The 57,671-nt window shown below is 72.3% G+C and carries 21 protein-coding genes and 1 pseudogene (2 of these 22 running past the window's edge); 1 reads left to right on the top strand and 21 read right to left on the bottom strand.

What is annotated here, in order from left to right; genetic code table 11:
- Positions 1-627: the 3' portion of an LLM class flavin-dependent oxidoreductase gene (locus tag DEJ47_RS34540; protein WP_150175057.1), read on the top strand. Its footprint begins 390 nt before the window's first position; the window shows 627 of its 1,017 coding nt (coding positions 391-1,017); its start codon lies beyond the left edge, outside the window; its stop codon occupies positions 625-627.
- Positions 628-828: 201 nt separating this feature from the next.
- Here the strand turns inward: DEJ47_RS34540 and DEJ47_RS34535 are convergent, their stop codons facing one another.
- The 21 genes and pseudogenes from DEJ47_RS34535 to DEJ47_RS34440 form a co-directional block, all read right to left on the bottom strand.
- Entirely contained in the window at positions 829-2,079 is a 1,251-nt protein-coding gene (locus tag DEJ47_RS34535) for an ABC transporter permease (protein ID WP_150175056.1), read from the bottom strand.
- Complete coding sequence (locus DEJ47_RS34530) at positions 2,076-2,846, bottom strand: ABC transporter ATP-binding protein (RefSeq protein WP_150176075.1); 771 nt, start codon at positions 2,844-2,846, stop codon at positions 2,076-2,078. Before DEJ47_RS34530 ends, DEJ47_RS34535 begins: the two co-directional genes overlap by 4 nt.
- A 17-nt stretch (positions 2,847-2,863) precedes the next feature.
- Positions 2,864-4,366, bottom strand: a complete 1,503-nt coding sequence (locus DEJ47_RS34525; protein ID WP_223828619.1) for a peptidoglycan-binding protein — start codon at positions 4,364-4,366, stop codon at positions 2,864-2,866.
- The gene (locus DEJ47_RS34520; RefSeq protein WP_150175055.1) at positions 4,363-4,956 is read right to left on the bottom strand and encodes a hypothetical protein; all 594 of its coding nucleotides are present in this window, start codon (positions 4,954-4,956) and stop codon (positions 4,363-4,365) included. The genes DEJ47_RS34525 and DEJ47_RS34520 overlap by 4 nt, the downstream gene beginning before the upstream one ends.
- A gap of 171 nt (positions 4,957-5,127) precedes the next feature.
- Positions 5,128-6,540: a cation:proton antiporter gene (locus DEJ47_RS34515; RefSeq protein WP_223828618.1), complete on the bottom strand. Its 1,413-nt coding sequence runs from the start codon at positions 6,538-6,540 to the stop codon at positions 5,128-5,130.
- A 5-nt stretch (positions 6,541-6,545) separates the two neighbouring features.
- Positions 6,546-7,067, bottom strand: coding sequence for a flavin reductase family protein (locus DEJ47_RS34510; RefSeq protein WP_150175054.1), 522 nt, complete (start codon positions 7,065-7,067; stop codon positions 6,546-6,548).
- 9 nt (positions 7,068-7,076) lie between these two features.
- On the bottom strand, positions 7,077-8,639 hold the full coding sequence (locus DEJ47_RS34505) for a tryptophan halogenase family protein (RefSeq protein WP_150175053.1): 1,563 nt from the start codon (positions 8,637-8,639) through the stop codon (positions 7,077-7,079).
- Between the two features lie 56 nt (positions 8,640-8,695).
- Positions 8,696-8,926: a ferredoxin gene (locus tag DEJ47_RS34500; protein WP_150175052.1), complete on the bottom strand. Its 231-nt coding sequence runs from the start codon at positions 8,924-8,926 to the stop codon at positions 8,696-8,698.
- 19 nt (positions 8,927-8,945) lie between these two features.
- Positions 8,946-10,151 (bottom strand): cytochrome P450, encoded by a 1,206-nt coding sequence (locus tag DEJ47_RS34495; RefSeq protein ID WP_150175051.1) that lies wholly within the window; start codon positions 10,149-10,151, stop codon positions 8,946-8,948.
- Positions 10,152-10,159: 8 nt separating this feature from the next.
- Positions 10,160-11,275, bottom strand: coding sequence for a cytochrome P450 (locus DEJ47_RS34490; protein WP_150175050.1), 1,116 nt, complete (start codon positions 11,273-11,275; stop codon positions 10,160-10,162).
- A 78-nt stretch (positions 11,276-11,353) separates the two neighbouring features.
- Positions 11,354-12,574, bottom strand: a complete 1,221-nt coding sequence (locus tag DEJ47_RS34485) for a cytochrome P450 (RefSeq protein WP_150175049.1) — start codon at positions 12,572-12,574, stop codon at positions 11,354-11,356.
- A 112-nt stretch (positions 12,575-12,686) separates the two neighbouring features.
- A complete protein-coding gene (locus DEJ47_RS34480) occupies positions 12,687-23,924 on the bottom strand; it encodes an amino acid adenylation domain-containing protein (protein WP_150175048.1) in 11,238 nt (3,745 codons plus the stop codon).
- Positions 23,925-23,976: 52 nt separating this feature from the next.
- Positions 23,977-36,054, bottom strand: coding sequence for a non-ribosomal peptide synthetase (locus DEJ47_RS34475; protein ID WP_150175047.1), 12,078 nt, complete (start codon positions 36,052-36,054; stop codon positions 23,977-23,979).
- Positions 36,054-37,997, bottom strand: a complete 1,944-nt coding sequence (locus DEJ47_RS37470) for a condensation domain-containing protein (protein ID WP_150175046.1) — start codon at positions 37,995-37,997, stop codon at positions 36,054-36,056. Before DEJ47_RS37470 ends, DEJ47_RS34475 begins: the two co-directional genes overlap by 1 nt.
- 50 nt (positions 37,998-38,047) lie before the next feature.
- Positions 38,048-39,814, bottom strand: coding sequence for a condensation domain-containing protein (locus tag DEJ47_RS37215; RefSeq protein WP_263398933.1), 1,767 nt, complete (start codon positions 39,812-39,814; stop codon positions 38,048-38,050).
- Positions 39,815-39,919: 105 nt separating this feature from the next.
- Positions 39,920-41,059 (bottom strand): annotated as a pseudogene (locus tag DEJ47_RS37725) (amino acid adenylation domain-containing protein); the annotation flags it as partial.
- Entirely contained in the window at positions 41,014-42,717 is a 1,704-nt protein-coding gene (locus DEJ47_RS37720; RefSeq protein WP_411757270.1) for a condensation domain-containing protein, read from the bottom strand. The pseudogene DEJ47_RS37725 and the gene DEJ47_RS37720, both read right to left, overlap by 46 nt.
- Positions 42,718-42,755: 38 nt before the next feature.
- A complete protein-coding gene (locus DEJ47_RS34455) occupies positions 42,756-53,981 on the bottom strand; it encodes a non-ribosomal peptide synthetase (RefSeq protein ID WP_223828617.1) in 11,226 nt (3,741 codons plus the stop codon).
- A 241-nt stretch (positions 53,982-54,222) separates the two neighbouring features.
- Complete coding sequence (locus tag DEJ47_RS34450) at positions 54,223-55,425, bottom strand: sensor histidine kinase (protein WP_223828616.1); 1,203 nt, start codon at positions 55,423-55,425, stop codon at positions 54,223-54,225.
- 147 nt (positions 55,426-55,572) lie between these two features.
- Positions 55,573-56,226: a response regulator transcription factor gene (locus tag DEJ47_RS34445; protein ID WP_150175041.1), complete on the bottom strand. Its 654-nt coding sequence runs from the start codon at positions 56,224-56,226 to the stop codon at positions 55,573-55,575.
- A gap of 182 nt (positions 56,227-56,408) precedes the next feature.
- Positions 56,409-57,671 carry the 3' portion of an ABC transporter ATP-binding protein gene (locus DEJ47_RS34440; RefSeq protein WP_150176072.1) on the bottom strand. 906 nt of this gene lie beyond the right edge of the window, so the window shows 1,263 of its 2,169 coding nt (coding positions 907-2,169); its start codon lies off the right edge, out of view — the gene reads right to left on this strand; it ends in the stop codon at positions 56,409-56,411.

The following is a 57,671-nucleotide window of genomic DNA, read 5'->3' as shown; positions in this document are numbered from 1 at the left end:
CACGACGCGGCGGACTTCGCGGCGCAGCTCGGCGAGGTGCTCGACTGGTTCCGCGGCACCTCGGGGACGGGCGTGCGGGCCCGGCCCGCCGAGGGCCTGACCGTCCCGCCGTACGTCCTGGCGGTGGGCGAGGGTGCGACGATCGCCGCCGACGCGGGCCTTCCGCTGGTCATCGGGGACATCCGGGGCCGCGAGAAGATGCTGCGCGGCATCGAGCGGTACCGGAGCGGGTTCCGCCCCTCACCGTGGCTCGCGGAGCCGTACGTCATGATCGCGGGCAGTGTCGCCGTGGCGGAGAGCCGCGAGGCGGCACGGCGGCTGCTCGTGCCGGAGGCCTGGTCGATGGCGTACTCGCGCACGCACGGCACGTTCCCGCCGCTGCCGCCGGCCGAGCGCGTGGAGTCCCTGACCATGACGGAGAAGGAGCGCGGCTTCTACGAGTCGGGGCTGACCGGCCACGTGCACGGCACGGAGGAGCAGGTCGCCGACGAGCTGGAGCGGGTGATCAAGGAGAGCGGGGCGCAGGAGGTGCTGGTCACGACCAGTACGTACGACCGGGCCGCGCTCCTCGACTCGTTCCGGCGGCTGGCACGGGTGGCGGGGCTGACGGGCCGACCGGCCATCTGACGGGCTGATCCGCTGACCGGTGGCTGATCGCGGCCGGACAGCGCCGGGTCCCGCCCGCGTCGCGTTCCGGGATCGGCCCGGAGGCGGCGCGGACGGGCGCGGTGCGCCTGTGGCACGGGGGACGGCTCCAGCAGGAGCACCGCGGTCCCTGAGGCCCTTGCTGGTGCCTCGCGGACGGTCTTCAGGCGGCCGGTGGCGGTCTCATGTCGTCGCCAGGGCCTCGGTCGGGGGCAGCCGTGCCGCGCGTACCGCCGGGTAGAACCCGGCGAGACCGCCGATGACGAGCGTGGCGCCGACGCCGCCGGCCATCGCCCAGACGGGGACGACGGAGGGCCAGCCCTGGTATGAGGCGTAGCCGCCGGTGACGGCGATGCCGAGCAGGACACCGCCGAGGCCGCCGAGCGCGGACAGGAGCAGGGCCTCGGCCAGGAACTGGGTGCGGATCTGGCCGCGGGTGGCCCCGAGCGAGCGGCGCAGGCCGATCTCGGAGCGGCGTTCCAGGACGGAGATGACCATGGTGTTGGCGACGCCGACGCCGCCCACGAGCAGGGCCACCCCGCCGAGGCCGAGCAGCAGTCCGCTCAGGGCGTCGTCGGTGGCCTCCTTGGCGGCCAGCGCGTCCGAGGGCCGGGAGACGTTGGCCTCGTTGGGGTTCTCGGGGTTGGTGGTGGCGCCGAGCACCTCCTGCACGTCGTTGACGGACGACTCGTCGGCGCGCGTGAAGATGGTGGTCGGCGAGCCGTCGAAGTCCAGTTCGCGCTCCGCGACGGACCAGCCCACGAGGGCGGACGAGTCCAGCGAGGGCACGAGTTCGTTCGGGGCGAGCAGGCCGAGGACGGTGAACCAGCGGCCGCCGATCCAGACCTTCACGTCGTCCCCCGCCCGGTGCACCCCGAGTTGCTCGGCGGCCTTGGGACCGAGGACGACCGCCGGGTAGCGGCTGTTGGCGGCGTTGAGCCAGCGGCCGTCGACGATTTCCGCGCCGACCGACTTCGGCAGGTCCGTGCGGGCCGCAGACACGTTGAGGCCGCCGGTCTCCTCCACGGGCGTGTGGTCGCTGCGGTACACCTTGGCGCTCGTCTTGCCGAGGGCGGAGACCGACTCTACGTCGTCCATCGCCGCGATCATGTCGACCGACCCCTCCGGCAGGTGGGCCTCGCCGCCGCTGAAGTTCTGCCCCGGGGTCACCGTCAGGAGGTTGGTGCCGAGCGCCCGCAGCCTGCGGTCGAGGTCCTCGGTGGAGGAGGTGGAGATGCCGACCACGCCGACCATCGCGGCGATGCCGATGGCGATGCCGAGCGCCGAGAGGAACACCCGCATCGGCCGGGAGCGCAGCCCGGAGCCGCCGACCCGCAGCACGTCGGCGGGGTTCATCCGGGCGGGCTTCGGCCGTCGTGGGGGCTCGGGCGGCTCGGGGGCCGCGGCGCGCTCCAGCTCCTTGATCGCGGTCATCGCAGGGCCTCCTGCGGCACGAGGGCGTCCTGGGAAACGTGCGGGGCGGGGCTGCCGTCGGCGATGAGCGAGTCGTGTTCGATCCGGCCGTCCTTGAGGCGCACCTCGCGGGGCAGGGTCGCCGCGATGTCCCGGTCGTGGGTGATGACCACGACGGTCGTCCCGGCCTCGTGCAGCTCGTGCAGCAGCTCGATGACGACGGCTCCCGACCGTGAGTCGAGCGCGCCGGTCGGTTCGTCGGCGAGCAGCAGCGGCGGGTCGCCGAGCACGGCGCGGGCGATGGCCACGCGCTGCTTCTCGCCGCCGGACAGCTGGTGCGGCTCGTGGTAGAGGCGGTGGCCGAGGCCGACGCGGCGCAGCGCCCGTTCGGCGAGGCGGCGGCGCTCGCCGCGCGGCCTGCCGCTGTAGAGCAGCCCGTCCGCGACGCTGTCCAGCGCCGGTACGCCGAAGGCGAGGTGGAACTGCTGGAAGACGAAGCCGATGGTGTCGGCCCGCAGCGCGGACAGTTCACGGTCGGTCAGGTCCGCCACGTCGTGTCCGTCGATGCGGACGCGGCCCGCCGACGGGCGGTCCAAGGTGCCCATGATGTTGAGCATCGTGGACTTGCCGGACCCCGAGGGGCCGACGATGGCGAGGAGTTCACCGCGCCGGATGAGCAGGTCGGCGCCGCGCAGGGCGGCGACGTCCTCGTACGTCTTGGAGACGCCCGTCAGCTCGACCACGGGCCGGTCCGCGACGGTGGCGGGCTCGGGGGCGTACGAGGTCAACTCCGGGGTGGAAGAGGTCACTTGGGTACCCCCACGACGGTGCCTTCCTTGATGCCCTTGCCGGACACCTCGACCCTGCTGTCCGCGAACATGCCGAGCTCGACCGGGCGGTACTCGGTCCCGTCGGCGGTGACGACCTCCACCGCGTACCCTCCGCCGCGCTGCGCCACCAGGGCGCTCACCGGGACCACGAGGACGTCCTTGCGGGACTCGGCCTTCAGCGTGACCTGGACGGCGGCGGCCTGGTAGCGGCCGAGGCCCTTCTGGTCCTTCACCGTCAGCTCGACGGGCAGCGTGGCCTTGTCGTCGGAGCCCCCGGAACCGGAGTCGCCGGAGCCGGAGCCCGAGCCGTCCGCGGAGTCGTCGCCCTGGGAGGTGGAGGGCGTCCCGATGTCCGTGACCTCGGCCCGGACGGTGGTGTTGTCGGGGAGTTCGACGGTGACTTCGGTGCCTTTCCCCACCAGGTCCTCGAACTGCACGTCCAGGTCGACACCGACGATCCGCTGGGTGCCGGTCCAGGACAGGACGTTGCCGCTGAGGGCGGCGCCGGGCGAGGTCTTCACGTCGGCGACGCGCCGGGCGCCGTCGGCCACCACGGCGTCCCCGGCGGCCACGGTGCCGGTCTCCTCGCGGTTCAGGTCGTCCTGCCACTCCTTGACGGCCTCGGCGGTCGCGGAGTTGTACGTGTCGTCGACGGTGAACCCCTTGTAGCCGAGGGCGCGGAGGTTCTTCTCCAGCATCTCGACGTCGTCGCCCTCGCTGCCGGACCGCAGGGTCCGGTAGAGCGGGAACGAGCCGTACAGGAGCGGGATCCGCTGCTGGTCGACGCGGTAGACGGTGTCGCCGCGCTCGATCCTCCTGCCCTCCTCGGGCACCCAGGTGACGATGCCGTCGCCCGCGCTCCCCGCGGCGGAGGAGCCCTGGCCGGACTGGTCGGACCGACCGGACTGTCCTTGGCCGGACTGGCCCTGGCCCGACTGCCCGTCGCCCGTGCCGGAGGGCGAGGCCGGTGCCTGCACGGTCGTCGCGTCGCCGTAGCCGAGGTTGCCGTCGACGGTCTCGGTGTCGGTCAGCGTCGTGCGCTCCACCTTCGCCGTGGCGGGCGGTCCCGAGGGCGCGGAGCTCCCGGAGTCGCCGCCGTCGCCGCCGATGGTCCCGGTGGCGGCGACACCTGCCGCCGCGGCGACGGTGATCGCGGCGAGCGCGATCAGCGAGGTGCGCAGCGGGCGGCGCCTGCGGCCGTTGCCGTGCGGCGCCGCGTCGCCGTCGTCGGAGCCGCCACCTGACGCGGTGTCCGGCGCGGTGGCGGCCTCCGCGGTCAGGGACGTCTCGAGGTCGCGGGTCTGCGGGCGGGTGTCCGTGGAGGGTTCCTCGGCGGTGTCGACCGCTCCGTGCCGCTTCGTCGACACCTCGCCGGATCCGTGCCGCTTCGTGGACACCTCGCCCGAGCTGTGCCGTTCCAGCGCGCCGGACGGCTCGCCGGCCACGGACAGCGCTTCGGTCTCGTCGCGGCCGGTCACTGCGGGACGCCTCCCCCTTGACCGTTGTTCATCATCATGCCGCCGCCGGGGTACTTGCTCTGGCAGGCGCCCATGGCCTTGGTGAACTCGGGGCCGCCCGGGGTGATGCCGGTGCCGTTGATGTCGATCTTCATGTTGCTGCCCTCGATCTCCGGGTCGGGGAACTTGGGGAGCCCGTTCTCGCGCAGGCACTTCGCCCAGGCCGAGACCTTCCCCGAGTCGAGGGCGGCGCCACCGCCACCGCCGCCGCCAAGACCCTGCGGGGCCTTGTCGCGGCAGGCCTCCTCGGCCTTCTTGAACGATTCGGAGTTCGGGTCGACGCCCTCGCCGGGGGTGAGCCTGACGCCGCCGGTGTCCTGCTGCGGGTCGGGATAGTCGGGCGCCCCGTTCTCGCGCATGCACTTGGAGTACGCGAGTCCCTGGTCGAAGGGGCTGGTCGGGGACGCGGACGGGTCCTTGTCCGAGGAGGCGGCGGACGAGTCCCCCGAGCAGCCCGTGAGGACGGCTCCGGTGAGGAGGGCGGACGCGGCGACAAGTGCGGGCGCGACGGCTCGCTTGCGTGCGATTGCTCGCTTGTGTGAGGTGAACATGGACCCAACTTCTACGCGGCGGCCGGTCACACGGCGGGCACAAAGCGGGGCGTCCGCACAGTGCGCTGAAGGGTGCGGGGGTGCGTGCGCGGGCAGGCCGGATCGGCCGCACACGCGGAGCGTGCGGCCGTTCCGGTTCCGCCGCGCGGGACACGCGCCCGGCCGGCCGGATCAGGTCTCCGCCCGCTCCGGACTCCCCCGCTCCGCCGGACTCCCGCGCGCCGGGCCCCCCGGCTCCGGACTCCCCCGCTCCCGCGCCCCGCGCCACGCCACGTGCCTGCGCTGCTCCTCCGGAGTGCAGTCGATGCGTTTCACGGCCGCCTTGAGCAGCGGCGGCGCCATGACGGAGGTGACCACCGCGACCAGGACGATGATCGTGTACGTCCTGGTGTCGAGGATGCCGAGCCGCAGCCCGACCATCGCGACGATGATCTCGATGACACCGCGGGCGTTCATGCCCGCGCCGAGCGCGAGCGCCTCCCATCGGCTGAGTCTGCTGAGCCGCGCGCCGATGTACGCGCCCGCGAACTTCCCGAGGACGGCGATGACGAGCACGATCAGGGCGGCCCCGAGCACCGCGGGTTCGGTGAGCGCGCGCAGGTCGATGCGGAGCCCCGCGGTCGCGAAGAAGACGGGCGCGAGGACGGCGAGGACGACCATGCGCAGCGACCCCGTGCGGGCCCGGTCGAACTCCCCGCTGGAGCCGATGAGCATGCCGCACAGATACGCGCCGAAGACCGCTTCGAGACCCAGTGACTGGGTGCCGGCCGCCGCGAGCAGGATCATCGCGGCGGCCGCGGACACCGTCCGCTCGTCCGAGCCCTTGCACAGGCGCAGGGCTCTGCGGACGAGCGGGCGGCCGACGATCAGCGCGATCAGGAGGACCAGCAGGAGCGAGCCGACGGCCTCGGCGAAGACACCCGCCGTGAGGCCGCCCACGGTCATCGCGGAGACCACGGAGAGCATGAGCCAGCCGAAGGTGTCGTCGATCATTCCCGCGGCGAGCGTCAGCTGGCCCACGTCGCGGTGGATGAGGTCCATGTCCATCAGCGTCTTGGCGATGACGGGGATGGCGCTGACACACATGGCGACGCCCAGGAAGAACGCGAACATCTGGCGGTCGGAGGTGTCGATGCCGAGCATGTGCGCCACGGGATGGCCCAGGCCGACGCCGAGGGCGAGCGGCACGAGCAGCCCGGCCAGGCTGACGCGCAGTGCCGTGCCGCCCCTGCGTCGGATCATCCGCAGGTCCATCTCGATGCCGGTGAGCCCGACGAGGAGGAGGACCGCGATCTGTCCGACGGCGTCGAGCAGGTGCACCTGGGCCGGGTCGGACGGCAGGAGCCAGGCCGCGGCGTCCGGTGCCACCCAGCCGAAGAGGGACGGGCCGAGGAGCACGCCCGCGCTCAACTCCCCGACGATGGGCGGGAGTCCGCAGCGCGAGGCCAGCCTGCCGAGCATGATCGCGAGGAGCAGCAGCACACCGACCTGCAGCAGGAAGATCAGCAGGGGGTGGGCCGCGATCGGCGGCACGGGGGCGGCCGACAGCAGCTCGGTGGCCGCGGGCGGGCCGGCGTGGGGCACGGCGTTCACCCGCCCCGTTCGGTGAGGGCCCCCACGGCCGGTTCACCCGGGGACGGGGCGAGTTCGCTGTAGCGCCGGAAGCCGTAGAGCAGGGCGCTCTCGTGGCGCAGGCGCTCGACCGCGCGCACCGCTCCGACGACGATCACGTGGTCGCCGGAGGGGTGGGTGCGTTCGACGGTGCATTCGGCGACGGCGTGCGCGGCTTCGACGAGCGCGGGGCTGCGCCCGCGGCCGAAGGGCCGCCAGGCGACGCGTTCGAAGCGGTCGGGTGCCCCGGACGCGAAGAGCGCGGCGACCCAGCCCGCCTCGCCGTGCAGCAGGTTGACCGCGAACGCGCCGCTGTCGGTCACCGCTCTCAGCGTCGGGCTGCCGCTGCGCAGGCACGTCAACAGCGTCGGCGGGTTCACGCTGATGCTGCACAGCGAGGAGCACGTCATCCCCCGGGGCCCCGCGCTGCCGTCCCGGGCCGTCACGACCGACACACCGGTCGGGAACGACGCCATCATGTCGCGGAACTCGATGTCCATGTGTCCCGGTCACACCCCGTCGCGCATGCGTTTGAAGTAGGCGTTCTGCGTGGGCAGCGTCCGGACCAGCGACCGCGCCTTGTCCTTGATGGCCTGGAACTCGGCGAGCGCCGCCTTCTCGTCGATCAGGTCGAGGGCGGGCGAGGGCCGGACGGGGATGCCGCCGGTGCCGAGGAGGATGCAGTTGTACGAGTAGGGCGGCAGACCGTGGTAGCGGGGGTAGACCGTGCCGGTGTCGGGGACCTTGCTCTCCCACAGTTCGAGGCGCTCGGCGAGCGCGTCGGGGATGGCGCGGGTCTTGGTGTCCCGCCAGTACTGGTTGTCCGCGCGCTTCGCGCCGCGGTAGTGGAGGACGAGGAACTCCCGTACGCCGTCCATCACGTTCATCAGCGCGTTGTTGTACTGCTCGCGCAGCGTGAGGTCCCAGTCGCCCGCCGGGTAGTACTTGACGAGCTGCTCGATCGCGTAGTGGATGAAGAAGATCCCGGTCGACTCCAGCGGCTCGACGAAGCCGCTGGACAGACCGATGGCCACGCAGTTGTTGACCCAGGAGCGGCGGCTGCGGCCGATCCGCATCCGGATGTGGTTGGCGGGCACGTCGGCCGCGGCGGGGCCGACGAACGCGCGCAGGGTGCGTTCGGCCTCTTCGGGGTCCATGTAGTCGCGTGCGTAGACGTAGCCGGTGCCGATCCTGCTGATCAGCGGGATGGTCCAGATCCATCCGGCGTCCTGGGCGGTCGCGGTGGTGCAGGGGCGGATGGGGTCCTTGTCCATGTCCATGGGGACCTGCAGGGCGACCGCGCTGTCGTTGGGCAGGGTGTCCTGGTAGGAGACGAACGGTTCTTCGAGGGCCTTGTTGAGCAGGAGGCCGCGGAAACCCGTGCAGTCGACGAAGAGGTCGCCCTCCAGGCGCCCGTGTTCGGCGGTCTGCACGTGTGAGAGCCAGCCGCGCTCATCGAGACCGACGTCCACGACGTTGTCGACGACGTGCCGCACGCCGCGCTGGGTGGCGTACTTCGTCAGGTACTTGGCGAGGAGGTGCGCCTCGAAGTGGTAGGCGTACGGGAACTGGGCGCCCTGGTACTCGGCGATGGTGTTCGGTGCGGCCTCGCCCTCGACGAAGTCCTGTTCGAGCAGGCGGTTGTCGAGGTAGCGGGGGCTGCGGTTGCCGTCGATGAGGGACGCCATCACGAAGCAGTCCACGTCGAACCGGTCGCTCGTGGGATACCGCAGCCACCAGTCGGTGAGCGGGAACCCCTTGACCGACCTGAGCTGCTCGAAGGGGTGGTAGAAGTGGTGTCCGGGTTCACGCCAGTCCTCGAAGCGGACCGCGAGTTTGTACGTGGCGTTGCAGGCGGGCATCCAGTCCCGCTCGGCCAGGCCGAGGAACTCGAAGAAGTGCCTGATGTCGCTGAACGTGGCCTCGCCGACGCCGATGGTGCCGACGTCCGCCGACTCCACGAGCGTGACGTTGATGCGGTCGCCGAAGGCCGCCGTCAGATACGCGGCCGTCATCCAGCCGGCCGTGCCGCCACCGACGATGACGACGTCGCGTACGGGAGCATGCGTCATTTCCCCACCCCACTGTGATGTTTGAGCGATGTTCGAGCACCGGTCGTGCCGAAGTCCTAGCGACCGCGCGTGTCCGTGCCGCCCGGCGCGTCCCTGCCGCTCAGCGTGATCGCGCCTGCCGGGCATCGCGCGGCGGCGCCGCGCACGGCCGCGGCCGTTCCCGGTTCGGGCCGCGCCGCTTTGAGCAGCACTTTCCCGTCGTCCTCCGACTGGTCGAACACGGCGGGAACGTAGCTCATGCACAGGCCGGAGCCCGCGCACCGGCCGCGGTCGACGTGTACCTCCATCTCTGTTTCCTCTCTGTTCTCACCAGGTGACCGGCAGCCGCTCCACCCCGTAGGCGGTCGAGCGGACACGGAATGCCACGTCCTGTGCGGGCACCGCGAGCCGCAGTCCGGGGAAGCGCCGCAGCAGCGCCGTGTACGCGATGCGGAGTTCCATCCGGGCCAGGGCGGCGCCGATGCAGTGGTGGATGCCGTGCCCGAAAGCGACGTGCGGCACGGGTTCCCTGGTCAGGTCGAGCCGGTCGGGATCGGCGGTCAGGTGCGGGTCGCGGTTGGCCAGCGGGATCGAGCAGACGACGGTGTCGCCCGCTCTGATCAGCCTGCCGCCGAGGGTGATGTCCTCGACGGCGGTGCGGGGCGTGGGGGCGTGCGGCACCGACAGGTAGCGGAGCAGTTCCTCGACGGCGCGGTCCAGGGCGGCGGGATCGTCGCGCACGAGGGCGAGCTGGTCCGGGCTCTCCAGGAGGGCGAGGGCGCCGAGGCCCAGCATTCCGGAGATGTTGTCGAGCCCGGCGAGCATCAGCAGGACGCAGATGCCCCGCAGTTCCTTGTCGGTGAAGTCGCCGCCGTGGTCGCGGACGAGCATGCCGAGGAAGCCGTCGTCGGGGTTCTTGCGCTGCCGGGCCACCAGGGCGGCGAGGTAGCGGGTGAAGGCGGATCCGGCGGCCGTGCGCTCCTGGCGGCCGCGCCCCGTGGCGAGGTGGGCGTGGCAGCGGCGCAGGAAGTCGTCGCGGTCGTCGCGCGGCACGCCGATGAGTTCGCACAGCACCGGTCCCGGGATCGCGGAGGCGAAGAGTTCCGCCAGGTCGGCGGGGTGTCCGGCGCGCTCCATGATGTCGAGGCGCTCGGCGACGATGGCCTCGATGCGAGGCTGGAGTCTGCGCATCCGCCGCACCGTGAATTCGGGCGTGAGCATTTTGCGCAGCCGGGTGTGTTCGGGCGGGTCGTAGTCCATGAGGAGCCCGACGCCTTCGTCGGGCCGTTCGCCGTCGCCGCCGGCCGGTTCGCGTGAGCCGAAGCGGCGGCGGGTGGAGAACCGGGTGTGGTCGCCGAGGACCCTGCGCACCTCTTCGTGTCCCGTGACCAGCCACAGGGGTTCGCCGCCCGCGCCGGGTGCCAGGCTGACGCGGGTGACGGGCCCGTCGGCGGTGAGGCGCCGCAGGTCGTCCGCGGGGTCGAAGTGCGTGCGGCGGGTGTGCAGCGGTACCGGGGCGCTCTCGTGCGGCATGTCGCCCCTCACCAGGCCACCGGCAGCGTCTCCACGGCCTTCGACGTGAAGCGGAGTTCGTCGCGCGGCGCGGCGAGCCGTACCCCGGGGAACCTGCGGAGCAGTTCCGCGATGGCGATGCGCAGTTCCATCCTGGTCAGCGGCGCCCCGAGGCAGTAGTGGATGCCGTGTCCGAACGCCATGTGGCGGCTGTTGTCCCGGGTGATGTCGATGGGTTCCGTCGGCTCCCCGGGCGAGTTGGTGTTGTTGGCGCCGAGCAGCGAACAGGCCACGGGCTCCCCTGCCTTGACCGTCTTGCCCGCGAGGGTGACGTCCTCCAGGGCGGTGCGGGGCGAGGCGTGCGAGATGATCGAGACGCTCCTGATCAGCTCCTCCACCGCGTGGTCGATGAGTTCCGGGCGCTCCTTGAGCAGGGCGAGCTGGTCCGGGTGTTCCAGGAGGGCGAGGATGCCGAGCCCCAGCGTGCCGCCCACGTTCTGGATGAAGGAGGCGAGGAGCGTGGCGGCGGTTCCGGTGAGTTCGGCGGGTGTGAGGTCGTCGCCGTGGCGCTGGATGAGGCGGCCGAGCAGGTCCTCTCCGGGGTTGCGGCGCTTCTGTGCGGTGAACTTGCTGAGGTAGACGAGGTATGAGTTGCCGGCCGCGTCCCGCTGGTCCCTGTCGGGGTTGTCGATGCGGTTGGTGTCGAGGTGGCGGGCGAGTTCGGCCTGGTCGTCGCGGGGTATGCCGAGCAGGGTGCAGCCGATGAGGCTGGTGGTGGGCCAGACGAAGTGCGGTACGAGGTCGATGGGGTGGGCGGCACCCTCCATGGCGTCGAGGCGCTCGGTCACGATGCTCTCGACGAGGGGTTCCAGGGTGCGCACCCTGCGGAGCGTGAACTCGCCGGTGAGCATCTTCCGCAGCCGGGTGTGCTCCGGCGGGTCGTAGTGCAGCAGGTTGCCGGGCTGCACGAGACGCCTGGAGTCCTCGATGTTGTCCGCGGGCGGCAGTGTGGTGAAGCGGTCCGAGTCGCCGAGGATCGCCCGCACCTCGTCGTATCCGGTGGCGAGCCATGCGCGGTCCAGGGTCCCGGGAGGGGTGGTCTCGACGAGCGGCGACTGCTCGGTTTCGTCCAGTGGCTTGGGCATTTCTCGGAGTCCTTTCGCCCTTTCTCACGAGTCTGAATTCGGCTTCGCACATCGGTCAAGGATGTCCAGGAAGCCGCGTCACCACCGCACCAGGAGTTCGTCGACGCCATAATTGGGTGTCCAGGTGCGGAAGCGGATTTCTTCGGCGGGCCCTGCGAGTGACAGCCCGGGGAACCTGCGAAACAGCGCCGATATCGCGATGCGGAGTTCGACGCGGGCGAGGACCGCGCCGATGCAGTGGTGGACGCCGTGGCCGAACGCCAGGTGCCCGGAGTTGTCGCGGGTGATGTCGAGTGTGTCCTGCGGTACGCCGTTCGACGCGGCGCCGCCCGCCGGGTCGCGGCTCACCGCGAGCAGAGAGCAGATGACGGACTCGCCCGCCCTGATCAGCTGCCCGCCGACGGTCACGTCCTCCAGGGCGGTGCGGGGTGTGGCGTTCTGCACCGACGATACGTAGCGGATGAGTTCCTCGACTGCGGAGTCGAGCAGGTCGGGCCGGTCCTGGAACAGGGCCAGCTGGTCGGGGTGTTCGAGGAGTGCCAGCGGGCCGAGGCCGAGCATGCCGCCGATGTCCTCGAGGCCGGAGCCCATGATGGCGGCGGCCATGCCGGTCAGCTCTTCGTCGTTGAGGTCGTCGCCGTGCCGCCGGATGAGCATGCCGAGCAGGTCGTCGCCGGGGTCGCGGCGCTTCTGCCGGATGAGCCTGCGCATGTACGTCATGTACGCGTTGACCGCGGCCCGTTGGCGTTCGCGTTCCTCACGGCTGGTGTGCCGGCCGAAGCCGGTGCCGGTCCTGCTGATGTTGAGGTTGCGGGCGATCTCCGCCGCGTCGTCGCGGGGCACTCCGAGGAGTGCGCAGCCGACCAGGCCGGGGATGGGCCAGGCGAAGTGCCGGATGAGGTCGGCGGGCCTGCCGGCGCCTTCCAGCGCGTCGAGGCAGTGCTCGACGATCTCCTCGATGAAGGGTTCCAGCCTGCGGATCCGCCGCATCGTGAACTCCGGTGTGAGCATGCGGCGCAGCCGCGTGTGCTCGGGCGGGTCGTACTGGCGCAGGTTGCCGACCTCGATCTGGCGCTTCCCCCCGTTCCTGCCGTCGTCGGACGGCAGCATGCTGAACCTGTCGTCGCCGAGGACGGCCCGCACCTCCTCGTAACCGGTCGCGAGCCAGTGGCGGCTCGGTGCGCGGCCGCCGGTGTCCAGTTCGACGATGGGAGTGCGCGCGCCGAGTTCGACGAGTTCCGGTACGGGTTCGATGCCGTTCCTGCGGGTATGCGCGGACGTGCTCACTGCCTTCGACATTCGGAGGCCCTTTCGCCCTTCCATTCTTTGGCTCTTTGACTCTTTCGCTCTTTGGCGCTTTCGCTCCACGCTCTTTCACTCATGTGCTCAGTGCGGGAATTCCGTTTTGCCGTCACCGGAGCTTTTCCGCGACGACGGCTCCGATCCGTGCCGAGGGGGCGGGCTGCAGCATCGTGTAGTGGCTCGCGGCTATCTCGTGGGACTCGATGTCACCGGCGATGTACGGCCGCCAGCTCTCGGCCGAGACCGTCCCGGTGTCCACGGGCCGGTCCTCGGTCGCGACGAAGAGCAGCAGGTCGCCTCCGAAGCGGCGCGGTGTGTGGCGCGGGGTGAGCCGTCCCACGTTGTCGATGACCTGGCGCATGTTGGCCCTGAGTCCCTCGTCCATGTCCTGGCCGATGTTCTCGTCGGGCGGCAGCCCCAGGTTGCTCGCGCGCGGCGTGGTGGCGCCGTCCTGGTCGCCGTCGGCCTGCGCGTCGCTGTACTGGGCCCCGCCGAACCCCTCCGGATAGCCGTCGATCACCGCGAGGAGCTCGACGTGTTCGCCCTGTTCCTCCAGGTGCGCGGCGACGGCTTGGGCGATCAGCCCGCCGAGGGACCAGCCGAGCAGGTGGTAAGGGCCTTCGGGCTGGACGGTCCTGATCTGCTCCATGTAGTCGGCCGCCATCTCCTCCAGGCTCTGGGGCAGCGGCTCCGGTTCGGCGAGCCCGCGGGCCTGCACGCCGTACACGGGCCGGTCCTGCGGCAGGTGCCGGAGGAGCGCCGCGTACGCCCAGCTCAGTCCCGTACCGGTGTGCATGCAGAACAGTGGCGGCAGGTCGCCCTTGGGCCGCAGCGGCAGCAGCATCTCCAGGTCGCCGTGGTCGCCGCCCGCGCGGCGCCCGGCGGCGCGGGTTCCGCCGTGCCCCCGGCCGCGCAGGGTGAACAGTCCGTCGGCGCTCCGCCTGGCGCGTTCCCCGGTGCGCAGCATGCGTTCGCCTCCGGTCGCCCCGAAGGGGCAGGCGACGAAGCGGTCGCCGGTGAGGCCGGGTGCTTCCGCGTAGCCGCGGGCGAGGGAGGAGCCCGCGATGTACAGGTCTCCGGTGCCGCCGGGCGGTACCGGGCGCAGGTAGTCGTCGAGGACGTAGGCGCGTGTGTTGGGCACGGGGGTGCCGGCGGGGGCACGGTCGGGCAGGGGTTCGCCCGGTCCCGTCCGGTGGTCGAGCCAGGGGCCGCCGGTCTCCGCCGCGCTGTGGGCGCTGACGAGGGTGGTGCGTGGGTGTGCGGCGAGCCAGGCACGGGTGTCGTCGACGGCCGGGGTGCCTCCGTTGTCGACGACGGTCACCTCGGCGAACTCCGCCTCGTCGGCGGCTCGTTCGGCGACTGCGGACAGCAGGTCCCGGGAGGTGACCAGACGCTGTGCGCCCGCCGGTCCGGCGTCCGGTGCCGCGTCCTCCCCCGGTACGCCGAGCCGGACGCCGCCGCCCGCGCTCAGGGCGGAGAGCAGCGGGGTCAGGAGGGCGGACACGGGGGCCCGCACGTCGAGGAACGTCACCCCGTGGTGCGTGGGGGCCGCGTACTGGTGGTGCACGGCGTGGTCGACGAGCGTCCGGTGCTCGACGACGGCGCTCACGACGGTGCCGTCCGCACTCTCCGGTGCCGGGGCGCCGATGACGAGTGCCGCCTGCCGGGGCAGGGGCGTCGGCAGCGGCGGGCCGGACGGCGGGTTCGCGCCGTCGGTCGCGGGGAGCCTCGGGTCGTCGAGGAGCAGGAAGGGCACCGTCACGCCGTCGCCGAGAAGCGGGGCCATGGCGAACGTGCAGACGAGGGCGGCGGGTGTGACCTGCCGCAGGCACGACGCCACGTCCTCCATGGGCCGGTTCGGGTCGGCGATCAGGCATGCGGCGCCGGACCTGAGCACGCCGAGGACCGCGACGACGAGGCCCGATGCGGGCGGCAGGGCGAGGACCACGATGTCCTCCGCGCCGATGCCCAGCTCCCTCAGGCGCCGTGCCAGCTGCCCGGAGGCGGCGTCCAGCGCGCCGTGGGTGAGCAGCCCTTCGTGGTCCATGACGGCGACGGCGTCGGGGGCCAGCGCCGCCTGTTCGGCGAGCAGTTCGACGACCGTACCGTCCGGGACGGGCGCCGCGGTGGTCCCACGGGCTTCCAGAACCTGGCGGCGCTCGGCCTCGTCCAGGAGGAGTTCCACCTGGCTGAGCCGGAGTTCGGGGTCGTCCGCGACCTGCTGGAGTACGCGGGTCAGCCGTCGGGCGAGCGCGGACGCCGTGGAGCGGTCGAACAGCTCGGTGGCGTAGCGCAGCGCGCCGTCGGCGCCGTCCGGACCGCTGTCGGAGCCGTGCCGCTCGGTGAGGGCGACGACCAGGTCGGGCTGGGCGGCCGGGGTGCCCACCGGCAGGCGTGTGGTGCGCAGGCCCGGCAGCTCCGGCGACTCCCACATCTCGGCGGAGTCGCTGAGGATCTCCAGGACCACCTGGAACACGGGGTGCGGGGGCCCGGCGGGCAGCGCGAGGGCGTCGACGAGCCGTCCGAAGGGGACGTCGGGGTTCTGGACCGCGCGCTGGTACGCGTCCCGTGCGCGGCCGAGCAGTTCGCGGTACGTCGGGTCGCCGGACGCGTCCGTGCGCAGGACCAGCGGGTCGGCAAACGGGCCGACGACGCCGTCCAGGTCGCCCTCCTCGTCCCGGCGCGGCAGCACCGTGCCCAGGGTGAGGTCGGTGCCCGCGCCGAGCCCCGAGAGGAGCAGCGCGAGCGCTGCCTGCACCACCATGAAGAAGGTGGCGCCGTCGGCCTCGGCGATCTCCGTGAGGCGGACGTGTGTGGCGCTGTCGAGCTCCAGCGGCACCTCGTCGGCGCGGTGCGAGGGCAGCGCGGGGCGGGGCCTGTCGGCCGGCAGCTCCTGCTCGGGTCCGGCGTCCGCGAGGGCCTTCTTCCAGTGGGCGAACTGCTCGCCGATGAGGCTGTCGCGGTCCTCCTCGTCCCGCAGCATCTCCTGCTCCCACAGGGCGTAGTCGGCGAACTGGAGGGGCAGCGGCGCCCGTTCGGGTGCCCGCCCTTCCCTGCGGGCGCCGTAGGCGGCCGCCAGATCGCGGACCAGGACGATCAGCGACGCGTCGTCCGTGGCGATGCGGTGCACGACGAGGAGCAGCACATGTTCGGTCTCCGTGACCGCGAACAGGCGTGCCGTCCACGGCGTGTCACGGGTGAGGTCGAACTCGTGCCCCGCGTGGTCGGCGAGCAGCCGCGGCAGCTCCTCCTCGGTGACGTCGGTCACGGGCAGGGCGGGGCGGGCGGCTTCGGCGTCGGGCGCGAGGACGCACTGACGTACGTCGTCGATGCCGATTTCGGCACCGCCGTCGTCGGCACCGGTGTCGGGTCCGACGAACACCGTGCGCAGGATGTCGTGCCGTGCCGCGACGTCTCCGAGCGCCGCCTTGAGCGCGTCCCTGTCGAGCCTGCCGCCGAGGCTGAGGGCGATGGACACCCGCTGGGCCGCCGAGCCGGGGTTGGCCGCGGCGAGCCGCCAGGTCCGCAGCTGTCCCGCGGTGACGGGTATCTCGTCCGGGTGGTCGACGGGCTTCAGCTCCGGGAGCTCCTTGGACGTGAGCATCCGGGCCACGCCGAGCGGCGTGGACTCGCCGAAGAACCGCCGCATGCTCAGCTCGCTGCCGAACTCCTCGCGGATACGCGCGGCGAGGCGCATGGCCAGGCCCGAGTCGCCGCCCAGATCGAAGAAGTTGTTGTCGACGCCCACCCGTTCCAGGCCGAGGACCTCGGCGAACAGCGCGCACAGGGTCGCTTCGAGCTCGGTCTCCGGCTCACGGCCGGAGATGCGTCCCGCGAAGTCGGGGCGGGGCAGGGCCGCCCGGTCGACCTTGCCGTTGGCGGTCAGCGGCAGCGTCTCCAGGATCACGACGGAGGCGGGCCGCATGTGGTCGGGCAGCAACCGCGCCAGGTGGTCCTGCACCGACTGGATCTCCAGGTCCGCGGTCTCGGGCACGACGTAGCCGACGAGGCGTTTGTCGCCGGGCCGGTCCTCTCGGGCGATCACAGCCGCCTGTCGTACCTCGGGATGGGCAGCCAGCGCCGCCTCGACCTCGCCGGGCTCGACACGGAACCCCCGCACCTTCACCTGCTCGTCCGCACGCCCGACGAACGACAGCTGTCCGTCGGCGGTCCAGCGCGCCAGGTCACCGGTGCGGTACATACGTCCGCCCGCGCCGAACGGGCACGCCACGAACCGCTCAGCCGTAAGCTCCGGCCGCCCCACATACCCCCGGGCGACACCAGGCCCGGCGACGTACAGCTCCCCCGTCGCCCCGACCGGCACCGGGTGCAGAAAACCGTCAAGGACGTACGTCCGCACGTTGTCCAGCGGGCGCCCGATGGCCGGGGGCCTGTCCTGCGACCTGATGTTCTCGTCGACGGGCCCCGCGGTGGCCATCACGGTGGCTTCCGTGGGCCCGTAGGTGTTCCACACGCGCGCCTGTGTCGTCCACCGGCTCGCCAGGGCGGCGGTCGTGAGTTCCGCGCCGAGGACCCAGGTGCCGACTCCGGGCACGGAGCCGGGGTCGAGCATGGTGAGCAGGGACGGCACGACGCTGGCCGTCGTGACACCGGTCGACTCGATCATGTCCGCGAGCGCCGACGGCTCAGCCCGCTCGGCCGCGGAAGCGATCACCAGCGTGCCGCCCCCGGACAGCGTCGCCGCAACATCCAGCACCGCCGCGTCGAAACTGAACGACGCGAACTGCAACACCGAAACACCCACACCCACACCCAGCACCGGACGCATCGCCGCCGCCAAATTGGCCACACCACCGTGCGCGACCGCCACACCCTTGGGACGACCCGTCGAACCCGACGTATAGATCACATACGCGAGTTGATCCGCAGACAGCCGTACGTCGAGGAGGGCGTCGGAGGAGTCGATCTGTTCCTCCTCCAGCAGCACGACCCGCGCGTCGCCGACCGCCACCCCCGCCAGACCCTCGCCCGCGCTCACAACGACCCGCGCACCACTGTCGGCCACCATGAACGACAACCGGTCAGCCGGATACTCCGGATCCAGCGGAACGAACGCACCGCCCGCCTTCCACACCGCCAACTCCCCCACCACCATGCCCACCCCACGCGGCAGACACAGCCCCACACACGACTCCGGACCCACCCCCAACCCCACCAAACACCGGGCCAACCCGTTCGCCCTCGCCTCCAACTCCCCGTACGACACAACCTCTTCACCACACCGCACCGCCACCGCATCAGGCGTGTTCCGTGCGTGTGCCGCGAACAGTTCGGGGACGAGGGTGTCCGGGTGGGACACGGCGGTGTCGTTCCACTCCTCCAGGACGCGTGCCCGGTCGGAGTCGTCGGAGAGCCGCAGCCTGCCGACGGGCGTCCCGGCGTCCGCGGCCATCTGCCGCAGCGCCCGCAGGAGCCGGTCGAGGAGTGCGCGGGCCGCCGGTTCGTCGAAGGCGTCCGGGCGGTAGGTCAGGCGCATCCGCAGGCCGTTGAGCGGGTCCACGACCAGGCCGAGCGGGTAGTTGATCGACTCGCGCATGCCCGCTTCGGTGAGTTCCACGCCCGTGGGTCCCGGCTCGCGGGTGTTCCCCGCATCCTGAGCCGAGGGGTCGGTTCCGGTGGGGAAGCTCTCGAACGCCATGAGCGTGTCGAACGTCGCTCCACGGCCCGCCACGCGCTGGATGTCGCCGAGGCTCAGGTACTGGTGGTCCATCAGTGCGGACTGACGGCCCTGGACGTCGGCGAGGACCTCGGCGACGGTCCGCGCCGGGGTGAACCGCACCCGTACCGGGACGGTGTTGATGAACAGGCCGAGCATGTTCTCCATGCCGGGCAGGTCGGCGGGGCGACCTGCCACGGAGGCGCCGAACACGACGTCCTGGCGGCCCGCGAGCTGCCCGACCACCAGGGCCCAGGCGGTCTGGACGACGGTGTTCAGCGTCACGCCCTGGGCGCGGGCCAGTTCGCCGAGCCTGCGGTCGAGGGCGGGTCCCGCGACGGCGAAGACCTCGCCGGACTCGGCGTCCGGGTCCGGCGCGGCGACCGCGCCGGGTGCCATCGGCACGACCTGCGTGGGCTCGTCGAGACCGGCCAGTTCCGCGCGCCAGGCCTCCTGTGCCGCTTCCTTGTCCTGCTGTGCCAGCCAGGTCAGGTAGTCGCGGTACGGGGTCACCGGGGGCAGTCCCGCCGCGGTGCCACCCGCTTCGTAGCAGGCCCACAGCTCGCGGCGCAGGACGGGCAACGACCAGCCGTCGAGCACGATGTGATGGAGCGTCACCATCATGCGGTGACGGTCGTCACCCGTCTTGGCGAGGAGCACTTTCACCAGCGGCGGCTTCGCCAGGTCGAAGCCCTTGGCGCGGTCCTCCTTGCCGAGCCGTTCGGACTCCTCCCACGCCGCGTCCTCGTCGAGTTCCGAGAGGTCCTCCTCGCGCCACGGCACGGTCACGCGGTCGGCGACGACCTGTACGGACTGTCCGGAGCCCGCCACCTGGCGGAAGCCCACCCGCAGGCTGGCGTGCCGGTCGAGGAGCGCCTGCCAGGCCGCGCGCAGGCGTGCCGCGTCGAGGGGTCCTTCCAGGCCGACGATCATCTGCTCGACGTACACGTCGGTGCTCTGCCGGTCGAACAGGGCGTGGAAGAGGAGGCCTTCCTGCAGCGGTGAGAGGGGCCAGATGTCGACCAGGTCCGGTGCGGCCGTCTCCAGCTTGTCGATCTGCGGCTGGTCGAGGGTGACGAGCGGGAAGTCGGAGGGGGTGTGGCCGCCCGCGGTGGGCTCGTCGACGTGTGCGGCGAGGCCGGTCAGCATGTCGGCCCAGGCCTCGACCAGAGTGCGGGCGGCCGTCTCGTCGAGGAGGCGGTGCGGGGCGTCGAGGCTGAGGGTGAGGCGGGGGCCCTCGGGACCGTCGTGGACGACGCCCGCGAGCTCCAGCGGGTGCGCCACGGGGTACCGGCCGTCCGCGGGCCGCTGGTCGTCGCTCGGCGGTGCGTCGGTGGCGCCGTCGTCCGGGCCTGCCGGGACGCGGCCGAGGTAGGTGAAGCCGATGCGGGCGGCGGGCAGGGCCGCGAGGGCGGCGGCGGTCTCGGGGTTGAGGTGGCGCAGCAGGCCGTGGCCGAGGCCGTCGCCGGGCACCGCGCGCACCTGTTCCTTCACGCGTTTGAGGGAGATGCCCGCGTCGGGGCCACCCTCCCGCAGGTCCTCGAAGTCGGGCTTTCCCACATCGAGCCGTACGGGGTGGGTGCCGGTGAACCAGCCGACCGTACGCGAGAGGTCCATGGTCTCGGAGAGCGCGATCCGCCCGTGTCCCTCCACGTCCACGAGGAAGCCGCCCTCGGGCACCCCGCCGTCGGCCCACTCCGTGACGGCCGCGGCGAGCCCGGTCAGGAGCACGTCGTCGACGCCCGCGTGGAACGCCTCCGGTACGCCGGTCAGGAGCGCCGACGTGACAGGGGCGGGGACGGTGACCGACACGCGCCGCACGGTGTCGGCGAGGTCGAGCACGGGGTCCGGGGACACCGCGGTCAACTGCGGGTCGGGGCCCTGGAGCAGCCGCGTCCACGCGTCCAGTTCCGCCGTCCGTTCCGTGCTCGTCGCCTGGTCGGCGAGAGCGCGGGCCCAGTGCCGGAACGACGTGGGCACGGGCGGCAGCTCAGGTGTGCGGCCCGCGGCGGTCGCCGCGCACACCTGCTCCAGGTCGGGCAGCAGGATCCGCCAGGAGACGGCGTCCGTCACGAGGTGGTCGACGACCAGGACGAGCCGCCCGGGGTCGTCGGGGCCCGGGTCGAGCCAGACCACCTGGAGCATGACGCCGGTGCGCGGGTCGAGCCGGGCCACCGCGGCGCGCGTCTCCTCGGCGATGATCCGGGGCAGTTCGTCGGAGGGCGTGCCGGTGGCGTCGTAGCGGCGTACGAACGACCCGGCGGGCACGGTGCCGGGGCCGGACACCATGAGGCGCCGTTCCGGTTCCGTCTCGAGCCGGGCCCGCAGCACGTCGTGGTGGTCGACGACCGTGCGCACCGCGTCGGCCAGGGTCTCGGTGCTCAGGCCCGCGGGGGCCTCGACGACGGCGGTCTGGACGACGCGGCCCGCCGCCTCGGCGCCGACGCGGTCGAGCAGTTCGTGCATGACCGGCGTGAGCGGGATGTCGCCGGTGCCGGGGTCGCCGCCGCCGGTGGGTGTGGCCTGCGTGGGGACGGCGACCAGGGCCAGGGCGGCCGGGGTGCGGTGCTCGAAGACCTGGCGCGCGGTGATGGCGAGGCCCGCGCGGCGGGCGCCGGACACCAGCATCATCGACGAGATGGAGTCGCCGCCGAGCGCGAAGAACGAGTCGTCGGCGCCGGCCCGCTCGATGCCGAGCACGTCGGCGAACAGGTCGCACAGGACGGTCTCGACGGGTGTACGCGGGTCACGGCCGCCGCGCACGGCGAGCTCGGGGGCGGGCAGCGCGGAGCGGTCGAGCTTGCCGTTGACGGTGAGGGGCAGCGCGTCGAGGACGACCGTCGTCGCCGGGACCATGTAGGCGGGGAGACGGGTGGCGGCGAAAGCGCGCAGGGCTTCGGTGTCGAGGTCGCACGGTGTTCCGGAGGCGGGCGGCGCCGCGTTCCCGCCCGCGGGCACCACGTACGCGACGAGGCGTTTGTCGCCCGGCAGGTCCTCGCGGGCGATCACGGCCGCCTCGCGCACGGACGCGTGCGCTGCGAGGACGGTCTCGATCTCGCCGGGTTCGATGCGGAAGCCGCGCAGCTTCACCTGCTCGTCCGCGCGGCCCGCGAACGACAGCTGTCCCTCCGCGGTCCAGCGCGCCAGGTCACCGGTGCGGTACATGCGTCCGCCCGTGCCGAACGGGCACGCCACGAACCGTTCCGCCGTCAGGTCGGGCCGTCCCACGTAGCCGCGCGCGACGCCCGGCCCCGCGACGTACAGCTCGCCGCTGACGCCCGGCGGCACCGGGCGCAGGAAGCCGTCGAGGACGTAGGTGCGCATGTTGCCGAGCGGTCGTCCGATGGGGGGCGGGGCGTCCACGGGCTTGATGCCCTCGTCGACGCGTCCGACGGTCGCCATCACGGTGGCCTCGGTGGGCCCGTAGGTGTTCCACAGCCGGGCGCGGCCCGCCCAGCGGCTCGCGAGGTCGGCGGTCAGCCACTCGCCGCCGAGGACCCAGTTGCGCACGCCCGCGACCGTCTCCGGGTCCAGGGTGCGCAGCACGGACGGCACGACGCTGGCCGCTTCGACGCCGTTCGCGCGGATCATGCCGGCGAGCGCGTCGGGTTCCGTGCGCTCCTCGGCGGACGCGATGGCCAGGGTGCCGCCGGCCGCCAGGGTGACGGCCACGTCCAGGACCGCTCCGTCGAAGCTGAAGGAGGCGAACTGCAGCATCACGACGCCGTCGCGCAGGTCGAGCGCGGGCCGCATCGCCTCGGCCAGGTTCATGAGGCCCCGGTGGGCGAGGGCGACGCCCTTGGGGCGGCCGGTGGAGCCCGACGTGTAGATGACGTACGCGAGTTGCTCGGTGCCGACGGGCAGACCCAGCGGCTCGCCGGGCTCCGCCGCGATCGCCTGCGCGGTCCGCGGCTCGTCCAGGACGACCACGGGGGTGGTCCCGTCGGGTACCTCGGCGCGGGTGGTCCCGGTGGCCAGGACGAGGTCGGCGCCGCTGTCGGTGATCATGTGGTGCAGCCGGTCGGCCGGGTGGTCCGGGTCCAGCGGGACGAAGGCGCCGCCCGCCTTCCACACCGCGAGTTCCGCCACGATCATGTCGGTGCCGCGCGGCAGGCAGAGGCCCACACGCCGTTCCCCGCCGACTCCGAACCCGGCGAGGTGACGGGCGAGGCGGTTGGCGCGCTCCTCCAGTTCGCCGTACGTCAGGGTGTCCTCGCCGCAGCGCACGGCGTACGTGTCCGGTGCCCTGCGCGCCTGCGTCTCGAAGGCCTCGACGACCGACCCGGCCGCCAGGGGGCGCCCGGTCGCGTTCCACAGCTCCGTCACGGCGGTCCGCTCCGCCTCTTCCAGTACGTCGATGTCGCCGACGCGGGCCGACGGGTCGGCCGTGAACTGTTCGAGAACGCGCACGAACCGCTGGACGACGGATTCCGCGGCGGCGCGGTCGAACAGGTCGGGCCGGTGGTCCAGCTTGAAGCGCATGCGGTCGCCGCCCGGCACGGCGACGAGGGTCAGCGGATAGTGCGAGGCGTCGCGGGACGCCTGGGCGGGCCTGATCGTCACGGCGTCGGGGCCCGGCTCGGGGCCTGCGGGCGGCAGGGGGTAGTTCTCGTACAGGACGAGGGTGTCGAAGACCGCGGCGGGCCCCGCGAGCTTCTGCACCTCGGCGAGCCCGACGTGCTGGTGGGCGATCAGGCCTGACTGGGCTTCCTGCAACCGCGCGAGCAGTTCGGCGACGGGCTGCGCGCCGTCGAGGCGTACGCGCACGGGGAGCGTGTTGATGAACAGGCCGATCATCGACTCCACGCCGGGCAGTTCCGCGGGGCGGCCCGCGACGGTCGCGCCGAAGACGACGTCCGTGCGTGCGGCGAGACGGGCGAGCACGAGAGCCCATGCCCCCTGCACGACGGTGTTGACCGTAAGCCCGTTGGCACGCGCCAACTCGGTGACCGCGGTGGTGAGTTCGGCCGACAGGCTGGTGTGCGTCTGGTCGGGCAGCACGGGGGCGTGGCCCGGGTCCTTCGGCGCGACGAGCGTCGAGCCGTCGGCGTCGGCCAGTTCGGCCCGCCAGGCGTCCCGGGCGGCGTCCTTGTCCTGACGGCCGAGCCACGCCACGTACTCGCCGTACGGTGTCACGCGCCCCAGCACGGAGGCGTCGCCGCCCGCCGCGTACACCTGGGACAGCTCGTTCAGGAGGACCGGCATCGACCAGCCGTCCATGAGGATGTGATGGAACGTCACGACGAGTCGGTGCCGCCGTTCACCGAGCCGCACGAGCAGGAGTCGCAGCAGCGGCGGCACGGCGAGGTCGAAGCGTTGCGCGCGTTCCCGTGCGGCGAGCCGGTCGATCTCGGCGAGCGCCTCGGGCTCCACGAGCGTGCTGACGTCCGCCTCGTTCCAGGGGAGCGTGACCTCGCGCGGGATCACCTGGACCATCCGGGCGCCGGTCACCGGGCGGAAGCAGGCGCGGAGCGCCGCGTGCCGGGCCAGCAGCGCCTCCCACGACGTGCGCAGCCGTGCCGTGTCGAGGGGCCCTTCGACGTCGAGGGTCGACTGCACGGTGTAGACGTCCGGGCCCTGGTCGTCGTAGGAGGCGTGGAAGAGCATCCCCTCCTGCAGCGGCGAGAGGGGCCACACATCCTCGACGAGGGATCGGGGTCGGGTCGTCATCGCTCTGTCTCCTCACAGCGCCTGGGCCTGTCGGCCACGGCTTCTATGGCATCTATGGCTGCTCGCCCGCGAATCCGGCTTCGAGCTCCTCGATCTGGTGCTGTGCGAGGTCGAGGAGGCGGAAGTCGGACGGGGTGTGTCCGCCTGCCGCGGGGTCGGCGGTGTGGTCCGCGAGGCCGGCCAGCATGTCCAGCCAGTCCCGGCCGAGCCGTTCGGCGTCGGCTTCGTCGAGCAGCCGGCTCGCCCAGCTCAGGGTGATCGTCAGTACGGGTCCTTCGGCGGTGTCCCTGACCACCGCGCCGGCGTCCAGTGCGTGGGTGGCGGGCATGTCCGGGTCGACCGAGCCGCCGATGGCGGTGTCGCCGGCCATCTCCCACGGGCCGGGCGAGCCCGGGGCGCGGCCTGCGCCTGCGGCTGTGCCTGTGGCGAACCGGCCCAGGTAGTTGAAGCCGATCTGTGCCGTGGGCGCTGCCTCGAACTCGGCGCGTGTCGCGGAGTTGAGGTGACGCAGCAGTTCGTGGCCGAGTCCGTCGCCGGGCACCGCCCGCGCCTGCTCCTTGACGGCCTTCACCAAGGTACCGGCAGCGACACCGCCGGCCCTAGCGCCGTCCAGGTCGACGCCGGTCACGTCGAGCCGTACCGGCCGGACGCTGGTGAACCAGCCGACCGTCCGCAACAGGTCGACTCCGTCGAGGGGTTGGCGTCCGTGGCTCTCGATGTCGACCAGGAGCCCGGGGGCAGCGGCGTCCGGGCGTGTGCGGGCGACCGCCCCGGCGAGGGCGGCGAGCAGCACGTCGTCGACGCCGCAGTGGTAGGCGGCGGTCGTGCGTCCCACGAGCGTGGCGGCGTGCTCGGTCGGCAGGGTCCAGGAGCGGTGACGCAGGGTGCGGACGGTGTCGACTCCGGAATCCAGCTCGCGCGCCGCGACCCGCTGTTGTGTCTCTCCCAGCAGAGTCAGCCACTCCTCAGCCTCGGCGACGCGGTGTGCGTCGACCGCTTGGGCGGCAAGGAGCTCCGCCCAGCGCCGGAACGAGGTCCCGACGGGTTCGAGATGCGGCTCCCGCCCCGCGGCCACGGCTTCGCACGCCACCCGCAGGTCGGGCACGAGGACACGCCACGACACGCCGTCGACGACGAGGTGGTGCACGACGAGGACCAGCCGTCCGGTGCGATCGCCCCCGGCGTCGACCCACACGGCACGCGCCAGGACGCCACCAGCGGGATCGAGCCGCTGCGCGGCCTCTCGGGCGGCTCGGGCGGCGACGGTGTCCAGGGAAGGGGTGGCGGGGGTCGTGGTGTCGTCCCCTGGTGAGTCCGGATGCGTCGCGTCCCCGGGCGAGTCCGGATGCGTCGCGTCCCCGGATAGGTGGAGGGTCGTCGCGTCGACGCGGGAGACCAGGGCCTTCGCGTCGAGCGAGCCCCGCTCGCCGACGATGAGCTTCCGCTCGCCGGGCACCGTGCGGGCCCGCAGCATGTCGTGCGTGTCGAGGACGGTGGCAAGGCCCGTGGCCAGCGTGTCGAGGCCCAGTCCTGCCGGGGCGCCGACGACCACCCACTGCGCGAAGCCTGGGCTGGTGGCCCGTTCGCCCAGCGCGTGCATCACGGGGGTCCAGGGCACCTCGCCGACGCCGATGTCGTCGGGCGCCGCGGCCGGTTCCGCCGTCTCCGCGACCTGCGCGAGCCGTTCCGGGGTCTTCTCCTCGAACACCTGCCGTGAGGTCAGCACGAGCCCGGCGCCGCGCGCCCGCGAGGCGAGCTGCATCGACATGATCGAGTCGCCGCCCAGCTCGAAGAAGCTGTCGCCGACACCGACCCGTTCCAGGCCGAGCACCTCCGCGAACAGGTCGCACAGCGCACGCTCGGTCGCCGTGCGCGGGGCGCGTCCCGTGACCCGTTCGGCGAAGTCGGGTGCGGGAAGCGCGGCCCGGTCCACCTTCCCGTTCGGGGTCAGCGGCAGCCGCTCCAGGGGGACGAACGCGGCGGGGACCATGTACTCCGGCAGGCGGTCGCGTACGTATGCGGCGAGGCCGGGGGGCTCCGAGGCGCCGGGGGACGCTTCCGCGGCGACGCCCACGCCGACGTACGCGATCAGCCGGTGCGCGTCCTCGGCGCGGTCACGGCGCGCCACGACCACGGCCTGTGTCACGTCCGGGTGCGCTGCCAGCACGGCCTCGATCTCTCCGGGCTCGACGCGATGCCCCCGGATCTTGACCTGGTCGTCGGCGCGTCCGGCGAAGACCAGCTCGCCCTCATCGGTCCACCGGGCCACGTCACCGGTGCGGTACATCCGCTCGCCCGCCCCGAACGGGCAGGCCACGAAGCGCTGCGCGGACAGTCCCGGGCGCGCCAGGTACCCGCGGGCGAGCCCCGCCCCGGCCACGTACAGCTCACCCGTGACACCGGGCGGCACGGGCAGCAGGAAGTCGTCCAGGACGAAGACCCGCGTGTTCGCCATCGGCCGCCCCAGGGGCACGATGTCGCGTCCCGGGGCCAGCGGCTCGCTCATCGCGGCGCAGACCGTCGTCTCCGTCGGCCCGTACGCGTTGACCATGCGCCGCCCGGACGACCACCGGTCGACCAGGCCGGGCGGGCAGGCCTCGCCGGCCACCACAAGGGTTTCGAGGGTGTCCGGCAGCGCGTCCTCGGCCGCCAGGACGCTCGGCGGCACGGTGACGTGGGTCGTGCGCGACGCGTGCAGAGCGGCGTCCAGCGACACCCGCGGCGGCAGTTCGTCGGCCGGGGCGAGGATCAGCGTGCCGCCCGAGAGCAGCGCCATGCACAGCTCGGAGACGGCCGCATCGAAGCTGAGCGACGCGAACTGCAGGACGCGCGAGTCCGCCCGCACACCGAAGCGGTCGATCTGGGCACGCGCGAGGTTCCGCAGTCCGGCGTGGGTGACGGTGACGCCCTTGGGGGTGCCGGTGGAACCGGAGGTGTAGATGACGTACGCGGCATGCGCGGCCGACAACGCCCCCAGCCGCTCCCCGCCCTGCACCGGTCCGGGAGCGCACCCGGAAATCTCCGCCGCCACCACCGGGTCATCCACCACCACGACCCGACCCGCAAACCCCTCCGGCACCACACCCCGCGACCCCACCGAGCACACCACCACCGCAGGACCCACATCACGAAGCACAAACCCCACCCGCTCCGCCGGATAACCCGCATCCACCGGAACGAACACACCCCCCGCCAACGACACCCCCAACAACGCCACCACCAACGACACGGACCGCTCACCCACCACAGCCACCCGCACCTCAGGCCCCACACCCAACCCCACCAAATACCGCGCCAGACGGCCCGCCTCCGCCCCCAACTCCCGGTACGTCAAACGGGTCTCGCCCGCCTCCAGGGCGACCGCGTCCGGCGACGCCTCCACCTGGCGGCCGAACAGCTCAGGGAGCGGCACCCCCGCAGCCAGCACCTCCGCAGTTTGCGCCTCCGTGGCGTTCCACGCGTGTACGACCGTCTCGCGCGCGGCGGTGTCCGCCACGTCCAACTGCCCGACCGGGGCCTGCGGGTCGGCGACGAGTTGCTCGAGGATCCGTATCAGTGACGCGATCATCTGCTCGGCGCGTGCGCGGTCGCACACGTCCGGGCGGTGGACGAAGTCGCCCTGCATGGGCGTGCCCGGCGACACGACGAAGGTCAGCGGGTAGTGACCCATGTCCTGTGGCGCGCCCGCGGGACGGACCGTGAGGGAAGCGGGCGTCGCGTCGTCGGAGGGTGGGTGGGGGTAGTTCTCGTAGACCACGAGCGTGTCGAACTCCGCGCCGGGCCCGGCGAGTCGACGGATCTCCGAAAGCCCCATGTGCTGATGGGCCATCAGAGCGACCTGACGCTGCTGGAGTTCGGCCAGCATCTCCGCAACGGGTTGCCGGGCATCGAGTCGTACGCGCACCGGCAACGTGTTGATGAAGAGGCCGATCGCCGACTCCGCGCCCGGCAGATCGGTGGGCCGCCCCGCCACGGTCGCGCCGAACACCACGTCGGCACGTCCGGCGAGACGCGCGAGCAGCAGGGCCCACGCGCCCTGCACCAGGGTGTTCACCGTCAGCCCACGGTCACGGGCGAGCGCGGAGACACCCCGTGACAGTTCCTCGGGGAAGGCGAACCGCACCCGCTCGGGGACAACCGGCACGCGCACCGCGTCCGACGGCACGACGAGGGTCGGCTCGTCCAGGCCGTCGAGCTCCGCGCGCCAGGCCTGCCGTGCCACGTCGCCGTCCTGCCGGCCGAGCCAGGCGAGGTACTCACGGTAGGACGTCGCCGCCGGGAGGTCCCGTTCGTCGCCGCCCGTGGCCAGCGCCTCGTACACGGCGGTCAGGTCGCCGATGAGAACAGGCAGGGACCAGCCGTCCATGATGAGGTGGTGGCTGGTGATGACCAGGCGGTGCCGGTGCTCGGCGAGCCGGATCAGGAGCAGCCGCACCAGCGGCGGCCGGGTGACGTCGATCCGCTGCGCCCGCTCGCGTTCGGCGAGACGCTCGGTCTCGGTGCGCGCTTCGGCGGGCCCGAGGTGGGTCACGTCCGCTTCGCACCACGGCAGTTCGACGTCGCTGCCCACGATCTGCACCGCCTCGCCCGAGGTGAGGCGGTGGAAGCTCGCACGGAGGGTCGGATGCCGGCGCAGCATCGCCTGCCAGGCCGCGCGGAGCCGGTCGGCGTCCAGCGGCCCGTCCAGCTCCAGGGCCCGCTGCCCTTCGTAGACGTCGGGTCCGCTGTCGTCGTACGTGGCGTGGAAGAGCATTCCCTCCTGCAGCGGCGACAGGGGCCATACGTCGGCCGGGCCGGGCACCAGGGTCTCCAGCTCCTCCACGTCGGCCTGCGTCAGGGCGGTACCGAGGAGCGGGAAGTCGGCCGGGGTGTGGCCGCCCGCGGTGGCGTCGTCGACGGTGTGCCCGACGAGGCCGCCCAGCATCGCCGCCCAGGTGCTGCCGAGCCGCTCGGCCTCCGCGGTCGGCACGAGGTCGCCCGCCCAGCTCAGGGTGAGCGTCAGCTCGGGTCCTTCGGGGGTGTCACGGACGGCGGCGTTCGCTTCCAGGGTGTGGTGGAGGGGCATGTCCGGGGGGACGGTGCCGCCGATGGCGGTGTCGCCGGTCAGCTGCCAGGCGGCTTCGGCCCCGGAGGCACGTACCGGTGCCGTGAACCGGCCCATGTAGTTGAAGCCGATCTCGGGAGCGGGCCGGGCCCGGAGTACGGGTGCGGTCCGCGGGTTGAGGTGGCGCAGCAGCTCGTAGCCCAGTCCGTCACCGCCCGGGACCGCACGCAGCTGCTCCTTGACCGCTTTGAGCAACGCGCCCGCCGCAGGACCGCCGTCGAGGACTTGGGCGAGATCGATCCCGGACGCGTTCGTCCGCACCGGGTGCGCGCTGGTGAACCAGCCCACCGTACGCGACAGATCCACACCGCCGTCCGCGCCCAACGGCTCACGGCCGTGACCCTCCACATCGATCAGGAGCCCTGAGATGGCTTCCCGCCGCCCATGCGCGACCGCGCCGGTCAAAGCCGCCAACAGGACGTCGTCGACACCGCAGTGGAACGCGACCGGCACCCTGCCGAGCAGCGCCTGGGCCTGCTCCGACGGCACGACCCAGGAACTCCGACGCAGGGTACGGGCCGTGTCGACAGCCGGGTCCAACGCTCGTCGCGCCAAAGGCTTTACGTCGTCTCCCAGGAAGGCCAGCCAGTCCTGGAGTTCCGCGACTCGGTGCTCGCCGGTGGCGTCCGCGGCCAGCAGCTCGGCCCAGCGCCGGAACGACGTGCCCACCGGATCCAGCTCCGGCACCCGCCCCTCGGCCACCGCCTCGCACGCCGCCCGCAGATCCGGCACCAGCACCCGCCACGACACGCCATCCACCACCAAGTGGTGCACCAGGACGATGAGTTGACCGGGACGTTCGAGCCCTGCGTCCACCCAGACGACCCGCACCATCTCGCCACGCGCCGGATCGAGTCGTCCGGCGGCGTCGCGGGCGAGCTCGCCCACATCCACAGCGCCACGCGACGCATCCACGCGCTCGATCAGCCCCTCCACACCGACCGCACCCGGCTCCTCGACGACCAACCGCAACTCACCCGGCACCACACGGGCCCGCAACATGTCATGCCGATCCAGCACCGCGCCCAAGCCCGCCGCCAGAACCTCCGGACGCAACCCCGCCGGAGTGCCCAGCACCACCCACTGCGCGAATTGCGCACTCGTGACGCGCTCCCCCAACGCCCGCATGACCGGCGTCCACGGCACCACACCCGTACCGACATCGACGACCGGCGCGGCGTCGGACTCCGCCGTCTCCGCGACCATCGCCAGCCGTTCCGCGGTCTTCTCCTCGAACACCTGGCGGGGCGTGAGGATCAAGCCCGCCTGGCGTGCGCGCGAGGCCAACTGCATGGAGCTGATGGAGTCCCCGCCCAGCTCGAAGAACCCGTCCTCGACACCGACCCGCTCCAGCCCCAACACCTCGGCGAACAGCACACACAGCACCCGCTCGGCATCGGTACGCGGCTCACGGCCCATGACCCGCGCGGCGACGTCCGGCGCGGGAAGCGCAGACCGGTCCACCTTCCCGTTCACCGTCAGCGGCAGCGTCTCTAGAACCACGACGCAGGCGGGCCGCATGTAGTCGGGCAGCACCTGCGCCAGGTGCTCCTGCACGGACTGGATCTCCAGATCCCCGGCCTCGGCCCCGGCCTCGGCCTCGGGCACGACATACCCGACGAGCCGCTTGTCCCCGGGCCGGTCCTCACGCACGACCACGGCGGCCTGCCGCACCCCGGGATGCCCGGCAAGGACCGCCTCGACCTCACCCGGCTCCACCCGGAACCCACGCACCTTCACCTGCTCATCCGCACGCCCCACGAACAACAACTCACCGTCCGCCGTCCACCGCACCAGATCCCCCGTGCGATACATGCGCTCCCCACCACCACCCGCCAACGCGAACGGACACGCCACGAACCGCCCGGCCGAAAGACCCGGCCGACCCAGATACCCGCGCGCCAGGCCGGGTCCCATGACATACAGCTCGCCCTCGGTGCCCGGCCCGACCGGTTTCAGGAAGTCGTCGAGCACGTACGCCCGGGTGTTGATCAGCGGGCGGCCGACCGGCACGGGTCCGTCCCCCCGCACCTCACCCTGCCCCTGCCCCCGTCCGGGGCGCAGTGGCTCGCTCATGGCCGCGCAGACGGTCACCTCGGTGGGGCCGTAGGCGTTGACGAGGCGGCGGTCCGACCAGCGACGCGCGAGGCGGGGCGGGCACTCCTCACCCGCCACCACCAGCGTCTCCACGGTGTCCGGCAGCGCGTCGACGGTTCCCAGGACGGACGGCGGCACGGTCATGTGCGTGATGCCGAACTCGGCGGCGACCTCGTCCAACGAGCCGTGCGGAGGCAGCCGTTCGCCGTCGACCACGACGAGTGCCGCGCCGGACAGCAGCGCCATGCACATTTCGGAGACCGCGGCGTCGAAGCTCCAGGAGGCCAGTTGCAGGACGCGTGAGTCCGGGCGTACGGCGAAGCGCTCGATCTGGCCGTTGGCGAGGTTGGCGATGCCGCCGTGCGTGACGACGACACCCTTGGGTGTGCCCGTCGAACCGGACGTGTAGATGACGTACGCGGCGTCCGACACGTGGCAGGCACCGGGCACGCCCGGCCGGGGCGGTTGAGCAGGGAGGCGGAGAGCCCCCTCGGGGACAGAGTCCGGGGCGTCGTAGACCCAGCGTCCGGGCCCCGACTGCGTCGCCGGGACCACCGGCTCCGTCACGGTCGTGCACACCACGAGCGCGGGTTCCGCGTCGGCGAGGACGTGCGCGATGCGCTCGGCCGGATAGGCCGGGGCGACCGGCACGAACGCCGCTCCGGCCCGTGCCACGCCCAGGAGCACCGCGACCACGTCGACGGAGCGTTCCATGACCACGCCGACCAGGTCGCCCCTGCCCACGCCGCGTGCCAGCAGGCCGTGTGCCACGCGGTCGGCGGCGCGGGCGAGTTCCGCGTAGGTCCACTGCCGGTCCGCGCCGATCACGGCCGGTGCGTCGGGGCTGCGGCGTGCCTGCGCGTCGAACAGTTCGCCCAGCGTTCCGGCTTCGACCGGCCGGTCCGTGTCGTTCCACCGCTCCACGACGGCGGTGCGTTCGGCCGTCGCCAGGACGTCGATGTCGCCGACCCGCAGCGTCGGGTCGGCCGCGATCTGTTCGAGGACGCGCGTCAGTTGCCGTCCCACCTGGAGGGCGCGCTGTCCGTCGAACACGTCGGGCCGGTAGGTCACGCGGACCTCGATGCGGTCGTCGGGGACGACGCCGATGGCCAGGGGGTAGTGCGTGCCGGCCTGGCTGCTGAGCTGGGTGAGCGTGACCGGGGAGGCGGAACCGGGGAGGCGTGAGGTGTTCCGGGGATAGTTCTCGACCATCAGCATCGTGTCGAAGACGGCGCCGGGTCCACCGAGCGCCTGGATCTCGGCGAGGCCCGTGTGCTGATGAGGCATCAGAGCGGTTTGGCGTTCCTGGAGTCGTGCGAGAAGGGTCAGGACGGGTTCCCGCGCGTCCAGCCGTACGCGCACCGGCAACGTGTTGATGAACAGACCGATCATCGACTCGACGCCGGGGATCTCCGGTGGGCGCCCCGCCACGGTCGTGCCGAACACGACGTCCGTGCGCCGCGCGAGCCGCGCGAGGACCAGCGCCCAGGCACCCTGGACGAAGGTGTTGACGGTCAGCCCGTGCGCGCGGGCCAGTGCGGTGAGGGCGCGCGTGGCCCTGCCGGAGAGTCGCACGGAGCGTTCCTCGGACAGGACGAGGCCGTCGGGCAGGTCCGCCGGCGCCACGAGGGTCGGCTCGTCGGTCCCGGCGAGCTCGGCCCGCCAGGCGTCCCGTGCCGCCTCCTTGCCCTGCCGGTGCAGCCAGGCGAGGTAGTCCCCGTAGGAGGCGGGCCTGTCCGGTGCGGCGGCGCCGTCCGCCGCGTAGAGCGCCGAGACCTCGTTGAGCATGAGGGGCGTCGACCAGCCGTCGGCCACGATGTGGTGGCTGGTGACGACGAGCCGGTGCTGTTCCGCGCCGAGGCGGATGAGAACGAGGCGCAGGAGCGGGGCGGCCGTCAGGTCCAGGCGTTGTGCCGCTTCGTTCCCGGCGAGGCGTTCGGCCTCGGCCAGCGCCTCGTCCGACGGGAGGTGTGTCACGTCGAATTCGGTCCAGGGCAGTTGTACGTTCCGGGCCACGACCTGCACGGCTTCGCCGGAGGTGAGGCGGTGGAAACCGGCGCGCAGCGCGTCGTGCCTCGCGACCAGCGTTTCCCAGGCCGCCCGTAGGCGCCGGGCGTCGAGCGGTCCGTCGACGGCGAGCACGCGCTGGCTCTGGTAGGCGTCCGGGCCCTCCGCGTCATACGTGGCGTGGAACAGCATGCCTTCTTGCAGCGGTGACAGCGGCCATACGTCGGCCGGCTCCCGCACCGCCGCCTCCACCCTGTCCACATCGTCTTGTGTGAGAGCGGCGGCGCCGAGCAGCGGGAAGTCGGAGGGGGTGTGCCCGCCTGCGTGGGGGTCGTCCGTCGCGTGAGTGGCCAGACCGTTCAGCATGGCGGCCCAGGTGCCGCCGAGCCGCTCCGCCGCGTCCTGCGTCAGTACGCCGTCGGGCCAGCTCAGCCGCAGTTCCAGTTCGGGGCGACCTTCGGGCGTCTCACGGACGGTGACGTTCGCCTCCAGGGTGTGGTGGAGGGGCATGTCCGGGGGGACGGTGCCGCCGATGGCGGTCTCGCCGGTCAGCTGCCAGGCGGCATCGGCCCCGGAGGCACGTACCGGTGCCGTGAACCGGCCCATGTAGTTGAAGCCGATCTCGGGAGCGGGCCGGGCCCGGAGCACGGGTGCGGTCCGCGGGTTGAGGTGGCGCAGCAGCTCGTAGCCCAGTCCGTCACCGCCCGGGACCGCACGCAGCTGCTCCTTGACCGCTTTGAGCAGCGCGCCCGCCGCAGGACCGCCGTCGAGGACTTGGGCGAGATCGATCCCGGACGCGTTCGTCCGCACCGGGTGCGCGCTGGTGAACCAGCCCACCGTACGCGACAGATCCACACCGCCGTCCGCGCCCAACGGCTCACGGCCGTGACCCTCCACATCGATCAAGAGCCCTGACATGCTTTCCGGCCGCCCATGCGCGACCGCCCCCGTCAGAGCAGCAAGCAGGACATCGTCGACACCGCAGTGGAACGCGGTCGGCACCCTGCCCAGCAGCACTTCGGCCTGCTCCGACCGGACCACCCACGACCGCTGCCGCAAGATCGCCACCGTGTCGACGTGCGGGTCCACCTCCCGCTCTCCCAGCACATGTTGTGACTCTCCGAGCAGTTCCACCCATCCGTCGACTTCCGCGGCCCGCTCCTCCCCCAGGGCCTCCGCGGCCAGCAGCTCGGCCCAGCGCCGGAACGACGTGCCCACCGGATCCAGCTCCGGCACCCGCCCCTCGGCCACCGCCTCACACGCCGCCCGCAGATCCGGCACCAGCACCCGCCACGACACGCCATCCACCACCAAGTGGTGCAATACGAGAGCCAGTTGGCCCGGTCGGCCGGGCCCGGCATCCGCCCAGACGACCCGCACCATCTCCCCGCGCGCCGGATCGAGCCGTCCAGCAGCCACACGAGCCAGCTCGCCCACATCCACAGCGCCGCCCGACGCATCCACGCGCTCGATCAGCCCCTCCACACCGACCGCACCCGGCTCCTCGACGACCAACCGAAACTCACCCGGCACCACACGGGCCCGCAACATGTCATGCCGATCCAGCACCGCACGCAGACCCGCCGCCAGAACCTCCGGACGCAACCCCGCCGGAGTGCCCAGCACCACCCACTGCGCGAACCCCGGCCACGCCGCCCTCTCCCCCAACGCCCGCATGACCGGCGTCCACGGCACCACACCCGTACCGACATCGGCGACCGGCGCGACCTCACGCCCCACCGCCTCCGCGACCGACGCCAGCCGCTCGACGGTCTTCTCCTCGAACACCTGCCGGGGTGTGACGACGAGCCCCGCGCGGCGCGCCCTCGACGCCAGCTGCATGGAGCTGATGGAGTCCCCGCCCAGCTCGAAGAACCCGTCCTCGACACCGACCCGCTCCAGCCCCAACACCTCGGCGAACACCGCACACAGCACCCGCTCGGCATCGGTACGCGGCTCACGGCCCATGACCCGCGCGGCGAAGTCCGGCGCGGGAAGCGCAGACCGGTCCACCTTCCCGTTGACCGTCAGCGGCAGCTCGTCCAGCACCACCACGGCCGTCGGCACCATGTACTCCGGCAGCCGCTCCGCCACATACGCCCGCAGCGCCCCGGCCTCCACCTCACGTCCGCCGCTGTCCGGCACCACGTACCCGACCAACCGCTTCTCGCCACCCGACACGTCCTGCCGGGCCACCACCACCGCCTGCCCCACCGCCCCATGCCCGGCAAGCACCGACTCGACCTCACCCAACTCGACCCGGAACCCACGCACCTTCACCTGCTCATCCGCACGCCCCACGAACAACAACTCACCGTCCGCCGTCCACCGCACCAGATCCCCCGTGCGATACATGCGCTCCCCACCACCACCCGCCAACGCGAACGGACACGCCACGAACCGCCCGGCCGAAAGACCCGGCCGACCCAGGTAGCCATGTGCGAGACCGGTCCCGGCGAGGTAGAGCTCGCCCGTCGTTCCGGGCGGGACGGGGCGGAGGAAGGCGTCCAGGACGTAGGCGTGGCGGTTGGGCAGCGGACGGCCGATGGGCAGGGCGTCGTCCATCGGCGCACCCGGCGACAGGTGGTGTGTGGTCGCGCAGAGGGTGATCTCCGTCGGCCCGTACAAATGCCGCACCGCCACCCCAGGACAAGCCCCACGCACCCGCGCCACCGCACCCGCCGGCACCACATCCCCACCCGTCAACACCTCACGCAGACCGGCAAAACACCCCGGAAACTCCTCCGCCAACACCCGAAACACACCCGCCGTCACATGCACCACCGACACACCCACACCAACAGCCGACCGAACACCCCCCGCATCCACCACACCCGCACCCGCCACAACCACCCGGCCACCCGCCACCAACGGCACCCACACCTCGAACAACGACACATCAAACGCATGCGGCGCATGCATCAACACCGCATCACCAGCACCCACCGACCAACCCGAACCCCCACCAGACCCGCCACCGCCCCATGCGGCACCACCACACCCTTCGGCACCCCCGACGACCCCGACGTGTACATCACATACGCCACATCACCCCCACCCACCCACACCCCAGGACCATCCGCACGACACCCGGCGAGGACAGAAGTGGTCTCCGGGTCATCCACCACCACGCGTCGGCCACCGGCCGCGTCCTCCGGGACGGACCCGCTCGTGAGCCGGGTGCACACCACCGCAGCGGGCGCCGAGTCCTGCAACAGAAACGCGACCCGCTCCGCCGGATACTCCACATCCACCGGCACGAACGCCGCCCCCGCCCGCCACACCGCCAGCAACGCCACGATCAGGTCGGCCGAACGCTCCATCGCCACCGCGACGCGGTCCCCGCGCCGCACCCCGACGTGCGTCAGATGCCGCGCGAGGCGTGCGGCGGAGTCCTCCAACTCCGCGTACGACAGGGATCGTTCGCCGTCCGTCACGGCGACCGCGGCAGGTGTGCGGCGCGTCTGGCGGGCGAGCAGTTCCGGCACCGACCCGGCCGTCACCGGCCTCCGGGTCGCGTTCCACTCCTCGACGACCAGTGACCGTTCGGTCTCCCCGGCCACGTCGACGCGGCCCACCGGTGCCGACGGGTCCGCCACCACCTGTTCGAGGACGCGTGTCAACCGGTCGACGACCGACCGGGCGTCGGCGCGGTCGTAGAGATCGGGGCGGTGGTCGAGCTTGAAGCCCATGCGGTCGCCCTCGGGGGCGACGACGAGCGTCAGCGGGTAGTGCGCCGCCTCCTCGCCGCCGAGGAAGCGGATGGCGAAGGTGTCGGGCGCGGGCTCCCGTTCCGGGGGCCGCGGGTAGTTCTCGTACACGATGATCGTGTCGAAGACCGATCCGAGACCGGCGAGCCGCTGGATCTCGGGCAGTCCGAGGTGCTGGTGGGCCATGAGGCCGGCCTGGCGCCGCTGCAGGGCGGTGAGCATCTCCGCCACGGGCTGCGCGCCGTCGAGACGTACGCGGACCGGGAGCGTGTTGATGAACAGGCCGATCATCGCTTCCACGCCGGGCAGTTCGGCAGGGCGGCCCGCCGCCGTCGCACCGAACACGACGTCCGTGCGCCCGGCGAGGCGGGCGAGGACCAGTGCCCACGCTCCCTGGATCACGGTGTTCACGGTGACCCCGAGCTTGCGGGCCAGCTGCGCGAGGCCCGCGGTCAGTTCCTCGGAGAGGTAGGTGATCAGGCTCTCCGGGGCGACGGGGGCCCGGCCCGGGTCGGCCGGTGCCACCAGGGTCGGCTCGTCGGCCCCGGCGAGCTCGGCCCGCCAGGCGTCCCGCGCAGCCTCCTTGTCCTGGCGGTTCAGCCAGGCCAGGTACTCACGGTAGGACGTCACGCGCGGCAGGGCACGCGTATGGCCTCCCTCCGCGTACACGGCGGGGAGCTCGTTGAAGAGCACGGCCATGGACCAGCCGTCCATGACGACGTGATGGCTGGTGACGACCAGGCGGTGCCGCGCGTCGCCGAGCCGGACGAGGAGAAGCCGCAGCAAGGGGGCGACCGCCGGGTCGAAGCGCCGTGCGCGTTCGTCCGCGGCCAGCCGGTCGGTCTCGGCGAGCGCCTCGTCCTCCGCGAGACCGGAGACGTCCATGACCCGCCAGGGCAGTTCCGCCTCGCGCGCGATGACCTGCACGGCCTCGCCGGACTTGCGGCCACGGAAGCTCGCCCGCAGCGCGCCGTGCCTGGCCAGCAGCGCCTCCCACGTCCTGCGCAGGCGGTCCGTGTCCAGGGGGCCGACCAGCTCCAGCATGCGCTGCCCCTGGTAGACGTCCGGTCCCCGGTCGTCGAAGGCCGCGTGGAACAGGAGGCCTTCCTGCAACGGCGACAGCGGCCAGACGTCCTCGACTACGGAGCGGGTCATCGTCTCTGTCTCCTCAGTGGGCCGGGTCACGGGGGGGGATGACGGGTGGGTCAGGAGGGTTCCGGGCCCGCGGTCGGGCCCGGTGTCCCCTCGAATTCGTCGACTTCGTCCTGCGCCAGATCGAGGAGGGGGAAGTCGGAGGGCGTGTGGCCGCCCGAGGCGGGTGCGTCGGTGTGGGCGGCCAGGCCGCCCAGGAGCTCCAGCCAGGTCCGGCCGAGCTCCGCGGCCTCGTCGTCCGTCACGAGGTGCGCGGGCCGACTGAGGGTGAGCGTGAGTTCCGGCCGTCCTCCTCCCGGGGCGTCCTGGACCATCGCGCCCGCGTCCACGAGGTGCCGCAGTGGCGTGTCGGGGTCGGACGAGCCGCCGATGGCCGTCTCGCCCCGCACCTGCCAGGCGCCGTCCGCCGAGGATGCGCGTACGTCGGACGCGAACCGTCCCATGTAGTTGAAGCCGATGTCCGGGGCAGGACGGGTACGGAGTACGGGTGCGGTCCGCGGGTTCAGGTGGCGCAGAAGCTCGTAGCCGAGCCCGTCGCCGCCCGGGAGCGCGCGCAGCTGCTCCTTGACCGACTTCAGGAGCGCGCCCGCCGCGGGGCCGCCCGCTCGGGCCTCGACGAGGTCGATCCCCGAGGTGTCCAGGCGGACGGGGTGGGTGGCGGCGAACCAGCCGACCGTGCGCGACAGGTCCACGTCATGCCCGCCTAACGGTTCGCGGCCGTGCCCCTCGACGTCGACCAGGAGGCCCGCGGCCGCCTCGGGCCGCCAGTGCGCGACCGCACCGGCCAGGGCGGCCAGCAGGATGTCGTCGACTCCGCAGTGGAACGCGGTCGGCGTCCTGTTCAGCAGCGTCTCCGTCTGCTCGGGCGGCACCGTCCAGGTGTGCCGGCGCAGGGTGCCGACCGTGTCGACGCACGAGTCCAGCTCCCGCCGTGCGAGCTGGGCCCGGGTTCCGGCCTCGCCGAGCAGGTGCAGCCAGCCGTCGAGTTCCGCGACCCGCTTCTCCGTCACGGCCTCCGCGGCCAGCAGCTCGGCCCAGCGCCGGAACGACGCGCCCACCGGATCCAGCTCCGGCACCCGCCCCTCGGCCGCCGCCTCGCACGCCACCCGCAGATCCGGCACCAGCACCCGCCACGACACGCCGTCCACCACCAAGTGGTGCGCGACGAAAACGAGTTGCCCGACCCGCTCGGGCCCCGTGTCCACCCACACCGCCCGCACCATCGCTCCGGACACCGGATCCAGTCGCCCCGCCGCGTCCCCCGCGGCACGCTCCGTCAGCTCCCGCACCGTTTCGGCCCCGGCCCTCACCGCGTCCACGCGCGACACCAGCGAAGCCGCGTCGACCGAACCACGCTCCCCCACCGTGAACCGCGCCTCGCCGGGAACGGTCCGGGCCCGCAGCATGTCGTGCGTGTCCAGCACGGCCGAGAGGCCCGCCGCCAGAATGTCCGCTCCGAGACCGCCCGGCACCGCCAGCACCACCCACTGCGCGAACCCCGGCCGCGCCGCCCGCTCCCCCGACGCCCGCATGACCGGCGTCCACGGCACGTCGCCCACGCCGATGTCCACCGCCGTGCGTGCCTCGTCGGTCCGCCGCACGACGGCCGCGATGCCTTCCGGCGTCTTCTCCTCGAACACCTGCCGGGGTGTGACGACGAGCCCCGCGCGGCGCGCCCGCGACGCCAACTGCATGGAGCTGATGGAGTCACCGCCCAGCTCGAAGAACCCGTCCTCGACACCGACCCGCTCCAGCCCCAACACCTCGGCGAACAGCACACACAGCACCCGCTCGACATCGGTACGCGGCTCACGGCCCATGACCCGCGCGGCGAAGTCCGGCGCGGGAAGCGCAGACCGGTCCACCTTCCCGTTCACCGTCAGCGGCAGCGTCTCCAGGACCACGACGGAGGCGGGCCGCATGTAGTCGGGCAGCGCCTGCGCCAGGTGCTCCTGCACGGACTGGATCTCCAGATCCCCGGCCTCGGCCCCGGCCTCGGCCTCGGGCACGACATACCCGACGAGCCGCTTGTCCCCGGGCCGGTCCTCACGCACGACCACGGCGGCCTGCCGCACCCCGGGATGCCCGGCAAGGACCGCCTCGACCTCACCCGGCTCCACCCGGAACCCACGCACCTTCACCTGCTCATCCGCACGCCCCACAAACGACAACCGCCCATCGGTCGTCCACCGCGCCAGGTCCCCGGTGCGGTACATGCGCTCCCCGCCACCCCCCTCGGCGAACGGGCACGCCACGAACCGCTCAGCCGTAAGCTCCGGCCGCCCCACATACCCCCGGGCGACACCGGGTCCGGCGACGTACAGCTCCCCCGTCGCCCCGACCGGCACCGGGTGCAGGAAACCGTCAAGGACGTACGTCCGCACGTTGCCCAACGGGCGCCCGATGGGCGGCGGTTCGCCGGTCGGCCGGGTCGTGGCGTCCACCGGCCCCGCCGTGGCCATCACGGTGGCTTCGGTCGGGCCGTAGGTGTTCCATACCTGCGCCTGCGGCGCCCACCGGCTCGCCAGTTCCCCCGTCAACAGCTCGGCTCCGAGCACCCAGTTACGTACGCCGGAGACCGTGGCCGGGTCCAGGACGCTCAGCAGGGACGGCACGACGCTGGCCGTCGTGACGCCGGTCGACTCGATCATGTCCGCGAGCGCGGAGGGTTCGGTCCGCTCGTCGGCGGAGGCGATCGCCAGCGTGCCGCCCCCGGACAGCGTCGCCGCAACATCCAGCACCGCCGCGTCGAAACTGAACGACGCGAACTGCAACACCGAAACACCCACACCCACACCCAGCACCGGACGCATCGCCGCCGCCAAATTGGCCACACCACCGTGCGCGACCGCCACACCCTTGGGACGACCCGTCGAACCCGACGTATAGATCACATACGCGAGTTGATCCGCAGAAAGCCGTACGTCGAGGAGGGCGTCGGAGGAGTCGATCTGTTCCTGGTCCAGCAGCACGACCCGCGCGTCGCCGACCGCCACCCCCGCCAGACCCTCGCCCGCGCTCACAACGACCCGCGCACCACTGTCGGCCACCATGAACGACAACCGGTCAGCCGGATACTCCGGATCCAGCGGAACGAACGCACCGCCCGCCTTCCACACCGCCAACTCCCCACCACCATGCCCACCCCACGCGGCAGACACAGCCCCACACACGACTCCGGACCCACCCCCAACCCCACCAAACACCGGGCCAACCCGTTCGCCCTCGCCTCCAACTCCCCGTACGACACAACCTCTTCACCACACCGCATCGCCACCGCATCAGGTGAACGGGCTGCCCAGTGCTCGAAGTCGTGCAGGACGGAGGTGCCCGGCAGCGGACGGTGCGTGTCGTTCCACGTACGGACGACGCGTTCGCGCTCCGGTGTGTCCAGGACGTCGATGCGGGCCGTCGGTGTCGTCGGGTCGGTCGCGATCTGCCGGAGGACGCGGATGAGGCGTCGGCCCAGCTCGGCGGCCTGCTCCTGGGGGATGAGGTCCGGCCGGGACGTGACGTGCACGTGGAGGTGGCGGTCGGTGGCGAGGATGCCGAGGGTCACCGGGTAGTTGGTCGCCTGGTGGCCCGCCGAGGCGGTGAAGGCGGGGAGGTCGGGGGTGGTCGGGCGGGCGGGCGGCGTGGGGTAGTTCTCGTAGACCACGAGGGTGTCGAAGACAGCTCCCGGGCCGGCGAGCTTCTGGATCTCCGCCAGGCCGAGGTGCTGGTGGGCGATGAGGGCGGACTGGCGCTCCTGTAGGCCGCTCAGCAGCTCGGCGACGGGCTGCGCGCCGTCGAGGCGTACGCGCACCGGCAGCGTGTTGATCAGCAGGCCGATCATCGACTCCACGCCGGGAAGTTCCGCGGGGCGGCCCGCTACGGTCGCGCCGAAGACGACGTCCGTGCGTCCGGTGAGGCGGGCGAGCACCAGGGCCCACGCGCCCTGCACCAGCGTGTTCACGGTGAGTCCATGGGCGCGGCCCGTCTCCGTCAGGGCCCGCGTGTCGTCCTCGGACAGGCGCAGGGGTGTCTCCTCCGGCAGGACGAGCGCGCCGCTCGGGTCCGCGGGTGCCACGAGCGTCGGCTCGTCGGCTCCGGCCAGCTCCGCACGCCATGCCGTGCGCGCGGCCTCCTTGTCCTGGCGTCCCAGCCACGCCAGGTACTCACCGTAGGAGGCCGCGCGCTTCAGTACGGGCGGGCCGCCGCCCGCCTCGTACACCTGTGAGAGCTCGTTCAGGAGGACCGGCATCGACCAGCCGTCCATCAGGAGGTGGTGGGAGGTCACGACGAGGCGGTGCCGTTCCGTGCCGAGGCGGAGCAGGAGGAGGCGGAGCAGCGGGGGGACGGTCAGGTCCAGGCGCTGGGCACGTTCCTGGGCGGCGAGCTTCTCCGCCCGGTCGGTCATGTCCTGCTCGGTCATGCCCTGGCTGGTCGCGTTCTGGCCGGTCGTGTGCTGCGGCTCGGTGAGGTCCGTGAGGTCGACCTCGCGCCAGGGCAGCGGCACGTTGCGGGTGATGAGCTGTACCGCCTCGCCGGACTTCCTGCGGTGGAAGCTGGCCCGCAGTGCCGCGTGCCGGTCGAGGAGCGTCTTCCAGGAGGCGCGAAGCCGGTCCGGGTCCAGGGGTCCTGTCACGTCCAGGAGGAACTGGACGGCGTAGACGTCGGGGCCCCGGTCGTCGAAGTCCGCGTGGAACAGCAGCCCTTCCTGCAGTGGCGACAGGGGCCACACCTCGGCCAGGGCCGCGCCGTGGGCGGCGGTTGAAGACTTCACCGGGACAGGCCTCCCTCGAGCTTCGCTGCTATCGCTTGGAACTGGTCGACCTCGTCCTGCTCCAGGTCGAGGAGGTGGAAGTCGGACGGAGTGTGTCCGCCCGCGTCCGGGTCGTCGGTGTGGGCGGCTAGGCCGGCGAGCAGCCGCACCCAGGTCCCGCCGATCCGTTCCACGTCGGTGTCGGTGAGGAGCCGTCGCGGCCGGCTGAGCGTGACGGTGAGTTCGGGGCCATCCGGTGTGTCCCGGACGACCGCGATGCCCTCCAGTACGTGCGGGGCCGGTGTGTCCGAGCCGTCCGTGCCGCCGGCTCCGGTCGGCCCCGCCAGCTGCCAGGCGCCGACCCCTCCGGCGCCCGCCCCGGGGCCCGCGGTCTCTGGTCCGGCGTCGGCCGCCGCCGCGAACCGGCCGAGGTAGTTGAAGCCGATCTCCGCCGCCGGTGCGGCCCGCAGGACCGGGGCCGTCCGGGGGTTCAGATGGCGCAACAGGCCGTAGCCGAGTCCGTCTCCGGGGACCGCCCTCACCTGCTCCTTGACGGCCTTCACCAACGTACCGGCAGCCCTGCCGCCGGCCATAGCGTCGTCCAGGTCCGTGCCGGTCACCTCGATACGCACCGGATGTGCGCTCGTGAACCAGCCGACGGTGCGCAGCAGGTCGGTCCCGTCGATCGGCTCGCGCCCGTGTCCCTCGATGTCGAGGAGCAGCCCGGAGGCGGTGTCGGGGCGCCAGTGCGTCACCGCGCCCGCGAGGGTGGCGAGGAGCACCTCGTGCACCCCGCAGTGGAAGGCGGCCGGTGCCCTGCCGACCAGCGTTTCGACCTGCTCCGGCGGAACGGTCCACGAGCGGCGGCGCAGGGTGCGGGAGGTGTCGACGTGCGGGTCCAGGGCCCGGCCCGCCAGGGGTCGCCGGTGTTCCCCGAGCAGGGTCAGCCAGTCCGGCAGTTCCGCGAGGCGGGACTCGTCCGTCGCCTGTGCGGTCAGGAGTTCGGACCAGCGGCGGAAGGACGTTCCCACTGGGTCGAGCCGGGGTGTGCGGCCCGCGGCCACCGCCTCGCAGGCGGCCCGCAGATCCGGGACGAGGACGCGCCAGGACACGCCGTCCACCACCAGGTGGTGGGCGATCAGGACCACGCGGCCGGTGCGGTCCGGGCCCGCGTCGACCCAGACGGCCCGCAGCATCGTTCCTGCCGCCGGGTCGAGCCCGCGGGCCGCTTCCCGTGCTGCCCGGCCCGCGATGTCGTCCAGGGACCCGCTGTCGGCGGCTGTCGCGTCGACGCGGGACACCGCGGCCTCCGCCTGGACCGACCCGGGCTCGCCGACGACCAGCTTCGGCTCGCCGGGCACGGTGCGGGCGCGCAGCATGTCGTGGGTGTCCAGGAGCGCGGCGACGCCGCCCGTGAGGACGTCGAGGCCGAGCCCGGCCGGTACGCCGAGTGTCATCCACTGGGTGAAGTCCGGGCCCGCGACCTTCTCCCCGAAGGCCCGCATCACCGGCGTCCACGGCACTTCGCCGACGCCGACGTCGTCCGTCTCGGCCTGGGCCCCGGCGAGCTCCGCCACTTCCGCGAGGCGTTCCGGGGTCTTCTCCTCGAAGACCTGCCGGGGCGTCACGACCAGACCGGCGCGGCGGGCCCGGGACACCAGTTGCATCGAGCTGATCGAGTCGCCGCCCAGCTCGAAGAAGCTGTCCTCGGCGCCGACCCGGTCGAGGCCCAGCATGTCGGCGTACAGCGAGCAGAAGATCTCCTCGGTGGCGGTCCTCGGCTCGCGGCTCGTGACGCGTCCCGTGAAGTCGGGGGCGGGCAGCGCGGCCCGGTCGACCTTGCCGTTGGCGGTGCGCGGCAGGGCGTCGAGGACCAGTACGGCCGTCGGCACCATGTATTCGGGGAGTACGCCGGTGACGTACTCGCGGACCGTCCGGCCGTCGACCGTGCCGTCGTCCGCGGCGACGTAGCCGATGAGGCGCGGCTCGCCGGGCCGGTCCTCCCTGATGGTGACGGCGGCGTGGCGTACGCCGGGGCAGCTCGCGAGGGCGGCCTCGATCTCGCCGGGTTCGATGCGGTGGCCCCGGATCTTGATCTGGTCGTCGGCGCGGCCCGCGAAGACGAGCTCGCCGTCGCCGGTCCAGCGGACGACGTCGCCGGTGCGGTACATCCGGCGGCCGGGACCGAACGGGTTCGCCACGAACCGTTGGGCGGAGAGGCCCGCGCGGCCCAGGTAGCCGCGGGCGAGCCCGGCACCGGCGACGTACAGCTCCCCCGCCACACCCACGGGGACGGGGCGCAGAGACGCGTCCAGGACGTACGCCTGGGTGTTGGCGACCGGGCGCCCGATCGGGGGCGGCCCCTCGCTGTCGCGGATCAGGGCGGTCGTCGAGATGATCGTCGACTCGGTGACCCCGTACTGGTTGTACATGGCGCGTCCGGCCGACCAGCGCCTGCGCACCTCCGCCGGCATGGCCTCGCCGCCCGTGATGAGCAGGCCCAGGTCGGGCAGTTCCTCCGGGGGCAGCTGCGAGAGAAAGGTCGGGGGGATCGCGGCATGGGTGACGCGCCGGGTGCGCAGCAGGCGGGAGAGTTCGTCGCCGGATATGTCCAGGCGGGTCGGGGCGAGCACGAGTCGGCCGCCCGCGCACAGGGTGGGCCAGATGTCGGCGAGGGAGACGTCGAAGCTCGGCGAGACGAGTTGCAGGACCCGGCTGTCCGGGTCGAGGGCGTAGCGCCGCACGTTCTCCGCGACGAGGTTGCGCAGGCTTTCGTGCGAGACGGTGACGCCCTTGGGGGTGCCGGTGGAACCGGAGGTGTAGATGACGTACGCGGCATGCGCGGCCGACAACGCCCCCAGCCGCTCCCCGCCCTGCACCGGTCCGGGAGCGCACCCGGCGATCTCCGCCGCCACCACCGGGTCATCCACCACCACGACCCGACCCGCAAACCCCTCCGGCACCACACCCCGCGACCCCACCGAGCACACCACCACCGCAGGACCCACATCACGAAGCACAAACCCCACCCGCTCCGCCGGATAACCCGCATCCACCGGAACGAACACACCCCCCGCCAACGACACCCCCAACAACGCCACCACCAACGACACGGACCGCTCACCCACCACAGCCACCCGCACCTCAGGCCCCACACCCAACCCCACCAAATACCGCGCCAGACGGCCCGCCTCCGCCCCCAACTCCGCGTAGGTGAGGCACTGTTCGCCGGACACCAACGCCACGGTGTCCGGCGACGCCTCGACCCGTCGGCCGAACAGTTCGGGGGCCAGGGCGTCCGGGACGGGCGCCGTCGTGTCGTTCCAGCGCCGCACGATCTGTGTGCGTTCGGCGGGTGCCAGGAGGTCGATCTCGCTGAGGCGGAGGTCCGGGTCGGCGGCGACCTGTTGGAGGACGCGGGCGAGCCGGTCCGCAAGCGACAGGGCCGTGGCGTGGTCGAAGAGGTCGGTGGCGTAGAGGATCTCGCCGTCGAGACCGGCGGGGGCGCCGTGTTCGTCACGGCGCTCCACGACGGACACGGCCAGGTCGAAACGGGCGGCGAGTTCGGGCGGCAGGGGTGCGGGGCGGACGTCCACGCCCGGCAGGCCCCAGGTGACCTCGGGAATGTTCTGGAGGGCGAGCATCACCTGGAACAACGGGTTGCGCGAGAGGGAGCGGGTGGGGTTCAGCTCTTCGACGAGGCGTTCGAAGGGGACGTCCTGGTGCGCGTACGCGGCCAGGTCCACGGCCCGCACCCGCTCCACGAGCTCGGCGAACGTCGGATCGCCACTCACATCCGCACGCAGCACCAGCGTGTTGACGAAGAACCCCGCCAACTCCTCCAACGCCGCATCCTCACGCCCCGCGGTGGGCGTACCGACCGTGATGTCATCCCCCGCACCCAAACGCGACAACAACACCGCCACCGCGGCATGCACGACCATGAACATCGTCGCCCGCCCACGACCCGCCACACCCACCAACCGCGCATGCGTCTCCGCATCCGCCGACACCGGCACCAACCGCCCACGAAACGACGGCACCACAGGACGCGCCCGATCCACCGGCAACGCCAACTCCTGCACCACACCGTCCAACCGGTCCCGCCAATAAGCCAGTTGACCACTCAGGACACTCGCCGGATCCTCCAGCTCCCCCAGCACCTCCCGCTGCCACAACGCGTAATCCGCATACTGCACCCGCAACCCCGCCCACCCCGGCGCCCGACCCTCACACCGCGCCCCATACGCCCGCTCCAAATCCCTCGCCAACACCCCCATCGACCAGCCATCCACCGCCACGTGATGCGCCACCACCGACAACACACACTCACCCGCACCAACCACCACCACACACACCCGCCACGGCAGATCAGTACGCAAATCGAAGCCGGTCGCCAGCTGCGCGGCGAGCATGCGGTCGACAGCGGTCCCGCCCCCGTCGGTCATGTCGTCGGCCCGCACGACGACCAGAGGCGGCCGTCCGGCATCGCCGTGCCGCACCTGCTGGTGGGGGACGCCGTCGATGTCGGGGAAGACGGTCCGCAGGCTTTCGTGGCGGTCCGCCACATCACCCAGCGCAGCCTCCAACGCGGCGAGGTCCAACGCGCCCGAAATCCGCAACACCAAAGGCAAGTTGTACGCCGAAGCCGCCCCCGGAACCGTCTCCTCCAACCGGTTCAAGAACCACATCCGCTGCTGAGCGAACGACAACGGCACCACATCCGGCCGCACCCGCGCCGCCAACACCGGACGACCAAACCCAGAACCAGAACCCGAACCAGAACCCAGACGCTCACCCACACACCGCGCCAACCCCGCCACCGTCGGCGCCCCGAACAACTCCCCGATCCCCACCTCCACATCAAGGACCGCACGCACCCGCGCCACCAACCGCATCCCCGACAGCGAATCCCCACCCAGATCGAAGAACCCGTCCTCGATCCCGACCCACTCCAGGCCGAGTACCTCCGCGAACAGGCCGCACAGGATCTCCTCGGTCTGCGTCCGCGGTTCGCGCCGGGATACGCGGGCGGCGAAGTCGGGAGCGGGGAGAGCCGCCCGGTCGAGCTTGCCGTTCACGGTGAGCGGCAGGGCGTCCAGGACCAGCACGGCCACCGGGACCATGTACTCGGGCAGGGTCCGGGCCGCGTACGCGCGCAGTTCCTGGGGGTCGACGGGGTCGATGGGGTCGATGGGATCAATGGAGTCGATGAGGTCGGCGTCGTCGCGACGCGAGTGCTGGTGGTGAAGCCGCCGGTCGTCGGGGACCACGTAGGCGACGAGGCGTTTGTCGCTGTCCGGTCCGCCGTCCTGGCGGGCCACGACGACCGCCTGGCCGACCGCTTCGTGCCGGGTCAGCACGGCCTCGACCTCCCCGGGCTCCACGCGGAACCCGCGCACCTTCACCTGCTCGTCCGCGCGGCCGGCGAACGACAACTGCCCGTCGGGCGTCCAGCGGGCCAGGTCCCCGGTGCGGTACATGCGTTCGCCGCCGCCGGAGGTTCCGGGGAACGGGCACGCCACGAAGCGTTCAGCCGTCAGGTCCGGCCGCCCCGCATAGCCTCGGGCGAGGCCCGCACCCGCGATGTACAGCTCGCCGACGACTTTCGGCGGGACGGGGCGCAGGAATCCGTCAAGGACGTACAGGCGTACGTTGCCGAGCGGGCGTCCGATGGGCGGTGCCTCGTCGTCCGGCCCGATCCCGGCGTCGACGGGTCCTGCGGTGGCCATCACCGTGGCTTCCGTCGGGCCGTACGTGTTCCACACCCGCGCCTGTGGCGTCCAGCGGCTCGCGAGGCCGGCGGTGAGGAGCTCGGCTCCGAGCACCCAGGTGCGTACGCCGGAGACCGTGGCCGGGTCCAGGACGCTCAGCAGGGACGGCACGACGCTGGCCGTGCTCACCCCCGCCGACTCGATCACCGCCGCCAGCGCCGACGGCTCAGCCCGCTCGGCCGCGGAAGCGATCACCAGCGTGCCGCCCCCGGACAGCGTCGCCGCAACATCCAGCACCGCCGCGTCGAAACTGAACGACGCGAACTGCAACACCGAAACACCCACACCCACACCCAGCACCGGACACATCGCCGCCGCCAAATTGGCCACACCACCGTGCGCGACCGCCACACCCTTGGGACGACCCGTCGAACCCGACGTATAGATCACATAGGCCAGTTGGTGCCGGGTCGGCCGCCCGCCGAGTGAGGCGGGGGACTCCGCCTCCAGCGCCCGCCCGATGTCTCCGTCGTCCAGGAGGACCACTCGCGCCGCACCCACGGGAACCGCTGTGAGGGTGTCCGCGACGCCCAACACGACGGACGCCGCGCTGTCGGCGAGCACGTGGCCGAGGCGGTCCGGCGGGTACTCCGGGTCCAGCGGGACGAACGCACCGCCCGCCTTCCACACCGCCAGCTCCGCGACGACCATGTCGACGCCCCGCGGCAGGCACAGCCCCACCCGTGACTCGGGACCGACCCCGAGCCCCACCAGATGTCGGGCCAGCCGGTTCGCCCGCGCCTCCAGCTCCCCGTACGACAGGGTCTGACCTCCGCACCTGACCGCGACCGCCCCGGGCGAACGAGCCGCGCACCGTTCGAAGAGCTCCGGTACCGACGCGTCCGGGACGTCGGTCGCCGTGTCGTTCCAGCGCCGCACGATCTGTGTGCGTTCGGCGGGTGCCAGGAGGTCGATCTCGCTGAGGCGGAGGTCCGGGTCGGCGGCGACCTGTTGGAGGACGCGGGCGAGCCGGTCCGCAAGCGACAGGGCCGTGGCGTGGTCGAAGAGGTCGGTGGCGTAGAGGATCTCGCCGTCGAGACCCGCCGGGGCCCCGCGTCCGTCACGGCGTTCCGTCAGGGTCACCGCGAGGTCGAAACGGGCGGCCGGCGCCCTCATCGAAGCGGAACGCACCTCCACGCCCCGAAGGCGCCACCGCGGCTCGGGCACGTGGTCCAGGGCGAGCATGACCTGGAAGAGAGGGTTGCGGGACACGGACCGCGTCGGGTTGACCTCTTCGACGAGGCGTTCGAAGGGGACGTCCTGGTGCGCGTACGCGGCCAGGTCCACGGCCCGCACCCGCTCCACGAGCTCGGCGAACGTCGGATCGCCACTCACATCCGCACGCAGCACCAGCGTGTTGACGAAGAACCCCGCCAACTCCTCCAACGCCGCATCCTCACGCCCCGCGGTGGGCGTACCGACCGTGATGTCATCCCCCGCACCCAAACGCGACAACAACACCGCCACCGCGGCATGCACGACCATGAACATCGTCGCCCGCCCACGACCCGCCACACCCACCAACCGCGCATGCGTCTCCGCATCCGCCGCCACCGGCACCAACCGCCCACGAAACGACGGCACCACAGGACGCGCCCGATCCACCGGCAACGCCAACTCCTGCACCACACCGTCCAACCGGTCCCGCCAGTACGCGAGTTGACCACTCAGGACACTCGCCGGATCCTCCAGCTCCCCCAGCACCTCCCGCTGCCACAACGCGTAATCCGCATACTGCACCCGCAACCCCGCCCACCCCGGCGCCCGACCCTCACACCGCGCCCCATACGCCCGCTCCAAATCCCTCGCCAACACCCCCATCGACCAGCCATCCACCGCCACGTGATGCGCCACCACCGACAACACACACTCACCCGCACCAACCACCACCACACACACCCGCCACGGCAGATCAGTACGCAAATCGAAGCCGTGACCCGCCTCTTCCGCCAGCACTTCCTCGACCCGGGACGCGGCACACTCGACGGTGATCAGGGACGGCCGTCCCGCCGCACCGTCCAGAATCTGCTGGCGGGGAACGCCGTTCGCTTCGGGGAAGACGGTCCGCAGGCTTTCGTGGCGGTCCGCCACATCACCGAGGGCCGCCTCCAACGCGGCGAGGTCCAACGCACCCGAAATCCGCAACACCAAAGGCAAGTTGTACGCCGAAGCCGCCCCCGGAACCGTCTCCTCCAACCGGTTCAAGAACCACATCCGCTGCTGAGCGAACGACAACGGCACCACATCAGGCCGCACCCGCGCCGCCAACACCGGACGACCAAACCCAGAACCAGAACCCGAACCCGAACCAGAACCCAGACGCTCACCCACACACCGCGCCAACCCCGCCACCGTCGGCGCCCCGAACAACTCCCCGATCCCCACCTCCACATCAAGGACCGCACGCACCCGCGCCACCAACCGCATCCCCGACAGCGAATCCCCACCCAGATCGAAGAACGACATGTCGGTGCCGACCCGGCCCAGGCCGAGGATCTCGCCGAAGAGTCCGCTCAGGACGTCCTCCACGGGTGTCCCAGGGCCCCGCACTGTCCCCGCGCCCTCGAAGTCGGGTGCCGGAAGGGCGGCGCGGTCCACCTTGCCGTTGGCGGTGAGCGGCAAGGCGTCCAGGACCAGCACGGCGGCGGGGACCATGTACTCCGGCAGCCGCTCCGCCACATATGCGCGCAGCGAATCGGCGTCCACGTCACGTCCGCCGCCGTCCGGCACGACGTACCCGATGAGCCGCTTCTCAGCGCCTTGCCCGTCCTGCCGGGCCACCACCACGGCCTGCCCGACCGCCTCGTGCCCGGCGAGTACCGCCTCGATCTCGCCCGGCTCCACGCGGAACCCACGGACCTTCACCTGTTCGTCCGCACGCCCCACGAACAACAGATCGCCGTTCGCCGTCCACCGCACCAGGTCACCCGTGCGGTACATCCGACGCCCGGCCCCGAGCCCGTCGCCGAACGGACACGCCACGAACCGCCCGGCCGAAAGACCCGGCCGACCCAGATACCCGTACGCCAGACCCGTTCCCGCGATGTACAGCTCCCCCACCACTCCGGCAGGGACCGGCTGCAGCGTCGTGTCCAGGACGTACACCTGCCGGTCGGCCAGCGGGCGGCCGATGGGCAGCGTCCGGCCCGCCCGGGCTTCCGGGCCCAGGTGGTGTGTGGTCGCGCAGAGGGTGATCTCCGTCGGCCCGTACAAATGCCGCACCGCCACCCCAGGACAAGCCCCACGCACCCGCGCCACCGCACCCGCCGGCACCACATCCCCACCCGTCAACACCTCACGCAGACCGGCAAAACACCCCGGAAACTCCTCCGCCAACACCCGGAACACACCCGCCGTCACATGCACCACCGACACACCCACACCAACAGCCGACCGAACACCCCCCGCATCCACCACACCCGCACCCGCCACAACCACCCGGCCACCCGCCACCAACGGCACCCACACCTCGAACAACGACACATCAAACGCATGCGGCGCATGCATCAACACCGCATCACCAGCACCCACCGACCAACCCGAACCCCCCACCAGACCCGCCACCGCCCCATGCGCCACCACCACACCCTTCGGCACCCCCGACGACCCCGACGTGTACATCACATACGCCACATCACCCCCACCCACCCACACCCCAGGACCATCCGCACGACACCCCGCGACGGCCGCACACACGCGCGGGTCGTCCAGCACCACCAGACACGCCTCGTGGACCGCGGGGATCGCGTCGCGGTGCGCCTCGGCGCACAGCACGGCCGTGGGCCGGGAGTCGGCCAGCAGGAACGCCACCCGCTCCGCCGGATACTCCACATCCACCGGCACGAACGCCGCCCCCGCCCGCCACACCGCCAGCAACGCCACGATCAGGTCGACCGAACGCTCCATCACGACGGCGACGCGGTCGCCGCGGGCGACTCCCTCGTGCGCGAGGTACGCCGCCAGGCGTCCGGATTCCCTGTCCAACTCCGCGTAGGTGACCGTTCGTTCGCCGTCCGTCACGGCCACCGCGTCCGACGACCAGGCGAGGTGGCGGGCCAGCAGCTTCGGGACGGTGTCGGCGGCGGGGGCCGCCGGTCCTTCGGTGGCGTTCCAGCGGTCCAGCACGTGGGCGCGCTCCGCCGCGTCCAGCCATGGCACCGCGCCGACCGGCTGCGACGGGTCGGCGGTCGTCCGTGTCAGGAACCGCAGGAAGGCCTGGAGGGCGGACCGGAGCCAAGGCCGGTCGTACAAGGCGGAGTTGGCCTCGAAGGTGATCTCCATGTCCTGGCCCTCGGGTGCGCCGCTCACCAGTACGCCGAACTCCTCGACGCGGCGGCTCGACAGGTCGCGCACGACGGACCGGTGGCCACCGAACGACAGGGTTTCGCCGGCCTTGGGCATGACGTTCACGTACGGCCCGAAGTGCCAGCGGTCGCCCGACGGCCAGCCGAGTTCGCGGCGCAGCTGTTCTCCTCGCAGACTCTGGTGGTCGAGGAGGGCGGCGATCTCCGTGTCCGTCGTCCGTGTGAGATCCAGGAGGCTCGTGGACGCGGTGACGGGGACGCGGAGCGGCAGGATGTTGGCCATCGTGCAAGGCGTGCGCCGGGCCCGGTCGCCGGTGCGGCCCGCGACCGGGAGGCTCAGGATCGCCTCGTCCGTTCCGCCGAGGCGGCCGACGAAGGCGGCGACCGCCGCCACGACGAGGCGTGGCCAGCTCGCCTCGGCGCGGGCGGCCGCCGCGCGCAGCGCCGTGACGGCGTGGGACGGCAGGTGGCCGGTCTCGCGCAGTACGTCGCCGGGGCCGGCCTCGGGCGTGGTGTGGCCCGGGATGCCGGTCAGGTCGGGGCGGTCCGCGAAGTGCTCGTGCCAGTACCGCCGGTCGGCCTCTTGGCGTTCCGAGGCGCGGTGCGCCGACTCCTCGTCCATCAGCGCGCGGAGCGGCGCGTGCTGCGCCGGGGCGCAGGGGCGGCCGGTGAGGAGTGCCGTGTAGACGTCCGCGGTGCGGCGGGCGAGCAGGGAGCAGCCGTAGGCGTCCATCAGGAGGTGGTCGTAGCGCTGGTACCAGATGTGGTGGTCGGGGGCGAGGCGGAACAGGGCGTGCGCGTAGAGGCGGTCGGCGTGGGAGGCGATCTCCTGGTCGAGTTCGGCCCGCATCCACGCCTCGGCGGCCTTTCTCGGGTCTTCCTCCTCGGTGAGGTCGTGGAAATCGAGGAGGGCATGTGTTTCCGGGGGCGGGAACGTCATGCGTGCGCCGCCCGCGCCGTCGTCCTCGAATCGTGCGTGGAGTATTTCCGTCTCGTCCGTCAACTGCCGCAAAGCACGTTCGAACAAGTGCGGAACGACGGGCCCGTGGATGTCGACGTACTGTCCGACGCTGTACAGCCGGCGCGAGCCCGATACGCGTTGCGCGAGCCAGATTCCCTCCTGGGCGTCGAGGAGGGGCAGAGTGCGAGCAGCGTTGCCGTTCATCATTCCCCCTGGCCGAGCAATTCCCTCGGCTGTTCCGTCTGTCCGGGCCGCACGAGGGCGAGAGCCGTCCAACCGCGCAGTTTTTGCACTTGGACGGTGAGCCGGGCGCGCGCTCGGGCATGCCGGAAGGCGTACACGGGAAATGCGCGCGGCCTCGCACGGAGAATTTGATGCTATGACCGCGGAAGGAATGGGCGCGACCGTCCGGGCTGGGCATTCACGGGGTCGCCCCGGCCATTCCCTATTCCGGGGCGGTGCTCAAGGCGCGGGCCATGTCGTCGTACGTCTCCGTGGCCGGTGCCGTCGTCCGCAGGGGGAAGCCGACTTCCACGACGAGGCCGCCCTGCGGCCGCGCGTGCGCGTTCAGGGTCGCGTCGTGTGCGGCGGCGATGGAGCGCACGATCGACAGGCCGAGCCCGTGATGGCCGTTGTCGGCTTTCCTGCCGATGCGCTGGAAGGGCTCGAAGAGGCGGCTGACACCGGCGGGCGGGATCCGCGGGCCGGTGTTGGAGACGCGGACGAAGGCAAGGCCGTCCTTGACGCCGGTCACGACCGTCACCCAGCCGTCGGGCACGTTGTATCCCATGGCGTTGTCCACGAGGTTGGCGACGAGACGTTCGATGAGGGCGTCGTCGCCCCAGAGGCCCGCGGGATGGATGTGCGCCTCGACCCGCAGGTTCCGGCGATCGGCCTCCTTGCGGGCGCCGACCAGCACGTTGCCGGTCAGCTCCGCCAGGTCGAGGGGTTCCCTGCGGTCGAGGCCGCGTTCGCTGCCGGAGAGGGTCAGGAGCGACTCCAGGAGGCGGGCCTGCTGCTCGCTGAGGGTCAGGAGGCGCTCGAAGTTCGCGCGGAAGGAATCGACGGTGGCGTCCCGGTCGATGAGGGACTCCTCCAGGAGTGCGTGCTCCACGGTCAGGGGGGTGCGCAGTTCGTGTGCCGCGTTGGCGACGAACCGTTTGTGGGAGTCCAGGGCCGTTTCGAGGCGGCCGAGGAGGCCGTCGACGGTGTCGGCCAGGTCCTTCAGCTCGTCGCCGGGTCCTTCGACGGCGAGGCGTTCGTGCACGTTGTGCGCGGAGATGCGCTGGACGGTGGTGGTGATGGTGCGCAGGGGGCGCAGGACCCGGCCCGCGACGAGCCAGCCGAGGCCGATGGCGATCACCGACATGATCGCCAGTGCGATGCCGGACTGGGTCAGCAGGTGCTGCATCTCGGCGGTGTGCTGGCGCATCGCCTGCTGTTGCTGGGCGTGGGCGAAGCGGTCGACCGCACCGGGGACCTCGTCGCGCGTGTACATGTGGATGCCCGCATCGCCGGGTGATCCGGAGCCTCCGCGGCGGCTGACGAGGACGGTGCTGGTGGGGCGGTTGACCAGCAGGTAGGTGATCGTGAGCAGGACGGCGCCGGAGATGACGAAGAGCAGGCCGTACAGGAGGGTGAGCCGCATGCGGACGCGCCGGGGCACGAGCCGCGAGACGAGTCCGGCGCGGGACGCGACTGCTCGGGGGAGGGCGCCGTGTATCCGGTTTGTACGTGACCGGGCCGTCCGGGCCGCGCTTCGCAGACGCATCGTCATCCCGTCTCGCTCACATCGTCAGATCCGGTATCCGCCGCGGGGCACGGTTTCGATCAGCGGCGGTGACCCGAGTTTCGGCCGCAGCCTGTTGATGGTCGCCTTGACCGTCGTCGTGAACGGGTCGGTCGCCTCGTCCCACACGCGTTCCAGGAGTTCCTCGGCCGATACGACGCGGCCGCGGGCGGCCAGCAGGTATTCGAGGACCGCGAACTCCTTGGGGGTGAGGGCCAGTCGGTGCCCGGCCCGGGTCGCGATGCGCTGGGCGGGGTCGAGTCGCAGGTCGCCGTGGACAAGGATCGGCGGGACGGCCGGCTGGGCGCGGCGGGCCACCGCCCGGACGCGGGCGACGAGTTCGGCGTACGCGAAGGGTTTCGGGAGGTAGTCGTCGGCGCCGAGGCTGAGCCCTTCGACGCGGTCCGCGATCGTGCCGGACGCGGTGAGCATGAGGACCCGCGTGCGGGCGGGCTCCGCCATCAGCGCTCCGCACACCTCGTCGCCGTGCACGGTGGGGAGGTCGCGGTCGAGCACCACCACGTCGTAGTCGACGACGGAGGTGCGTTCCAGGGCGTCCTCGCCGTCGTAGACGACGTCGACGGCCATGCCTTCCCTGCGCAGCACTCTGGCCACGGAGTCCGCCAGTTCGGTCTGGTCCTCGGCCACCAGCACCCGCACAGCCCCACCCCCCGATGGATCATGGCTGACCAGGATGTCCGAGCGGGGGTCACACACTGGTCACAGCCCACCGCCCACGCTCAGCCTACCGGCGGGGGGCCCGCGCGGGACCGGTACGGCGGAACGGCATCCGCGGCGCGGGGTGCCGCGCCGCGGATGCCGTGGGGAGGGGAGGGCTGGTCTCATCCGTGGCCGGGGGGCGGTGGACCGCCGGGTCCCGGGCCGTGGTGGTGGCGTGGACCTCCCGGCCCACCGGGTCCACCCGGCCCACCGGGTCCGCCCGGTCCGCCACCGGGTCCCGCGAGGAAGACGCCCGGCCCGCCGGGGAAGGCGCCGTGCGGGCCGCCCGGCATCGGACCGCCGGGGCCGCCGGGCCCGCCGGTGAGCACCGGTCCCGGGCCGTGCGGGCCGCCGACCGGCTCGGGCACGGGTGCGTCGCCGTTGTCGGAGGGCTGGCGGGAGAACTGCGTGCGGTACAACTCCGCGTACAGGCCGTCCAGTCGCATGAGCTCCTCGTGCGTACCGCGCTCCTGGACCCGGCCCTTGTCGACGACCAGGATCTGGTCGGCGTCCCTGATGGTGGAGAGGCGGTGGGCGATCACCAGGGAGGTGCGGCCCTTCAGTGCGGACCGCAGGGCGCGTTGGAGTGCCGCCTCGGACTCCGAGTCGAGGTGCGCGGTCGCCTCGTCGAGCACGACGATGGGCGGGGCCTTGAGCAGCAGCCGTGCCATCGCGACGCGCTGCTTCTCGCCGCCGGAGAAGCGGTAGCCGCGGTCGCCGACGACGGTGTCGAAGCCGTCGGGCAGCGAGGAGATCAGGTCCCAGATCTGTGCCGCCTTGCACGCGTCGACGAGTTCCTGCTCGGTGGCGTCGGGCCGCGCGTAGGTGAGGTTGTCGCGGATGGTCGCGTGGAAGAGGTGCGCGTCCTGCGTGACCATGCCGACGGTGTCGTTCAGCGACTTCAGGGTGACGTCGCGGATGTCGTGGCCGCCGATCCGGATGACGCCCTCGACGGGGTCGTAGAGGCGCGGCACCAGGTGGGTGATGGTGGTCTTGCCCGCGCCCGACGGGCCGACCAGGGCGGTGAGTCTGCCCGCCGGGACGGTGAAGGTCAGGTCGCGCAGCGTCCATGTGTTCTGCGTGCGTTCCTGCGCGGGCAGGGCGATGGACTCCAGGGAGGCGAGCGAGACGTCCGCGGCCTTCGGGTAGCGGAACGAGACGTTCTCGAACGTGACCTCCGGTGCCGTGCGGCTGCCGTCGGCGGCTGCCGTGGCCGAGGCGGCGGGCAGCGGCACCGCGTTCTCCTTCTCGGAGATGAGCGGTTTCAGGTCGAGGATCTCGAAGAGCCGGTCGAAGCTGACGAGGGCCGTGAGGACGCTCGTCTGGGCGCTGGACAGCTGGTTGATCGGGCCCATCAGCCGGGTGAGCAGGGTCGCGAGGGCCAC

The organism is Streptomyces venezuelae, assembly GCF_008642355.1.
Classification (GTDB): domain Bacteria; phylum Actinomycetota; class Actinomycetes; order Streptomycetales; family Streptomycetaceae; genus Streptomyces; species Streptomyces venezuelae_B.
Note: the sequence above shows the minus strand (reverse complement) of the source record. Positions and strands in the feature narration are given on the sequence as shown.

Coding starts and splice junctions, on each gene's coding strand:
- DEJ47_RS34450 (WP_223828616.1), bottom strand. CDS start 55,425: ATGCGGCTCACCCTCCTGTACGGCCTGCTCTTCGTCATCTCCGGCGCC.
- DEJ47_RS34475 (WP_150175047.1), bottom strand. CDS start 36,054: ATGCATGCGCCGCATGCGTTTGATGTGTCGTTGTTCGAGGTGTGGGTG.
- DEJ47_RS34535 (WP_150175056.1), bottom strand. CDS start 2,079: ATGACCGCGATCAAGGAGCTGGAGCGCGCCGCGGCCCCCGAGCCGCCC.
- DEJ47_RS34480 (WP_150175048.1), bottom strand. CDS start 23,924: ATGACGACCCGACCCCGATCCCTCGTCGAGGATGTGTGGCCCCTCTCG.
- DEJ47_RS34505 (WP_150175053.1), bottom strand. CDS start 8,639: ATGACGCATGCTCCCGTACGCGACGTCGTCATCGTCGGTGGCGGCACG.
- DEJ47_RS34520 (WP_150175055.1), bottom strand. CDS start 4,956: ATGTTCACCTCACACAAGCGAGCAATCGCACGCAAGCGAGCCGTCGCG.
- DEJ47_RS37470 (WP_150175046.1), bottom strand. CDS start 37,997: ATGACCCGCTCCGTAGTCGAGGACGTCTGGCCGCTGTCGCCGTTGCAG.
- DEJ47_RS34500 (WP_150175052.1), bottom strand. CDS start 8,926: ATGGAGGTACACGTCGACCGCGGCCGGTGCGCGGGCTCCGGCCTGTGC.
- DEJ47_RS34485 (WP_150175049.1), bottom strand. CDS start 12,574: ATGTCGAAGGCAGTGAGCACGTCCGCGCATACCCGCAGGAACGGCATC.
- DEJ47_RS34490 (WP_150175050.1), bottom strand. CDS start 11,275: ATGCCCAAGCCACTGGACGAAACCGAGCAGTCGCCGCTCGTCGAGACC.
- DEJ47_RS37215 (WP_263398933.1), bottom strand. CDS start 39,814: ATGGGCCGTGAGCCGCGTACCGATGTCGAGCGGGTGCTGTGTGTGCTG.
- DEJ47_RS34510 (WP_150175054.1), bottom strand. CDS start 7,067: ATGGACATCGAGTTCCGCGACATGATGGCGTCGTTCCCGACCGGTGTG.
- DEJ47_RS34455 (WP_223828617.1), bottom strand. CDS start 53,981: ATGAACGGCAACGCTGCTCGCACTCTGCCCCTCCTCGACGCCCAGGAG.
- DEJ47_RS34495 (WP_150175051.1), bottom strand. CDS start 10,151: ATGCCGCACGAGAGCGCCCCGGTACCGCTGCACACCCGCCGCACGCAC.